58 protein-coding genes (1 of these 58 only partly in view) are annotated in these 54,285 nt (G+C 71.1%); 32 read left to right on the top strand and 26 right to left on the bottom strand.

The window, feature by feature from the left end:
* From EV292_RS23030 to EV292_RS05740, 8 genes are all read left to right on the top strand, one after another.
* Window positions 1-679: the 3' portion of an Ldh family oxidoreductase gene (locus tag EV292_RS23030; RefSeq protein ID WP_243693635.1), read on the top strand. Its footprint begins 341 nt before the window's first position; 679 of the gene's 1,020 nt are visible here — the last part of the coding sequence; the start codon falls outside the window, past its left edge; its stop codon occupies window positions 677-679.
* A gap of 32 nt (window positions 680-711) precedes the next feature.
* Window positions 712-2,433: a DUF885 family protein gene (locus EV292_RS05770; RefSeq protein ID WP_132908834.1), complete on the top strand. Its 1,722-nt coding sequence runs from the start codon at window positions 712-714 to the stop codon at window positions 2,431-2,433.
* A gap of 73 nt (window positions 2,434-2,506) precedes the next feature.
* On the top strand, window positions 2,507-3,421 hold the full coding sequence (locus tag EV292_RS05765) for a dihydrodipicolinate synthase family protein (RefSeq protein WP_132908269.1): 915 nt from the start codon (window positions 2,507-2,509) through the stop codon (window positions 3,419-3,421).
* Window positions 3,422-3,434: 13 nt separating this feature from the next.
* Complete coding sequence (locus EV292_RS05760) at window positions 3,435-4,433, top strand: 4-hydroxyproline epimerase (RefSeq protein WP_132908268.1); 999 nt, start codon at window positions 3,435-3,437, stop codon at window positions 4,431-4,433.
* A 255-nt stretch (window positions 4,434-4,688) separates the two neighbouring features.
* Window positions 4,689-6,095 (top strand): amino acid permease, encoded by a 1,407-nt coding sequence (locus EV292_RS05755; RefSeq protein WP_132908267.1) that lies wholly within the window; start codon window positions 4,689-4,691, stop codon window positions 6,093-6,095.
* 178 nt (window positions 6,096-6,273) lie between these two features.
* Window positions 6,274-6,576 carry a hypothetical protein gene (locus EV292_RS05750; protein WP_132908266.1) on the top strand — a complete coding sequence of 101 codons (303 nt, stop codon included), beginning with the start codon at window positions 6,274-6,276 and terminating at the stop codon, window positions 6,574-6,576.
* Window positions 6,573-8,165 carry a methyl-accepting chemotaxis protein gene (locus EV292_RS05745; RefSeq protein ID WP_132908265.1) on the top strand — a complete coding sequence of 531 codons (1,593 nt, stop codon included), beginning with the start codon at window positions 6,573-6,575 and terminating at the stop codon, window positions 8,163-8,165. Before EV292_RS05750 ends, EV292_RS05745 begins: the two co-directional genes overlap by 4 nt.
* A gap of 58 nt (window positions 8,166-8,223) precedes the next feature.
* Window positions 8,224-8,604, top strand: coding sequence for a hypothetical protein (locus EV292_RS05740; RefSeq protein WP_132908264.1), 381 nt, complete (start codon window positions 8,224-8,226; stop codon window positions 8,602-8,604).
* Window positions 8,605-8,624: 20 nt separating this feature from the next.
* Here the strand turns inward: EV292_RS05740 and EV292_RS05735 are convergent, their stop codons facing one another.
* The 5 genes from EV292_RS05735 to argH form a co-directional block, all read right to left on the bottom strand.
* Window positions 8,625-9,578 (bottom strand): zinc transporter ZntB, encoded by a 954-nt coding sequence (locus EV292_RS05735; protein ID WP_132908263.1) that lies wholly within the window; start codon window positions 9,576-9,578, stop codon window positions 8,625-8,627.
* Entirely contained in the window at window positions 9,575-10,333 is a 759-nt protein-coding gene (locus EV292_RS05730; protein ID WP_132908833.1) for a bifunctional precorrin-2 dehydrogenase/sirohydrochlorin ferrochelatase, read from the bottom strand. Before EV292_RS05730 ends, EV292_RS05735 begins: the two co-directional genes overlap by 4 nt.
* Before the next feature lie 34 nt (window positions 10,334-10,367).
* Window positions 10,368-11,624: a diaminopimelate decarboxylase gene (gene lysA, locus EV292_RS05725; RefSeq protein ID WP_132908262.1), complete on the bottom strand. Its 1,257-nt coding sequence runs from the start codon at window positions 11,622-11,624 to the stop codon at window positions 10,368-10,370.
* 225 nt (window positions 11,625-11,849) lie between these two features.
* On the bottom strand, window positions 11,850-12,092 hold the full coding sequence (locus EV292_RS05720; protein WP_132908261.1) for a hypothetical protein: 243 nt from the start codon (window positions 12,090-12,092) through the stop codon (window positions 11,850-11,852).
* Window positions 12,089-13,468: an argininosuccinate lyase gene (gene argH, locus EV292_RS05715; protein WP_132908832.1), complete on the bottom strand. Its 1,380-nt coding sequence runs from the start codon at window positions 13,466-13,468 to the stop codon at window positions 12,089-12,091. The genes EV292_RS05720 and argH overlap by 4 nt, the downstream gene beginning before the upstream one ends.
* 16 nt (window positions 13,469-13,484) lie before the next feature.
* Between argH and EV292_RS05710 the strand changes: the two genes are divergently transcribed.
* Window positions 13,485-14,075 carry a TlpA disulfide reductase family protein gene (locus EV292_RS05710; protein ID WP_132908260.1) on the top strand — a complete coding sequence of 197 codons (591 nt, stop codon included), beginning with the start codon at window positions 13,485-13,487 and terminating at the stop codon, window positions 14,073-14,075.
* Between the two features lie 55 nt (window positions 14,076-14,130).
* On the opposite strand, the gene EV292_RS05705 is transcribed toward EV292_RS05710, so the two are convergent.
* Both EV292_RS05705 and EV292_RS05700 read right to left on the bottom strand, forming a co-directional pair.
* Window positions 14,131-16,260: a M3 family metallopeptidase gene (locus tag EV292_RS05705; RefSeq protein ID WP_132908259.1), complete on the bottom strand. Its 2,130-nt coding sequence runs from the start codon at window positions 16,258-16,260 to the stop codon at window positions 14,131-14,133.
* Window positions 16,261-16,648: 388 nt separating this feature from the next.
* Complete coding sequence (locus EV292_RS05700; protein ID WP_165927032.1) at window positions 16,649-18,475, bottom strand: ABC transporter ATP-binding protein/permease; 1,827 nt, start codon at window positions 18,473-18,475, stop codon at window positions 16,649-16,651.
* Window positions 18,476-18,576: 101 nt separating this feature from the next.
* Here EV292_RS05700 and EV292_RS05695 point away from each other — a divergent pair, with 101 nt between their 5' ends.
* Window positions 18,577-18,807 (top strand): hypothetical protein, encoded by a 231-nt coding sequence (locus EV292_RS05695; RefSeq protein WP_132908258.1) that lies wholly within the window; start codon window positions 18,577-18,579, stop codon window positions 18,805-18,807.
* 102 nt (window positions 18,808-18,909) lie between these two features.
* Here the strand turns inward: EV292_RS05695 and EV292_RS05690 are convergent, their stop codons facing one another.
* On the bottom strand, window positions 18,910-19,191 hold the full coding sequence (locus EV292_RS05690) for an ETC complex I subunit (RefSeq protein ID WP_132908257.1): 282 nt from the start codon (window positions 19,189-19,191) through the stop codon (window positions 18,910-18,912).
* Window positions 19,192-19,378: 187 nt separating this feature from the next.
* On the opposite strand from EV292_RS05690, the gene dnaK reads away from it, so the two are divergent.
* From dnaK to era, 3 genes are all read left to right on the top strand, one after another.
* Window positions 19,379-21,286: a molecular chaperone DnaK gene (gene dnaK / locus EV292_RS05685; protein WP_132908256.1), complete on the top strand. Its 1,908-nt coding sequence runs from the start codon at window positions 19,379-19,381 to the stop codon at window positions 21,284-21,286.
* Window positions 21,287-21,586: 300 nt separating this feature from the next.
* Window positions 21,587-22,705 carry a molecular chaperone DnaJ gene (gene dnaJ, locus EV292_RS05680; RefSeq protein WP_132908255.1) on the top strand — a complete coding sequence of 373 codons (1,119 nt, stop codon included), beginning with the start codon at window positions 21,587-21,589 and terminating at the stop codon, window positions 22,703-22,705.
* 23 nt (window positions 22,706-22,728) lie between these two features.
* Entirely contained in the window at window positions 22,729-23,664 is a 936-nt protein-coding gene (era, locus tag EV292_RS05675) for a GTPase Era (protein ID WP_243693672.1), read from the top strand.
* A gap of 42 nt (window positions 23,665-23,706) precedes the next feature.
* On the opposite strand, the gene EV292_RS05670 is transcribed toward era, so the two are convergent.
* Window positions 23,707-23,907 carry a hypothetical protein gene (locus tag EV292_RS05670; protein WP_132908253.1) on the bottom strand — a complete coding sequence of 67 codons (201 nt, stop codon included), beginning with the start codon at window positions 23,905-23,907 and terminating at the stop codon, window positions 23,707-23,709.
* A 186-nt stretch (window positions 23,908-24,093) separates the two neighbouring features.
* Here EV292_RS05670 and EV292_RS05665 point away from each other — a divergent pair, with 186 nt between their 5' ends.
* The 6 genes from EV292_RS05665 (at window position 24,094) to fumC (ending at window position 27,927) form a co-directional block, all read left to right on the top strand.
* The gene (locus EV292_RS05665) at window positions 24,094-24,750 is read left to right on the top strand and encodes an HAD-IA family hydrolase (protein ID WP_132908252.1); all 657 of its coding nucleotides are present in this window, start codon (window positions 24,094-24,096) and stop codon (window positions 24,748-24,750) included.
* On the top strand, window positions 24,747-24,965 hold the full coding sequence (locus EV292_RS05660) for a hypothetical protein (protein ID WP_132908251.1): 219 nt from the start codon (window positions 24,747-24,749) through the stop codon (window positions 24,963-24,965). The genes EV292_RS05665 and EV292_RS05660 overlap by 4 nt, the downstream gene beginning before the upstream one ends.
* Complete coding sequence (locus EV292_RS05655) at window positions 24,962-25,642, top strand: ATP12 family protein (protein ID WP_132908250.1); 681 nt, start codon at window positions 24,962-24,964, stop codon at window positions 25,640-25,642. Before EV292_RS05660 ends, EV292_RS05655 begins: the two co-directional genes overlap by 4 nt.
* Before the next feature lie 64 nt (window positions 25,643-25,706).
* Window positions 25,707-26,057 carry a phosphoribosyl-ATP diphosphatase gene (locus EV292_RS05650; RefSeq protein WP_132908249.1) on the top strand — a complete coding sequence of 117 codons (351 nt, stop codon included), beginning with the start codon at window positions 25,707-25,709 and terminating at the stop codon, window positions 26,055-26,057.
* Window positions 26,058-26,068: 11 nt separating this feature from the next.
* On the top strand, window positions 26,069-26,458 hold the full coding sequence (locus EV292_RS05645; protein WP_132908248.1) for an HIT domain-containing protein: 390 nt from the start codon (window positions 26,069-26,071) through the stop codon (window positions 26,456-26,458).
* A 65-nt stretch (window positions 26,459-26,523) separates the two neighbouring features.
* Window positions 26,524-27,927, top strand: coding sequence for a class II fumarate hydratase (gene fumC / locus EV292_RS05640; protein WP_132908247.1), 1,404 nt, complete (start codon window positions 26,524-26,526; stop codon window positions 27,925-27,927).
* A 32-nt stretch (window positions 27,928-27,959) separates the two neighbouring features.
* Here the strand turns inward: fumC and EV292_RS05635 are convergent, their stop codons facing one another.
* Window positions 27,960-28,817, bottom strand: coding sequence for an aspartyl/asparaginyl beta-hydroxylase domain-containing protein (locus EV292_RS05635; RefSeq protein WP_243693634.1), 858 nt, complete (start codon window positions 28,815-28,817; stop codon window positions 27,960-27,962).
* A 161-nt stretch (window positions 28,818-28,978) separates the two neighbouring features.
* Here EV292_RS05635 and EV292_RS05630 point away from each other — a divergent pair, with 161 nt between their 5' ends.
* The gene (locus EV292_RS05630; RefSeq protein WP_132908246.1) at window positions 28,979-31,918 is read left to right on the top strand and encodes a M16 family metallopeptidase; all 2,940 of its coding nucleotides are present in this window, start codon (window positions 28,979-28,981) and stop codon (window positions 31,916-31,918) included.
* A gap of 12 nt (window positions 31,919-31,930) precedes the next feature.
* On the opposite strand, the gene EV292_RS05625 is transcribed toward EV292_RS05630, so the two are convergent.
* Both EV292_RS05625 and hisF read right to left on the bottom strand, forming a co-directional pair.
* Window positions 31,931-32,503 (bottom strand): septal ring lytic transglycosylase RlpA family protein, encoded by a 573-nt coding sequence (locus tag EV292_RS05625; protein WP_132908245.1) that lies wholly within the window; start codon window positions 32,501-32,503, stop codon window positions 31,931-31,933.
* Window positions 32,500-33,261 (bottom strand): imidazole glycerol phosphate synthase subunit HisF, encoded by a 762-nt coding sequence (gene hisF, locus EV292_RS05620; RefSeq protein ID WP_132908244.1) that lies wholly within the window; start codon window positions 33,259-33,261, stop codon window positions 32,500-32,502. Before hisF ends, EV292_RS05625 begins: the two co-directional genes overlap by 4 nt.
* 124 nt (window positions 33,262-33,385) lie before the next feature.
* Between hisF and EV292_RS05615 the strand changes: the two genes are divergently transcribed.
* The gene (locus EV292_RS05615) at window positions 33,386-33,628 is read left to right on the top strand and encodes a hypothetical protein (protein WP_132908243.1); all 243 of its coding nucleotides are present in this window, start codon (window positions 33,386-33,388) and stop codon (window positions 33,626-33,628) included.
* A gap of 129 nt (window positions 33,629-33,757) precedes the next feature.
* Here EV292_RS05615 and hisA read toward each other — a convergent pair whose 3' ends face one another.
* The 4 genes from hisA to hisB all read right to left on the bottom strand — a co-directional run bounded on the left by hisA (window position 33,758) and on the right by hisB (window position 36,351).
* Complete coding sequence (gene hisA / locus EV292_RS05610) at window positions 33,758-34,492, bottom strand: 1-(5-phosphoribosyl)-5-[(5-phosphoribosylamino)methylideneamino]imidazole-4-carboxamide isomerase (protein WP_132908242.1); 735 nt, start codon at window positions 34,490-34,492, stop codon at window positions 33,758-33,760.
* A 361-nt stretch (window positions 34,493-34,853) separates the two neighbouring features.
* Complete coding sequence (gene hisH, locus EV292_RS05605; protein WP_132908241.1) at window positions 34,854-35,459, bottom strand: imidazole glycerol phosphate synthase subunit HisH; 606 nt, start codon at window positions 35,457-35,459, stop codon at window positions 34,854-34,856.
* Window positions 35,456-35,767 carry a YciI family protein gene (locus EV292_RS05600; RefSeq protein WP_243693633.1) on the bottom strand — a complete coding sequence of 104 codons (312 nt, stop codon included), beginning with the start codon at window positions 35,765-35,767 and terminating at the stop codon, window positions 35,456-35,458. Before EV292_RS05600 ends, hisH begins: the two co-directional genes overlap by 4 nt.
* Window positions 35,764-36,351 (bottom strand): imidazoleglycerol-phosphate dehydratase HisB, encoded by a 588-nt coding sequence (gene hisB / locus EV292_RS05595; protein WP_132908240.1) that lies wholly within the window; start codon window positions 36,349-36,351, stop codon window positions 35,764-35,766. The genes EV292_RS05600 and hisB overlap by 4 nt, the downstream gene beginning before the upstream one ends.
* A gap of 73 nt (window positions 36,352-36,424) precedes the next feature.
* Here hisB and EV292_RS05590 point away from each other — a divergent pair, with 73 nt between their 5' ends.
* The 3 genes from EV292_RS05590 to EV292_RS05580 all read left to right on the top strand — a co-directional run bounded on the left by EV292_RS05590 (window position 36,425) and on the right by EV292_RS05580 (window position 39,010).
* Window positions 36,425-36,910 carry a ClpXP protease specificity-enhancing factor SspB gene (locus EV292_RS05590; protein WP_132908239.1) on the top strand — a complete coding sequence of 162 codons (486 nt, stop codon included), beginning with the start codon at window positions 36,425-36,427 and terminating at the stop codon, window positions 36,908-36,910.
* Entirely contained in the window at window positions 36,907-37,329 is a 423-nt protein-coding gene (locus EV292_RS05585) for a GNAT family N-acetyltransferase (protein WP_132908238.1), read from the top strand. Before EV292_RS05590 ends, EV292_RS05585 begins: the two co-directional genes overlap by 4 nt.
* A gap of 130 nt (window positions 37,330-37,459) precedes the next feature.
* A complete protein-coding gene (locus EV292_RS05580; RefSeq protein ID WP_132908237.1) occupies window positions 37,460-39,010 on the top strand; it encodes an amino acid permease in 1,551 nt (516 codons plus the stop codon).
* A 45-nt stretch (window positions 39,011-39,055) separates the two neighbouring features.
* Here the strand turns inward: EV292_RS05580 and mscL are convergent, their stop codons facing one another.
* A complete protein-coding gene (mscL, locus tag EV292_RS05575) occupies window positions 39,056-39,532 on the bottom strand; it encodes a large conductance mechanosensitive channel protein MscL (RefSeq protein ID WP_132908236.1) in 477 nt (158 codons plus the stop codon).
* Between the two features lie 119 nt (window positions 39,533-39,651).
* On the opposite strand from mscL, the gene EV292_RS05570 reads away from it, so the two are divergent.
* Window positions 39,652-40,188 (top strand): NUDIX hydrolase, encoded by a 537-nt coding sequence (locus EV292_RS05570; RefSeq protein ID WP_132908235.1) that lies wholly within the window; start codon window positions 39,652-39,654, stop codon window positions 40,186-40,188.
* An 83-nt stretch (window positions 40,189-40,271) separates the two neighbouring features.
* Here the strand turns inward: EV292_RS05570 and EV292_RS05565 are convergent, their stop codons facing one another.
* From EV292_RS05565 to EV292_RS05555, 3 genes are read right to left on the bottom strand one after another with little or no spacing between them, the layout of a single operon-like run.
* Window positions 40,272-41,390 (bottom strand): RluA family pseudouridine synthase, encoded by a 1,119-nt coding sequence (locus EV292_RS05565; protein WP_132908234.1) that lies wholly within the window; start codon window positions 41,388-41,390, stop codon window positions 40,272-40,274.
* Entirely contained in the window at window positions 41,387-41,761 is a 375-nt protein-coding gene (gene crcB, locus EV292_RS05560) for a fluoride efflux transporter CrcB (RefSeq protein ID WP_132908233.1), read from the bottom strand. Before crcB ends, EV292_RS05565 begins: the two co-directional genes overlap by 4 nt.
* Window positions 41,762-41,796: 35 nt before the next feature.
* Window positions 41,797-42,126: a multidrug efflux SMR transporter gene (locus tag EV292_RS05555; RefSeq protein ID WP_132908232.1), complete on the bottom strand. Its 330-nt coding sequence runs from the start codon at window positions 42,124-42,126 to the stop codon at window positions 41,797-41,799.
* Window positions 42,127-42,258: 132 nt separating this feature from the next.
* Between EV292_RS05555 and EV292_RS05550 the strand changes: the two genes are divergently transcribed.
* Together EV292_RS05550 and EV292_RS05545 are read left to right on the top strand one after the other, a co-directional pair.
* Window positions 42,259-42,480, top strand: a complete 222-nt coding sequence (locus tag EV292_RS05550) for a hypothetical protein (protein WP_132908231.1) — start codon at window positions 42,259-42,261, stop codon at window positions 42,478-42,480.
* A gap of 73 nt (window positions 42,481-42,553) precedes the next feature.
* Window positions 42,554-43,699, top strand: a complete 1,146-nt coding sequence (locus tag EV292_RS05545; protein ID WP_132908230.1) for a CaiB/BaiF CoA-transferase family protein — start codon at window positions 42,554-42,556, stop codon at window positions 43,697-43,699.
* Between the two features lie 45 nt (window positions 43,700-43,744).
* Here the strand turns inward: EV292_RS05545 and EV292_RS05540 are convergent, their stop codons facing one another.
* The 6 genes from EV292_RS05540 to EV292_RS05515 form a co-directional block, all read right to left on the bottom strand.
* Complete coding sequence (locus EV292_RS05540) at window positions 43,745-43,957, bottom strand: hypothetical protein (protein ID WP_132908229.1); 213 nt, start codon at window positions 43,955-43,957, stop codon at window positions 43,745-43,747.
* On the bottom strand, window positions 43,954-44,166 hold the full coding sequence (locus EV292_RS05535; RefSeq protein ID WP_132908228.1) for a hypothetical protein: 213 nt from the start codon (window positions 44,164-44,166) through the stop codon (window positions 43,954-43,956). Before EV292_RS05535 ends, EV292_RS05540 begins: the two co-directional genes overlap by 4 nt.
* Before the next feature lie 75 nt (window positions 44,167-44,241).
* Window positions 44,242-44,901 (bottom strand): guanylate kinase, encoded by a 660-nt coding sequence (gmk, locus tag EV292_RS05530; RefSeq protein ID WP_132908227.1) that lies wholly within the window; start codon window positions 44,899-44,901, stop codon window positions 44,242-44,244.
* 277 nt (window positions 44,902-45,178) lie between these two features.
* Window positions 45,179-45,757 (bottom strand): inorganic diphosphatase, encoded by a 579-nt coding sequence (gene ppa / locus EV292_RS05525; protein ID WP_132908226.1) that lies wholly within the window; start codon window positions 45,755-45,757, stop codon window positions 45,179-45,181.
* 34 nt (window positions 45,758-45,791) lie between these two features.
* Window positions 45,792-47,723 (bottom strand): M61 family metallopeptidase, encoded by a 1,932-nt coding sequence (locus EV292_RS05520; protein WP_132908225.1) that lies wholly within the window; start codon window positions 47,721-47,723, stop codon window positions 45,792-45,794.
* A 164-nt stretch (window positions 47,724-47,887) separates the two neighbouring features.
* A complete protein-coding gene (locus tag EV292_RS05515; RefSeq protein ID WP_132908224.1) occupies window positions 47,888-48,571 on the bottom strand; it encodes a DUF1345 domain-containing protein in 684 nt (227 codons plus the stop codon).
* A gap of 53 nt (window positions 48,572-48,624) precedes the next feature.
* On the opposite strand from EV292_RS05515, the gene hisS reads away from it, so the two are divergent.
* From hisS to EV292_RS05490, 5 genes are all read left to right on the top strand, one after another.
* On the top strand, window positions 48,625-49,875 hold the full coding sequence (gene hisS, locus EV292_RS05510) for a histidine--tRNA ligase (protein WP_132908223.1): 1,251 nt from the start codon (window positions 48,625-48,627) through the stop codon (window positions 49,873-49,875).
* The gene (gene prfA, locus EV292_RS05505) at window positions 49,872-50,951 is read left to right on the top strand and encodes a peptide chain release factor 1 (RefSeq protein WP_132908222.1); all 1,080 of its coding nucleotides are present in this window, start codon (window positions 49,872-49,874) and stop codon (window positions 50,949-50,951) included. The genes hisS and prfA overlap by 4 nt, the downstream gene beginning before the upstream one ends.
* 383 nt (window positions 50,952-51,334) lie before the next feature.
* Window positions 51,335-52,153, top strand: a complete 819-nt coding sequence (gene prmC / locus EV292_RS05500; protein WP_132908221.1) for a peptide chain release factor N(5)-glutamine methyltransferase — start codon at window positions 51,335-51,337, stop codon at window positions 52,151-52,153.
* Window positions 52,154-52,402: 249 nt separating this feature from the next.
* The gene (locus EV292_RS05495) at window positions 52,403-53,245 is read left to right on the top strand and encodes a DUF4167 domain-containing protein (protein WP_132908220.1); all 843 of its coding nucleotides are present in this window, start codon (window positions 52,403-52,405) and stop codon (window positions 53,243-53,245) included.
* A gap of 209 nt (window positions 53,246-53,454) precedes the next feature.
* A complete protein-coding gene (locus EV292_RS05490) occupies window positions 53,455-53,883 on the top strand; it encodes a CBS domain-containing protein (protein ID WP_132908219.1) in 429 nt (142 codons plus the stop codon).
* Window positions 53,884-54,285 lie beyond the last annotated feature (402 nt).

Raw genomic sequence — 54,285 nt, 5'->3', positions numbered from 1 at the left:
GCTGACCGACGTGGTGCATTTCGCCGCGCTCTGGCCCGAGGTCGAGGCCTTGGCCGCGGCGGGGCTGGTCGCGCTGGCGGTGACACCGAGCCACGCCTGGGTCGCGCCCGCGGGCGGCACGCGGCCGGTGTTCGGGACCAACCCGATCGCCTTCGGCTGGCCGCGCGCGGGCGCGCACCCCTTCGTCTTCGATTTCGCCACCAGCGCGGTGGCGCGCGGCGAGATCGAGCTGCATCGCCGCGCCGGCCGCGCCATCCCCGACGACTGGGGCTATGACGCGGACGGTCGGCCCAGCACCGACGCGGCGGCGGTGCTGGCGGGGGCGATGCGCACCTTCGGCGGGCACAAGGGGTCGGCGCTGGCGGCGATGGTCGAGCTGCTCGCCGGGCCGCTGATCGGCGAGATGACCAGCGCCGAGTCGCTCGCCGCCGACGCCGGCCGCGGCGCCTCGCCGCGCGGGGGCGAGTTGATCGTCGCGCTCGATCCCGCGGGCTTCCTCGGCGCCGCCGCGGGCGCGCAGCTCGCGCGCGCCGAGACTGTGTTCGCCGCGATCGAGGCGCAGGGCGCGCGGCTCCCCTCGGCGCGGCGCTACGCCGCGCGCGCGCGGAGCGAGATAGAGGGTGTGCTGGTGCCGGCCGCGCTCTACGCGGACATCATCGCGATCGGGGAGGTTGAGTGAGGCAGATACGGGCGGCGCTGCTGGGCGCGACGATGATGATGGCGGCGCCGGCGATCGCCGCGCCGCGGGCGGGCAGCGCCGACGCGACGCTGCGCCGGCTCTACACCGAGGAATATGCGTGGCGGCAGCAGCAGTTCGCCGCCGACGAGGACAGCCGCCACGAGGCGCGCGCGCATCTGCCCGACGTCGGCCCCGCGGCGCAGGCGGCGCGGCTCAAGCGCTGGGAGGACACCGCGACGCGGCTGCGCGCGATCCGTCCGGCGGATCTCTCGCCCGCCGAGCAGGTCAATTACGCGGTCTATCGCCAGCAGATCGACGCGCTGCTCAACGAACAGCGCTTCCGCGACTATGAGAAGCCGCTCACCGCCGACACCAGCTTCTGGGGCGACGTCGCCGCCGCGGCGCGCGACCCGCTGGCGAACGAGAAGGAGTATCGCGCCTATCTGTCGATGCTGCGCGAGCTGCCGCGCTATTTCGACCAGCAGATCGCCGAGATGCGCGCCGGCCTCCGGCGCGGCTTCACCCCGCCCAAGGTGACGCTGGCGGGGCGCGACATCGGCGTGGCGCAGGTGGTCGAGGCCAGGACGATCGTGGACAATCCCTTCTACGCGCCCTTCGTCACCATTCCCAGGCAGATCCCGGCGGCGACCCAGGCCGAGCTGCGCCGCGCCGGCGAGGCGGCGATCCGCGACGCGGTGCTGCCCGCGCATCGCACGCTGCTCGCCTTCCTGCGCGAGGAGTATATCCCCGGCGCGCGCAGCTCGCTCGCGGCTTATGACCTGCCCGACGGCAAGGCCTATTATCAGTCGAAGGTGGCGGAATATACGACGCTGCCGCAGACCCCCGAACAGGTCCACGCCATCGGCCTCGCCGAGGTCGCCAAGATCCGCGCGCGCATGCTCCAGGTGATGGCGCAGGTGAAGTTCCAGGGCGACCTGCCCGCCTTCCTCACCTTCCTGCGCACCGATCCGCGCTTCTACGCGATCACGCCGCAGCAATTGCTCGACCGCGCGGCGTGGATCGCCAAGACCTTCGACGGCAAGGCGTCGCGCTACTTCGGCCGGCTGCCGCGCAGCCGCTTCGCGATCAAACCCGTGCCCGCCGACGTCGCGCCCTTCTACACCGCGGGGCGCGGCGGGCCGGGCGTGTACCTCGTCAACACCTATGACCTGCCGGCGCGCTCGCTCTACGCCTTGCCCGCGCTGACGCTGCACGAGAGCGCGCCGGGCCACGCTTTCCAGATGCCGCTCGCGGCGGAGAACAAGGACCTGCCGCCGTTCCGCCGCGACACCTATCTGTCGGTCTACGGCGAGGGCTGGGCGCTCTACAGCGAGACGCTGGGCGAGGAGATGGGGATGTACGAGACGCCCTATGACCTGTTCGGCATGCTCAGCTATCAGGCGTGGCGCGCGTCGCGGCTGGTGGTCGATACCGGCATCCACGCGATGGGCTGGAGCCGCGAGCGCGCCCAGGCCTATCTGCGCGACAATACCGCGCTGTCCGACCATGAGGTCACCACCGAGGTCGATCGCTACATCGCCTGGCCGGGGCAGGCGCTGAGCTATTATACCGGCCAGCTCGCGATCCAGCGCGCGCGCGCCCGCGCCGAGCAGGCGCTCGGCCCGAAGTTCAACGTCAAGGCCTTCCACGACGCGGTGCTCGCGCTCGGCTCGGTGCCCGTCAGCGAGATCGATCGCCGCACCGATCAGCTGATCCGCGACGGCGGGCGCGGCCCCTATCCCGACGAGGAGTAGTCGGACAGGTTGCATCCCTATCGATCCGTTAGTATACGATATTCATCCGAGGGAATGAGAGGTGATGGCGGCGATGGCGATCGGTTGGAAGGGCGTGTTCCCGGCGGTGACGACCCAGGTGCGCGAGGACCTCACGCTCGACCTCGCCGACACGCAGCGCGTCGTCGACGAGCTGATCCGCGACGGCGTCACCGGGATCATCGCGCTGGGCACGGTGGGCGAGAACAACTCGCTGGATTATGACGAGAAGGTCGCGGTGCTCTCCGCCATCGTCGAGGTGGTGAAGGGGCGCGTGCCCGTGATCACCGGCGTCTCCGAATATGACACGCGCCGCGCGGTGCGCTACGCCCAGGCGGCGGAGAAGGCGGGGGCGGACGGGCTGATGCTGCTGCCGCCGATGGTCTATGTTCCCAAGCCGGACGAGCTGGTGGCGCATTTCCGCGGCGTGGCCGAGCGCACCGCGCTGCCGATCATGCTGTACAACAACCCGCCGGCCTATCGCACCGTGATCGACCGCTACGTGCTCGAGCAACTGGTGCCGGTGGAGAATATCGTCGCGGTGAAGGAATCCGCGCCCGACACGCGCCGCTTCACCGACTTCCGCAACGATCTCGGCGACCGTTACGTGCTGTTCGCCGGGCTCGACGACGTCGCGCTCGAGGGGCTGTATCTCGGCGCACAGGGCTGGGTATCGGGGCTGACCAACGCCTTCCCCAAGGAGTCGGTCGAGCTGGTCGCGGCGTTCGAGCGCGGCGATCACGCCAAGGCGATCGAGATCTATCGCTGGTTCATGCCTTTGCTCCACCTCGACGCCGAGCATGACCTGGTCCAGTCGATCAAGCTGGCCGAGCAGGTGATGGGGCGCGGCTCGGAGCGCGTGCTGCCGCCGCGCTACGTGCTCACCGGGGAGCGTCGCGCCGAGGTGATCGCGATGGTCGAGCGCGCCGCGGCGACTCGGCCGACGCTGTCGCTGCCCGCCGCGGCCTGATAGCCTCGGCGGCATGCGGCACACCTTCTTCTGCATCGACGGCCATACTGCGGGCAACCCGGTGCGGCTCGTCGCCGGGGGCGCGCCGCTGCTGCGCGGCGCCTCCATGTCCGAGCGCCGGCAGGATTTCCTCGCGCGCTACGACTGGATCCGCACCGGGCTGTGCTTCGAGCCGCGCGGGCACGACATGATGTCGGGCGGCTTCCTCTACCCGCCCACCAAAGCCGACGCCGATGTCGGCATCCTGTTCATCGAGACGAGCGGCTGCCTGCCGATGTGCGGCCACGGCACGATCGGGATCATCACCTTCGGGCTGGAGCACGGGCTGATCCAGCCGACCACGCCGGGGCGGCTCCGGGTCGAGGTGCCCGCCGGCGTGATCGAGATCGCTTATGCGGTCGCGGGCGAGAAGGTGACCTCCGTCCGCATCACCAACGTGCCGAGCTATGTCGCGGCGCGGGGGGTCGAGGTGGAGGTGGCCGAGCTCGGGCGGCTCCGCGTCGACGTCGCCTATGGCGGCAATTACTACGCGATCGTCGAGCCGCAGGGAGCTTATGCGGGGCTCGACGCGATGGGCGCTGACCGGCTGATCGCGGCGTCGCGCCTGGTACGCGCCGCGGTGCGCGAGAAGGTCGAGCCGGTCCACCCGCTCGACCCGACGATCCGCGGGGTGAGCCACGTGCTCTGGGCGGATCGCGCCCGCGCGAACGACGCCGACGGGCGCAACGCGGTGTTCTACGGTGACAAGGCGATCGATCGCTCGCCTTGCGGCACCGGCACCTCGGCGCGCCTCGCGCATCTCGCCGACCGCGGCGACCTCAAGGTCGGCGACCGCTTCGTCCACGAAAGTTATATTGGCAGCCGCTTCATCGGCCGGGTCGAGGCGGCGACGACATTGGGCGACGTGCCCGCGATCGTCCCCTCGATCGAGGGATCGGCGATGGCGACCGGCTTCAACACGATCTGGATCGACCGCGCCGACCCGTTCTGGGCCGGGTTCCAGGTGACGTGACGGCGGCGGCGACGTTCCGCGCGGATCGGCACGGACGGTGTTCGGGTCTCGCGCTTGCGGCCAGGAGGCCGACGACGTCCTGGGGATCGAACCGGCATGACCTGCCGTCATCTCCGGAACAGGTCCGGGATGACGGCGAGCAAGGCAGCGAGGGCGAAGGCGCCTCGCCCCTGCGACCGGCACGCCCCGGGGCAGGGGGGCCGCGCCGCGCGCGCCGCCAACTGCCGCACTCACCCGCTTAGGAGAGCGAACCATATGCTGGGCCAGCGCAAGTCACTCGCCGACGTCACCCGGCATGAACAGGGCCGCGCGCTCGCCAAGACGCTGTCCTGGCCGCACCTGATCGCGCTGGGCGTCGGCGCGATCGTCGGCACCGGCATCTACACGCTCACCGGGGTCGGCGCCGAGCGTGCCGGCCCCGCGGTGATCCTCGCCTTCGCCATCGCCGGCGCGGTCTGTGCCTGCGCCGCGCTGGCCTATGCCGAACTGGCGACGATGATCCCCGCGGCGGGAGGTGCCTACACCTTCAGCTATGCCGCCTTGGGCGAGACCGCCGCCTGGGTGGTGGGGTGGAGCCTGATCCTCGAATATTCGCTCGCCTGTTCGACCGTGGCGGTGGGTTGGTCGGGCTATCTCGTCGGCTGGATCCAGTCCGCCGGAGTGACGCTGCCGCCCGCGCTGCTCGCCGGGCCGCACGGCGGCGGCGTCGTCAACCTGCCCGCGGTGGCGGTGGCGCTCGCCATCATGGGCCTGCTGGTCGCGGGCACGCGCGAGAGCGCCACGCTCAACATCGTGCTCGTCGTGGTCAAGCTCGCCGCGCTGGCGGTGTTCATCGCCTTCGCGCTGCCCGCCTTCGACCCCGCGCATCTCCACCCCTTCATGCCTTATGGCTTCGCCGCGGCGGAGAGCGGCGGGCACAAGCGCGGCGTCATGGCGGCGGCGGCGATCGTGTTCTTCGCCTTCTACGGCTTCGACGCGGTGGCGACCTCGGCCGAGGAGGCGAAGCGGCCCGGGCGGGACCTGACGATCGGCATCGTCGGATCGATGCTGGTGTGCACCGCGATCTACATGGCGGTCGCGGTGGCGGCGATCGGCGCGCTGCCCTTCACCGCGCTGGCCAACTCGCCCGAGCCGCTCGCGCTGGTGCTGCGCTCGCTCGGCCATCCGCTCGCGGGGCATCTGATCGCGCTCGCCGCGGTGATCGCGCTGCCCTCGGTGATCCTGGTGATGATGTACGGGCAGAGCCGGATCTTCTTCGTGATGGCGCGCGACGGGCTGCTGCCGCGCGGGCTCGCCACGGTGAGCCCGCGCAGCGGCGCGCCGACGCGGATCACGCTGCTGACCGGGGCCGCGATCGCGCTGGTGGCGGGACTGTTCCGGCTCGACGAGATCGCCGAGCTCGCCAATGCCGGGACGCTGCTCGCCTTCATCGCCGCGGGCGCGTGCCTGATGGTGCTGCGCCGCACCGCCCCCGACGCGCCGCGGCTGTTCCGCTGCCCTTTGCCCTATGTCGTGGGGTCGCTCGCGATCCTCGGCTGCCTGTACCTGCTGTGGAGCCTGCCGAGTGCCACCATCGCGCGCTTCCTGTTGTGGAACGTGGCGGGGCTGCTGTTCTACCTCGCTTATGGGCGCACGCGCGGCCTGCGCCGGGCGGTAGCGTAGCACCTGATCCATCCTGGTCGGAAGGTGCTCCTGCGCACGCACGAGCACCTGCCTTGTTCGTACCAGATGGATCGCACGACGGGATGCGGGAAGCCGGCGGGCGGGCGGCTCGCGCGGCGCCACGGGGCGGATCGAGCGAAACGACGCGTTAACCAGCGCTCGCTACACAAAGCGCATCATGCGCCGCCTCCCGCTCCCGCTGCTGCTCCAGGGCGCTCTGGTCGCGACGCTGCTCGTGGTGCTCGCGCTGCGCCCACCGGCGCAGGGAGTGATGCTGCTCGTTCCACTCGGCGCCACGCCCGGGGCGCTCGCCTCCACCGCGATCGCCGCCGACGCGCGACTGGTCGGACGCGGGCCGGGGCGCAGCCTCCTCGTGCGTGGCAGACGCGACCGTATCGCCGCGCGGCTGCGGGTCGGTGACGCGCTGCTGCTCGCCGCGCCGTCACCGCTGTGCGGCGCCGCGGTCGGAGCGATCGCATGACCGTCGACCGCTGGCGCGCGCTCGACACGCTGACGCTCGACCGGCTGCGGCTGGTCGGCATGCGGCTGCTCGCCGCGCTGGGCTGGTGCGCGCTCGCCACGGTCGCGGTGATCCAGCTCGCGCTCAGCGGCACGATCGACCCGCTGCTGCTCGGCGCGGGCGCCGCGCTCACCGCCGCGCCGACCTGGTTCGCGATCCGCGCGCGCACCGACACGCAGGCGCGCATCGTCACCGGGACGCTCGCCGCCACCGCGCCCGCGCTGCTGGTCTATGTCCTCCAGGGCCATCCCTGGCAGATGGACGCGCACATGTTCTTCTTCGTCGCGCTCGCCGCTCTGGTGGTGCTGTGCGACTGGCGACCGATCGTCGTCGCCGCGCTGCTGATCGCGCTTCATCATCTCGCGCTCGAATGGTTCGCCCCCGACTGGGTGTTCGAGGGCGACGGGCGGCTCGGCCGCGTGCTGGTCCACGCGCTGGCGGTGGTGATGCAGGCGGGGGTGTTGTGGCTGGTGACCGGCGTGCTCGAGCGGCTGCTCGAGCGCCAGCGGCTCTCGCTGGAGCGCAGCCGCGCGCTGGTGACCGAGGCCGACGAGGCGCGCGCCGCCGCCGAGGACGCGCGCGCGGTCGCGACCGAGGCGCTGCGCCAGGCGCGCGTCGCGGAAGACGCCGCCGGCGACGAGCGCGCGCGGCTGCGCGCGCTGGAACAGCATGCCGCGACGCGCCGCCGCGACGAACTGGTCGCGGTGGCGGAAGCGTTCGAGGGTTCGGTGGCGCAGGTGGTGCGCGCGATCGGCGCGGCCGCGACCCAGCTGGAGCGCTCCGCCATCACGCTCGACGATCTCGCCGTGGGAGCGGGGGCGCAGGCCGCCGCGGTGGCGAGCGAGGCGGTGGAGGCGACCGCGCAGATCCGCCACGTCGCCGACTCGATTCGCGATCTCGGCGGCTCGATCCGCACCATCGCCGATTCGGCCGACCAGCAGAGCGCGCTCACCGCGGTGGCGCAGGCCGCGGCGGGCAGCGGGGTCGGGCGGATCGGCGAACTGGCGGAACATGGCCAGCGGATCGGCGCGCTGGTGGACGATATCCGCGAGATCGCGGAGAAGACCAACCTGCTCGCGCTCAACGCGACGATCGAGGCGGCGCGCGCGGGCGAGGCGGGGCGCGGCTTCGCGGTGGTGGCGGGCGAGGTGCGCTCGCTCGCGGCCGATTCGACGCGCGCGAGCGACCGCATCAGCACCTTGCTCGGATCGATCTTCGCCGGGGTGGGCGACGCCGCGGCGGCGCTGACCCGCGCCGACGAGGCCGCGGCGCAGGTCGCGCGCGCGGCGGCGGGGATCGCGGGCTCGGTCGCCGACCAGCGCCAGCTCGCCGCGGGGATCGAGGCGGGCGCGACCCGCACCGCGGGCGGTGCCGAGGTGATCGAGCGCCGCATCGACGAGGTCGCCGCGGCGGTGCGCACCACCGCGACGCTGTCGCAGACGGTGCGCGGCAGCGCGGGCGAACTGGCAGCGAGCGCGCGCGCGCTCGACGGCGCGACCGAGCGGTTCGTCGCCTTCCTCATGGACGACGCACCGCGCCGCGCGGCCTGATCGCGAGCAACCAAGCCCCGGCTCGGTCATTGATCCACGTCTAGTGAGGAGTGGATCGATGGGACGAAGGGCCGTGGTCGCGCCGTTGGCTGCGCTGGCGCTGGTGGGATGCGGGGACCGGATCGACGATCATGCCGAGCGCACGGGCAATGCGATCGCCGCGGAGATCGGCGCGGCGGCGGACAATGTCGCCGCGAGCGTCGACACGCTGACCGACTCGATGGCCAATCAGGTGGACGACGTGGCGGCGGACTCGCTCGATCGCGCGGCGGGCCGGATCGACGATGCGTCGCGGCGGCTGGAGCGGGACGTGCGCGACCATGCCGACCGCGCGCGCGACCGTGCCGGCGACGCGCTCACCGACGCGGGCGAGCGCCTGCGCGACCGGGAGCGCGAGGGCGATGCCGTCCCCGCGCGCACCGACGCGGAGCGCCGCTGAACGGCGCGGGGGCGCACCGCTTAGCGGAACCAGTGGCGCCGCAGGAAATAGATCACCGTCCCCGCCGCGATCAGCGCGCAGACGCCCGCGATCGCGTCGAACGCCCAGGGCTCCTTGGCATAGGGCAGTCCCTCGACGTTCATCCCGTACAACCCGGTGATGAAGGTCAACGGCAGGAACACCATCGCCACCACCGCGATCACCAGCCCGCGCTGGTCGAGTTGCTCGGCGCGCAGGTCGGTCAGCGCCTCGTGCACCAGCGCGGCGCGCTCGCGGATCGCCTCCACCTCCTCCGCCATGCGCGCGGCGCGGTCGGCCGCGGCGGAAAGGTGCGCGCGATCGTCCTCGGCGAGCCAGTCGCCCGGCAGCGTCGCCAGTTTCTCCAGCGCGGCGCGCTGCGGCGCGAGGAAGCGGCGGTAGTTGATCGCCTCCGACCGCACCTTGGTGACGCCGCGGCGCAGCTCGAAGATATGCTCGGCGGCGAGCTTCTGCTCGCAATCGTCGAGCCAGTCGCCGAGGTCGCCGACGACGGGATCGAGGTCCTCGGTGATCTCGGTGGCGAAGGCGCTGATCAGGTCGCCGGGGTCGCGGATCGCGCCGTCACGCATCTGGGTCACCACCTCGTCGAGCGCGACCAGATGCTTGCGCGAGACGGTGACGACCCGTCCCTTGGCTGCCCAGATACGGATCGAGGCGAGCATGTCGGAGCCGTCCAGCTCCTCGTCGGTACGCCCGCGCAGGTTGACCAGCGCGGCGTCGGCGAGCTTCTCGGCGCGCGGGCGCGTCTCGGCGGCGGTCAGCGAATCGACGATATAGGGCGGCAGTCCGGCCTCGTCGCGCAGCCATGTCTGCGCGTGCTCGGCGTTGGTGGTGAGATGCACCCAGACGAACGGCGCGCCGCAGCCGAGCGCGCCTTTGACCGAAATCTCCTCGACCTTGCCCTCGCCCGTGAGCCGCCACGCGGTGCCGCTCATCGTTCCTCCTCCATCGCCAGATCGACCACCAACCCGGTCGCGGGGGCCAGCGGCGGCGCGGCGCACTCGACCCGCTCGGCGTCGGCGCGCGCGCGGTCGAGGATCGCGGGCGGCACGTCGGGGCGATGCGTCACCACGTCCGCCGCGGCGAGCAGCCGGGCCTGGCGCAGCGTCAGCTCGTCCGGGTCGTGCGAGCGGAGGCGGAGGCGGGCGAGGCCGGTGGCAGGCTGCGCCGCGATCACGGCGGCGGCGACGTCGTCGAGCGCGGGCGCGCCGAGCGGGTCGAGCGCGCCGCCGGGCGCGAGCGCGGCGCCGATCGCGCGGCGGCGCTCACCCATGTCGGGCAGCGCGGTGCGGAGCGCGGGTCGGGCGGCGTGGAGCGCCTCGGCGAGCCGGCCGAGCGTGGCGGGCAGCAGCGTCTCGAGCCGCTGGCGCAGCGCCGCCGCCAGACCCGCCGACACGCCCGCGCTGCCGATCGCGACCAGCACCGGCGCGCGGTCGACGATCGCGGGGAGGGTGAAGTCGCACAGCTCGGGCCGGTCGACCGCGTTGACCAGCACGCCGCGCGCCTTGAGCCGGGCCACCGCCGCCTCGTCGTCGGCCACCACGGCGAGCCGTGCCGCGCCATCGTCCTCGCCGACGATCACCGCACCGGCACGCTCGAGCAGCCGACGCTTCGCCGCAGCGGGCTCGCCCTCGCCGACCAGGATCACGGGCTGCCCCGCCAGCCGCAGGAACACCGGCAGGCTCGGCAGCGCCGCCGCGGCCTCGCGCGAGTCGCTCACCGGCTCACAGCCACTCGGGCACCCGCTCGGCGGCGAGGATCGTCTCGGCCGCGATCCGGTCCGCCACCACCGCGAAGCGGTCGGCGTCGACCAGCACCTCGGGCACCAGCGCGCGGCTGTTGTAGGTCGAGGCCATGGTCGCGCCATAGGCACCCGCGCTGCGGAACACCGCGAGGTCGTCCTTGGCGACGCGGTCGATCTCGCGCGCCATCGCGAACGTGTCGCCGGTCTCGCACACCGGGCCGGCGATATTGGCGGTGACCCGCTCGCCGCTCGGCACCACCGGATCGAAGTCGTGCCAGGCGTCGTAGAGCGCGGGTCGCGCCAGATCGTTCATCGCCGCGTCGACGATGACATAGGGGTTCACCACGCCCGGCTTCACCCAGATCACGCGGGTGAGCAGCACCCCCGCGTTGGCGGCGATCACGCGCCCGGGCTCGAACATCAGCGTCACGCCCCAGTCGCGCGTGACGCGCTCGACCATCGCGCCATAATCGGCCGGGGAGCGCGGCGCGTCGCCCTCCTTGTAGCGGACGCCGAGCCCGCCGCCGAGGTCGACGCGGGTGATGCGGTGGTCGGCGGCGCGGAGGGTGGCGACCAGCTCGCCGACGCGCCGGTACGCCGCCTCGAGTGGGGCGAGGTCGAACAATTGGCTGCCGATATGGATCGCCACGCCCTCGATCGACAGGCCGGGCAGCCCCGCCAGCCGCGCGAACATCGCGGGCGCCTGGTCGATCGGCACGCCGAACTTGTTCTCCTTGCGCCCGGTCGAGATCTTGGCGTGCGTGCCGGCGTCGACGTCGGGGTTGACGCGCAGCACCGCGCGCGCGGTCTCTCCCCGTTCCGCGGCGAGCCGGGCGAGCGCCTCGCCTTCCTCCTCCAGCTCGAGGTTGAACTGGCCGATCCCGGCGTCGAGCCCGCGCACCAGCTCGGCCTCGGTCTTGCCGACGCCCGAGAAGACGACCGACTCGGCGGGCATCCCCGCCGCGAGCGCGCGCGCCAGCTCGCCGCCGGAGACGACGTCGGCGCCATAGCCCTCGGCGGCGAGCAGGCGCAGGACGGCGACATTGGGGTTGGCCTTGATCGCATAAGCGAGATGCGCGTCGCGCACGCCGGCCAGGCCGGCGCGGAAGGCGCGCGCGTGGTCGCGGAAGGCGTTGGCGGAATAGACGTAGACGGGGGTGCCGACCTCGGCGGCGATGCGCGCCAGCGGCACGCCCTCGCACCACAATTCTCCGTCGCGATAGTGGAAATGGTCCATCGGGTCTCTTCTAGCGTGGTTCGCGCGTCGGCGTGACACATAGGGTGCAGGTTGTCGCGCCCGCCACCCACCCATCTCCCGGCGTCATCCCGAACTCGTTTCGGGATCCACCGTGCCGCTTATTCCTCGGCGGCGGCGTATGCGGGGCAGTGGATCCCGAAACAAGTTCGGGATGACGGAAGAAGGGTGAATAGCACAGAGAAGCGCCTCAACGCCCCACCGTCATCACCGCGGCGGCAGGTCGAACTCGTCGCTCTGGCGGTCCTGCGAGCGGGTGAGCACCTCGCCGGTGCGGCGCGGTCGCGCCTGCACGCTGGGCGTGAGCAGGTCGCGGATCTTGGGCGTCGCAGTCGCGCCATACGGCGCCACCGGCAGCGGCGTGCCCGGCGCCGGCTTGAGCGCCTCGGTCGAGCCGCATCCCGCCAGAACGAGCGCCAGCCCCACCACGGCGGATCGGGCCGCGCTCATGCCGCCCCTCCCGTCCGCTCCGCCCGCGCGGCGGCGATCGCCGCGCGGACATTGTCGGGCGCGGTCCCGCCGAAGCTGCGCCGGCTCGCCACCGAGGCGTCGACCGACAGCACGTCGTAGACCGCATCGGTGATGCGCGGGTCGATCGCCTGCAGCTCGGCGAGCGGCACGCGATCGAGCGTGCAGCCCAAATCCTCGGCGCGCGCCACCGCGCGGCCGGTGATATGATGCGCCTCGCGGAACGGCACGTCGGCCTCGCGCACCAGCCAGTCGGCGAGGTCGGTCGCGGTGGCGAAGCCGCTCTCCGCCACCTGGCGCATCCGCTCGGTGCGGAAGGTAGCGCTCTCGACCATCCCGGTCATCGCCGCGAGCGACAGCGCGAGCAGGTCATGCGCCTCGAACACAGGCGGCTTATCGTCCTGCATGTCCTTGGAATAAGCGAGCGGCAGCCCCTTCATCGTGACCATCAGGCTAACCAGACAGCCAGTGATCCGCCCGCTGTGCCCGCGCACCAGCTCGGCGGCGTCGGGGTTGCGCTTCTGCGGCATGATCGAGCTGCCGGTCGACCATTGGTCCGACAGCGCGACGAAGGCGAACGGCTGCGACGCCCACAGCACGAACTCCTCCGCCAGCCGCGACAGGTGAAGCGCGCACTGGCTCGCCGCCATCAGGTAATCGAGCGCGAAGTCGCGGTCGCTGACCGAATCGAGGCTGTTGCGCGTCGGCGCGTCGAAGCCGAGCGCGCGCGCGGTGGCGTCGCGATCGATCGCGAAGCCGGTGCCCGCCAGCGCCGCCGCGCCGAGCGGGCAGAGGTTGGCGCGCGCGCGATTGTCGGTGAAGCGCGAGCGGTCGCGTCGCACCATCTCGTGATAGGCCATCAGATGGTGGCCGAGCGTCACCGGCTGCGCCGACTGGAGATGCGTGAAGCCCGGCATCACGCTGGCGGCATGCTCTTCCGCCCGCGCGAGCAAGGCATCGTCGAGCCGGTCGAGCGCTTCCACCACCTGATCGGTCGCGTCGCGCACCCACAAACGGAAGTCGGTCGCGACCTGGTCGTTGCGGCTGCGCGCGGTGTGGAGCCGCCCCGCCGCGCCGCCGATCACCTCGCCGAGCCGCGCCTCGCTCAGCATATGGATGTCCTCCATCGCGAGATCGTCGGGCACGCCCTCTTCGGCGTAGCGCTTGGCCACCTGCGCCAGCCCCGCGTCGATCGCGGCGACGTCCGCGGCGGAGACGATCCCCTGCGCGCCCAGCATCGCGGCATGCGCGCGGCTGCCCGCGACGTCCTGGCGCCACATCCGCTTGTCGAAGGGGATGGAGGCGTTTATCTCGCGCATGACGGCGGCCGGACCCTCGGCGAAGCGCCCGCCCCACATCTGGTTGGAACCGCTCATGGTCTCGCGTGTCGCGATCGTCTGTCTCCTCGGCGCCGCGCTGGCGGTCAGCGCGTGCGATAAGGGCTCGGGGGGCGACGGGCAAGCCGCGGGCGCGGGCAACGCCGCCATCGCCAGCGCGGACGAGGTGCCCGCCACCGGCGCGGCGCGGCCGGACAAGGTCGACCGCAGCCACAAGGGCGAGGCCGCGCCTGGCGTCGGCTTCACCACGCTGGCGGGTGCGCCGACGACGCTGGCCCAGCTGGGCGGCGGCAAGCCGCTGCTGGTGAACCTGTGGGCGACCTGGTGCGCGCCGTGCGTCAAGGAGATGCCGACGCTCGATGCCGCCGCGGGGGCGCTGGCGGGCAAGGTGCGCGTGGTGGCGGTGAGTCAGGACATGGAGCCCGCCAAGGCGAAGGACTTCCTCAAGGCGCGCGGTTTCGCGAGGCTGGAGCCGTTCCTCGACGAGAAACTGGCGCTGAGCACCGCTTACGGCGCCAACCTGCCGACGACGATCCTGTACGATGCGTCGGGCAAGGAGCTGTGGCGCGTGACCGGCGATCTCGACTGGACCGGGGCGCAGGCCAAGGCGCTGCTCGCCGAGGCCTGAGCGCGCCGCCGCTCCCCCCCGGCGCGGGGAGGAGCGGCGCGCGCCCCGCCGGCCTTTACGGCGCGACGCGCGACCCGTCGGCGTTGAGCCCGAGATTGTGGAGCAGCGGCGCCACCTCCGGGTCCTTGCCGTAGAAGGCGCGGAACATCGGGGCGTAATCCTCGGTATGCCCCTTCGACAGGATCATGTCGCGGAAGCGTTGGCCGTTGGCGCGAGTCATGCCGCCGTTGCGCTCGAACCAGTCATAGGCGTTGGCGTCGAGCATCTTGGTCCACTGATAGGCGTAATAGCCGGCCGAATAGCCGTTGCCCCAGATGTGGAGGAAATAGCTCGAACGATAGCGCGGCGGCACGTCGGCGGTGTCGAGCCCGGTCTCGGCCAGCGCCTTGGCCTCGAAGGCGTCGGCGTCCTGCTGGCCCGCGCTGGCGGGAAGCGAGTGCCAGCTCATGTCCATCTCGGCCGCCGCCAGCGCCTCGCCGAACGAATAGCCGGTGTTGAACGTCGCGGCGCGCTTGATCTTGCCGACCAGCTCGGGCGGGATCACCGCACCGGTGCGGTAGTTGACGGCATAGTGCGGCAGCACCTTGGGATCGAGCGCCCAATGTTCGTTGAACTGCGACGGGAACTCGACGAAGTCGCGCGCGGTGTTGGTGCCCGAGACCGAGGGATAGGTCTGGTTCGCGAACAGCCCGTGCAGCGCGTGGCCGAACTCGTGGAACATCGTCGTCACGTCGTCGAAGGTGATCAGCGCGGGCTGGCCCGCCGCCGGCTTGGTGAAATTGCCGACGTTGTAGATCACCGGCTTGGTGCCGAGCAGCTTCGCCTGGTTGACGAAGTTCGACATCCACGCGCCGCCGTTCTTGTTGTCGCGCTTCCAATAGTCGAAATACATCAGGCCGATGGTGCGGCCGTCCTGCTCGAACACCTCATAGACCATCACGTCGGGCTGATAGACGGGGAGGTCGGTGCGGCGCTTGAAGGTGATGCCGTAGAGCTGGTTGGCGGCGTAGAAGACGCCGTCGGTCAGCACCTTGTTGATCTCGAAATAGGGCTTCAGCTCGTCCTGGTTGAGGTCGTACTTGGCCTTGCGCAGCTTCTCGGAATAGAGGTCCCAATCCCACGGCTTGAGCGCGAAATTGCCGCCCTCGGCCTTGATCTGCGCCTGGAGCTCGCCCGCCTCGCGCTTCTGCTCGGCCGCGACCGGTGCGCCGAGCTGGCGCATGAACGCGAGCGCGGTCTTGGGCGTCTTCGCCATCTGGTCGGACAGGACATAGTCGCCCCAGGTGGCGAAGCCGAGCAACTTGGCCTTCTGCGCGCGCAGCGCCGCGATTTGGCTGATCGTCGCGCGCGTGTCGTTGGCGTCGCCTTTGGTCGCGCGGGTCCAGCTCGCGGTGAACAGCGCCTCGCGCGTGGCGCGATCGGTGAGCGTCGCCAGCACCGGCTGCTGAGTCGTGTTCTGCAGCGTCAGCACGTACTTGCCCGCGAGGCCGCGCTCCTTGGCGGCGTCGGCGGCGGCGGCGATCTCGGCGTCGGAGAGGCCGGCGAGCTTGGCCTTGTCGTCGACCACCAGGGCGCCCGCCTTGGCCGCGGCGAGCAATTTCTGCTGGAACGCGGTCTCCAGCGTGGAGAGCTGCGCGTTCAGCGCGCTCAGCGCCTTCTTGTCGGCGTCGTTGAGCTTGGCGCCGGCGTGGACCATGTTCTCATAGGTCAGCGTCAGCACCTGGCGCTGCTCGGCGTCGAGCTGGAGCGTGTCGCGCTGATCGTACAGCGTCTTGACGCGCCAGAAGAGCTTGGGGTCGAGGTTGATCGCATCCTGGTGCGCGGCGAACTTGGGGGCGAGCACCTCCTGCGTCTTCTGCAACACGTCGTTGGTGTTGGCGCCGTTGACGCCCGAGAAGGCGAGCGCCGCTCGCTCGAGCAGCCGGCCGGACTTTTCCAGCGCGGCGATCGTGTTCTCGAAGGTCGGCATCGAGCGGACGTTGACGATCGCGGCGACCTCGCGGCGCTGCTCGGCCATCCCCGCCTCGAGCGCGGGCAGGTAATCCGAGTCCTTGATCTTGTCGAAGGGGGGCGCCTGATAGGGCAGGGTGCTCGGCTTGGCGAAGGGGTTGGTCGGGCTGAGCGTCTGCGCGACGGCAGAGGAAGACATCAGCGCCACGACGGTGGCGACGGCGAGGGAACGCATCGGTGCTCCTTGAGCTGGAGGATGCGCGTCTGATGCACCCGCAACCGGGGAGGGGCAAGGGAGCTGCCCTACTCTGGGTCAGTGCGTGGGCTGCTGGCCGTGTCTCCTTGGGGGGGCGACGCGTCAGTCGTGGCGCCGCCCGATCACCGTCATCCCGGGCTCGACCCGGGATCCATGGTGCCGTGAGAGCAACGCGGGCGGCTCTCGCGGCGCGATGGATCCCGGCGCGAGGCCGGGATGACGGAGGTAAGCTGCATCCGCGACAATGAGCTTCTTGAGTCCGGATCCATGGTGTCGCGAGCGCCGCCGGCGTCGCTCTCGCGAAGCGATGGAGCACGGCGCGAGGCCGGGATGACGGCGATCCTCTCGTCGGGAGGGAGAGCATGCCTCACGCCACCGCGACCGGCGCCTCCTCGGCCTCCTCGCTCTCGGCCGCCTGACGCGCCCACATCGCGGCGTAGAGGCCGTCGCGCGCGAGCAGCTCGGCGTGGGTCCCGCGCTCCACCACGCGCCCCGCCTCCAGCACCACGATCTGGTCGGCGTGGACGATGGTGGAGAGCCGGTGCGCGATCACGATCGTGGTGCGTCCGCGCTCGATCGCGGCGAGCGTCTCCATGATCTCGCCCTCGGTGCGGCTGTCGAGCGCGCTGGTCGCCTCGTCGAGGATCAGCAGCGGCGGGTCCTTGAGCAGCGTTCGCGCGATCGCCACGCGCTGCTTCTCGCCCCCCGACAGCTTGAGCCCGCGCTCGCCGACGCGCGTCTGATAGCCCTCGGGCTGGCGCTCGATGAAGCCGGCGATCGCCGCGCCGCGCGCCGCGGCGGCGACCTCGGCCTCGCTCGCGCCCTCACGGCCGTAGGCGATGTTATAGCCGATCGTGTCGTTGAACAGCACCGTGTCCTGCGGGACGATGCCGATCGCGGCGCGCAGCGTGGCCTGCCGCACGCGCGCGATATCCTGCCCGTCGATCGTGATCCGGCCCTGATCGACGTCGTAGAAACGGTACAGCAGCCGCGCCAGCGTCGACTTGCCCGCGCCCGAGGGACCGACCACCGCGCAAGTGGTGCCCGCGGGCACGTCGAGGTCGATCCCCTTGAGGATCGGCATGCCCGCGTCATAGCCGAACGCCACGCCCTCGAAGCGGACATGCGCGTCGTGCACCGCCAGCGCGGGCGCGTCGGGCGCGTCGACCACCTCGGGCGCGGTGTCGATCAGGTCGAACATCGCGCCCATGTCGATCACGCCCTGACGGATCGTGCGATACACCATACCGAGCAGGTCGAGCGGGCGGAACAGCTGCGACAGCAAAGTCGACACCAGCACCACGTTGCCGGCGGTGAAGCGCCCCTGGCTCCAGCCCCAGGCGACCCAGGCCATGCCCGCGGCGAGCATCAGGTTGGTGATGAGCGCCTGGCCGATGTTGAGCCACGCCAGGCTGTTCTCGCTCTTCACCGCGGCCTCGGCATAGGAGCGCATCGCGCCGTCGTAGCGCTTGGCCTCGCGCTCCTCGGCGCCGAAATATTTCACCGTCTCGAAGTTGAGCAGCGAGTCGACCGCGTGTGCCACCGCGCCGGTGTCGAGGTCGTTCATCTTCTCGCGCAGCGACGAGCGCCAGTCGGTGACGGTGCGCGTGAACCAGATGTACAGCGCCACCATCGCCAGCGTCGCGACGACCAGTGGCCAGCCGAACTTGACCTGGAAGATGCCCAGCACCAGCGCGAGTTCGAGGATCGTTGGCGCGATGTTGAACAACAGGAAATAGAGCATCGTGTCGATGCTCTTGGTGCCGCGCTCGACCACCTTGGTGACCGCGCCGGTGCGCCGCTCGAGATGGAAGCGCAGCGACAGCCGATGGAGATGGCGAAACACGCGCGCCGCGAGCCGCCGCGTCGCCTCCTGGCCGACCTTCTCGAACACGGTGTTGCGCAGATTGTCGAACAGCGTGGTGCCGAAGCGCGCCGCGGCATAGCCGATCACCAGCAGCACGATCAGCGTCACCGGCGTGGTCGGCACCGCCATGCCGTCCACCGCGCCCTGGAGCGCGAAGGGTGCGCCATAGACCTGCACCAGCTTGGACGCGACCACCAGCGCCAGCGCGCCCGCGACGCGCAGCTTCATCCCCGGCGAGTCGCTCGGCCAGAGATCGGGGAGGAAGCGGCGGAGCGTCGGCAGCAGCGGACGCTCGGTGCCGGCGGCGGCGGGGCGGTCGGGAGGCATGTGCCTGAGATGTCGTGTGCCGGAACGGGAGCGTCAACCGCGCATGCGGGACCGGAACGGCGCCGGGCGGTCTTCGTTTTCCCAGGCGTGAGGAGGCAGCGATGGACGCGGTATTCTTCGTGATGGCGATCATGGGCTGTGGCGACGGCGCCACCGGCTGCGCCGAGGCGCGTGTCGCGCCGGCGCATTACGCCACGGTGCAGCAGTGCGAGGCGGCGATGGCCAACGTGCTCGCGCGCAACAGCGACCTCGATTTCCCTGTGGTGAGCGCGGCGTGCCGGCGCAGCGGCCCGCAATGGGTCGACAAGCGCGACAGCACCCGCCGCGGTTGAGCGCGCCACCGAGAGGCGCCGCCCACGACGGTCATCGCCAGCACCTGTCCGCCAGCACCTGTCCGCCATCACCCGGCCGGCGAGCCCGGCCGCGCCGCGACCTTAGCGGAAATTGTCGGCGTAGCTCTGTAGCTTCAGCGTCTTGGTCGGCGTCGGGATCACGGTGTAGCGCAGCCCCTGCTGCTCGGCGTACGCCACCGCCGCCTCGCAGGTGGGGAAGCCCAGCCTGATCTGATCGCGCGTGTCGCCGCTGCCGGCCCAGCCGGTCAGCGCGTCGGGCTGCTTGGCCTCGCCGGGCTCGAACTCGAGCTGCCAGCGATCGGTGCGGGCCTTGCCCGACTGCATGGCGTTCTTCGGGCGCTGGTAGATGCGGGCGGTCTGCATGATCGGGCCTCCCTACGTGACACGCGCGAGTCAGGCAATCGTTCCCGGCCGCGCCCGCCACACCACCGCCGCAATCTTGCGGGGCGCGACCGCGCACCTATATCGCGCTTCGTCATCGCGGTTGCGCTGCCGTAACGGGGCGCCGCCGCATCAATACACGTCAACGCAGGGGCTAGGCAAAGCACTCATGGCAAAAGTTATCGGGATCGACCTCGGCACCACCAACTCGTGCGTGGCCGTGATGGAAGGCGGCAAGGCCAAGGTCATCGAGAATGCGGAGGGCGCGCGCACCACGCCGTCGATCGTCGCCTTCGCCAAGGACGGCGAGCGGCTGATCGGCCAGCCGGCGAAGCGCCAGGCCGTCACCAACGGCGACAACACGATCTTCGCGGTGAAGCGCCTCATCGGCCGCCGCTTCGACGATCCCGTCACCAAGAAGGACACCGAGCTGGTCCCGTACAAGATCGTGCGCGGGTCGAACGGTGACGCGTGGGTCAGCGCCGGCGGCAAGGAATACAGCCCGTCGCAGATCAGCGCCTTCACGCTGCAGAAGATGAAGGAGACCGCCGAGTCGTATCTCGGCGAGACCGTCACCCAGGCGGTGATCACCGTCCCGGCCTATTTCAACGACGCGCAGCGCCAGGCGACCAAGGACGCCGGCCAGATCGCGGGCCTCGAGGTGCTGCGCATCATCAACGAGCCGACCGCGGCGGCATTGGCCTACGGGCTGGACAAGCAGGACGGCAAGACGATCGCGGTCTATGATCTCGGCGGCGGCACGTTCGACGTCTCGGTGCTCGAGATCGGCGACGGCGTGTTCGAGGTGAAGGCCACCAACGGCGACACCTTCCTCGGCGGCGAGGATTTCGATAACAAGATCGTCGACTATCTCGCGCAGGGCTTCCAGAAGGACGAGGGCATCGACCTCACCAAGGACAAGCTCGCGCTGCAGCGCCTCAAGGAGGCCGCCGAGAAGGCGAAGATCGAGCTGTCGTCGGCGCAGTCGACCGAGGTCAACCTGCCCTTCATCACCGCCGACCAGAACGGCCCCAAGCACCTGGTCAAGACGATCACCCGCGCCGATCTGGAGCGGCTGGTCGAGGACCTGATCAAGCGCACGCTCGACCCGTGCAAGAAGGCGCTGGCCGACGCGGGCGTCTCCGCCAGTGACATCAGCGAGGTGGTGCTGGTCGGCGGCATGACGCGCATGCCGCGCGTGCGCGAGATCGTGAAGCAGTTCTTCGGCAAGGACCCGCACACCGGCGTGAACCCCGATGAGGTGGTCGCGATGGGCGCGGCGATCCAGGCGGGCGTGCTGCAGGGCGACGTCAAGGACGTGCTGCTGCTCGACGTCACCCCGCTGTCGCTCGGCATCGAGACGCTGGGCGGCGTGTTCACCCGCATGATCGACCGCAACACCACGATCCCGACCAAGAAGACCCAGGTCTATTCCACTGCCGACGACAATCAGCAGGCGGTGACGATCCGGGTGTTCCAGGGCGAGCGCGAGATGGCGGCGGACAACAAGCTGCTCGGCCAGTTCGACCTGGTCGGCATCCCGCCGGCGCCGCGCGGCGTGCCGCAGATCGAGGTGACGTTCGACATCGACGCCAACGGCATCGTCAACGTCTCGGCCAAGGACAAGGGCACCGGCAAGGAGACCCAGATCCGCATCCAGGCCTCGGGCGGTCTCTCCGACGCCGACATCGATCAGATGGTGCGCGACGCCGAGTCCTTCGCCGAGGAGGACAAGAAGCGCCGTGCCGCGGCCGAGGCGAAGAACAACGCCGAGTCGCTGATCCACACCACCGAGCGCCAACTCGCCGACAATGGCGATAAGGTCGACGAGTCGCTGCGCGGTGAGATCCAGGGCGCGATCGACGCCGCCAAGAAGGCGGTCGAGTCGAACGATCCCGAGCAGATGAACGAGAAGAGCCAGGCGCTGGCGCAGGTCGCGATGAAGCTCGGCCAGGCGATCTACGAGAAGCAGCAGCAGAGCGAGGCCGCGCCGCAGGGTGAGACCGCGCAGGCCGACGCGCCCAAGGACGACGTGGTCGACGCCGAATTCTCGGAAGTCGACGACCACAAGGCGTAACGGCGCTTCGCCCTCTCCCCGGTGGGGAGGGGGCGGGGGTGAGTGGTGAGGGACGGTGACGATGCAGCACAGGACAGCGTTCGTGGCCGCCCCTTACCTGATCGGCACGCTTGCCGATGATGTCGACGGCACACCCACTTCGTCATGCCGGGCCGGACCCGGCATCCATGGCGCCGCGTGCACCACGTCTGTGGCGCGCGCCGACGCATGGATCCCGGCGCAAGGCCGGGATGACGCGGGGGCGTGCGCGTCGGCCACATTTCCCAAGGCTCCCCCGCGGGGGAGAGGGCTTATGTTCGCATGACCGAGATCGACTATTACGAGCTGCTCGAGTGCGAGCGGACCGCGGACGCGGCGACGATCAAATCGTCGTATCGCAAGCTCGCGATGAAATACCATCCGGACAAGAACGCCGGGTGCAAGGACAGCGAGGCCAAGTTCAAGGCGGTCAGCGAGGCCTATGACTGCCTCAAGGACCCGCAGAAGCGCGCGGCCTATGATCGCTTCGGCCATGCCGCCTTCAGGAACGGCGGCGGCGGTGGCGGCGGCGCGCAGGATTTCGCCGGCTTCTCCGACATTTTCGAGAGCGTGTTCGGCGAGTTCATGGGCGGCCAGCGCGGCGGCGGGCGGCAGGTGCGCCGCGGCGCGGACCTGCGCTACGACATGGAGATCACGCTGGAGGAGGCGTATCACGGTAAGGAGACGGAGATCACCGTCGACATCTCCGCCGCGTGCGACAGCTGTCACGGCACCGGCTCCAAGCCCGGCACCCACGCGCACACCTGCCAGCACTGCCACGGCCACGGCAAGGTGCGTGCGCAGCAGGGCTTCTTCGTGGTGGAGCGGGCCTGCCCGCTGTGCCACGGCTCGGGCGAGGTGATCACCGACCCGTGCGCCGACTGCCGCGGCGAGGGTCGCGTCGAGAAGACCAAGACGCTCGCGGTCAACGTGCCGCCCGGCGTCGACGAGGGCACGCGCGTGCGGCTCACCGGCGAGGGCGAGGCGGGCGCGCGCGGCGCGCCGCCGGGCGATCTCTACATCTTCCTGCATGTGAAGCGGCACGCGATCTTCGAGCGCGAGGGCACCACCTTGTTCGCGCGCGCGCCGATCAGCTTCACCACCGCGGCGCTGGGCGGGACGCTGTCGATCCCCGGGCTCGACGGCAAGCGCCACGAGGTCAAGATTCCCGCGGGCATCCAGTCGGGCAAGCAGCTGCGCCAGCGCGGCGCGGGCATGCCCGTCTTGCAGGGGCGCGGCACCGGCGACTTGGTGATCCAGGTCGAGGTGGAGACGCCGACCAAGCTCAGCACGCGCCAGCGCGCGCTGCTCGAGGAGTTCCGCGAGACCGAGACGGGTGACGAATGCCCGCAGAGCCAGGGCTTCTTCTCGCGGCTCAAGAACGCGATCGCGGGCGAGTGAGCGGCGTGGACGAGAACGCGCCGGTGACTCAACATTCGCAACATTCGCAACATTCGCAACATTCGCCCGCGACGCGCTGCGGGCTGGTCGCGGTGGTGGGCGCGCCCAATGCGGGAAAGTCGACGCTGGTCAATGCCCTGGTCGGGCAGAAGGTGGCGATCGTCAGCCCCAAGGCGCAGACCACGCGCGCGCGGCTGATGGGCGTTGCGCTCCAGGACGAAACGCAGCTGCTGCTGGTCGATACGCCCGGCATCTTCGCGCCGCGCCGCCGGCTCGACCGCGCGATGGTGGCGGCGGCCTGGGGCGGCGCGGAGGGCGCCGACGTGATCGCGCTGGTGGTCGACGGCAAGGGCGGTCTCGGCCCCAAGGTCACCGAGATCGTCGAGTCGCTCAAGGAGCGGCGCGAGCCGATCTACCTCGTGCTCAACAAGGTCGACCTCGCCGACAAGCCCAAGCTGCTGATCCACGCGGAGAAGCTCAACGCGATGCTGGCCTTCGCCGAGACCTTCTTCGTCTCGGCGCAGACCGGCGACGGACTGCCCCAGCTCAAGCGCGTGCTGGCGGCGGCGATGCCCGCGGGGCCGTGGCATTATCCCGAGGACCAGGTGTCCGACGCGTCCGAGCGCGCACTGGCGGCCGAGGTGACGCGCGAGCAGCTCTACCTCCAGCTCCACGCCGAGCTGCCTTATGCCAGCGTGGTCGAGACCGAGAAGTTCAGCGAGCGCGAGGATGGCTCGGCCGAGATCCACCAGCAGATCCTGGTCGAGCGCGTGACCCAGCGCGCGATCGTGCTCGGCAAGGGCGGCGCGCGCATCCGCGAGATCGGGGCGCGCGCGCGGGCGGAACTGGCGGTGCTTCTCGACCGGCCGGTCCACCTCTATCTGCACGTCAAGGTGAAGCCCGGCTGGGACGAGGACCGCGGCGTCTACCGCGATATTGGGCTCGACTGGGTGGAGTGACGCGGGCGCGCGGGCCGATCCGTCAGCCCGCGCCGCGCGATCTCAGAGCGTCTCGCCGGTCACCAGCCCCCAGGCCGCATAGACGGTGAGCGCCACGGTGAGCGCGCAGGTCGCGCCGAACAGGACATAGCCGATATAGGTGAGCACCGGCGGGTTGGGGCGCGCGAGCCGGCGGTTGTGCGACGCGCCCGAGAGCACGAAGCTCAACAGCATGCCATAGGTCAGTGCAACGGCTTCCAGCATTCCCCACACCCTCGTGATGGTTCATCGACGCGGCCGCCCCCCGACGCCCGTCGTGCGCTTAACCTTATTCGTTCCTGCCTACGAAGAGGTTAACGCGCGCCCCGCCGCGCCTCGCGCACGCTCCGCCGCGCTGCGGCATCGACGGGGGGATGGCGCGGGCGGCACAGGCTCCGCTAAGCGCATCTCATGTCCCCACGTCTCGCCGTGTTCGACTGCGACGGCACGCTCGTCGACAGTCAGGCCAATATCTGCCGCGCGATGGAGGCGGCGCATCGCGGCGCCGGCCTTCCCGCGCCGTCGCACGCCGCGATCCGCGCGATCGTCGGGCTCAGCCTAATCGAGGCGATGGCGATGCTCCTGCCCGACTCGCCCGCGACGCTCCACGCTGCGCTCGCCGCCGATTATAAGCGGGCGTTTCAGCAGATGCGCGCCGACGCCGCGCTCGATCCCGAGCCGCTGTACGACGGGCTGGTCGAGGCGCTCGACACGCTCGCGGTCGCGGGCTGGCGGCTGGGCGTCGCGACGGGCAAGTCGGATCGCGGGCTGGCGCTGCTGCTCGCGCATCACGGCCTGACCGAGCGGTTCGTCACGCTCCAGACCGCGGACCGCCACCCGTCCAAGCCGGACCCGTCGATGCTCGCCGCGGCGATGGCGCAGGCGGGCGCGGCCCCCCATATGACCGTGATGATCGGCGACACCAGCTTCGACATGGCGATGGCGCGCGCCGCCGGGGTGCGCGCGATCGGCGTGACCTGGGGCTATCATCGCGAGGAGGCGCTGTGGGCCGCGGGCGCGCAGGCGATCGCGCGGCGCTGCGCCGACCTGCCCGGCTGCGTCGCATGAGCGCGCGCGACCACGATCCCGCGATGGTGCGCTGGCTCGCGCTGGTCGGGGTGCGGCTGGTGGCGAGCTTCGGCGCGATCCTGGGCGTAGTGCTGCTCGGGCGGGCGGTGACGCTCCCGGCCCAGCTTCTGGGAGTCGCGATCGTGCTGTCGGCGCTGTGGGTGATGGCGACGGTGCCGCGCGCATTGGCGCGACGGTGGCGGAGCGAGCGGTGAGGCGCTTCTGGCAGCAGGTCGCGATCGACGCGGACGGTGGCATCTTGCTCGACGACCGACCGGTGCGGACCCCCGGTCGCGTCGCGCTCGCGCTGCCGCGCGCGGCGCTGGCGGAGGCGGTGGCGGCGGAATGGCGCGAGGTCGGCGAGACGCTCGACCCGCGCGCGATGCCGCTGACCGGCCTCGCCAATGCCGCGATCGACCGGATCGCGACGGCGCCGCGCGACTTCGCCGCGGGGTTGGCGCGCTATGCCGAGACCGATCTGCTCTGCTACCGCGCCGACGCGCCCGTGCCGCTGGTGGAGCGTCAGGCGGCGGCATGGGACCCGCTGCTTGCCTGGGCGGCACGTCGCTATGACGTGCATTTCACGCTGGTCGCGGGGGTGATGCACCGGCCGCAGCCCGCCGCGACGGTCGCGCGACTGAGCGAGGCGGTGGCGAGCCGCGACGCCTTCGCGCTCGCCGCGCTGTCGCCGCTGGTGACGATCACGGGCACGCTGGTGGGGGCGCTGGCGCTGGCCGAGCGCGCGACCGACGCGGAGGCGCTGTGGACCGCGGCGACGGTGGACGAGGCGTGGCAGGCCGAGCAATGGGGCGAGGACCCGCTCGCGGTCGCGGCGACCGCGGCGCGGCGGCGCGACTATGACGCGGCGGTGCGTTTCCAGTCGCTGCTCTAGGCAGCGCGCGGTGCGCGGCGCGGTGCCTTGACCGCGCCGGCGCGAAGCGGCACCCCGCCCGGTCATGGACCAGCCCGACCCTCTCGACCGGCTCGCCGCCACGGTCGCCGCGCGCCGCGGCGCCGATCCGGACAGCTCCTATACCGCCGCACTGTTCGCGCGCGGTCGCGCGCGGATCGCGCAGAAGCTCGGCGAGGAAGCGGTGGAGACGGTGATCGCGGCGCTGCGCGGCGACGAGCGTGCGATCGTGCCCGAGGCGGCCGATCTGCTGTACCACCTGCTGGTACTGCTCGCGGATGCCGGGCTGACGCTCGACGACGTGCGCGCCGAGCTGGCGCGGCGCGAGGGCGTGTCGGGCCATGACGAGAAGGCCGCGCGCGGCGGCCCGCTGCCGCTCTCCTTCCGCCCCGAGTAAGGACCGTTCCGATGACCGTCGACGCCACCTTGCCCTATGACGACACCAACATCTTCGCCAAGCTGGTGCGCGGCGAGATCCCGTCGCGCCGCGTGTTCGAGGACGCCCACAGCATCGTCTTCCACGACATCGCGCCCTGGGCACCGGTGCATCTGCTCGCGATCCCCAAGGGGAGCTATGTCAGCTGGGACGATTTCTCCGCGCGGGCGAGCGTCGAGGAGATCGCCAGCCTCACCCGCGCGATCGGTCAGGCCGCGCGCGAGGCGGGGCTGGTCGAGCGCGGCTATCGGCTGATCGCGAACACCGGGCTCGACAGCCATGCCGAGGTGCCGCACCTCCACGTCCACATCCTGGCAGGGCGCGCGCTGGGGCCGATGCTGGCGCAACGCGACCCCGGCTGAGCGCACGATCGCCGCGACGGGGCAGGAGCGGCGCAACGCTCCGCCGCGCGGCGAGTTGGCACCGCATGACCGACACCGCCACGCGCACCGAGACCGACTCGATCGGGCCGATCGAGGTTCCCGCCACCGCTTACTGGGGCGCGCAGACCGAGCGCAGCCTCGAGAATTTCCCGTTCGGCGCGCGCGAGCGGATGCCGATCGAGATCGTCCGCGCGCTCGCGCTGGTGAAGCAGGCGGCGGCGCGGGTGAACCGCCGCCACGGCCTCGAAGCGGAGAAAGCGGACGCGATCGAGGCCGCCGCGCAGGAGATCGCGCAGGGCCTGCTCGACGATCAATTCCCGCTGGTGATCTGGCAGACCGGCAGCGGCACGCAGAGCAACATGAACGTCAACGAGGTGATCGCGGGCCGCGCCAACGAGATCCTCACCGGCCAGCGCGGCGGCAAGGCGCCGGTCCACCCCAATGACGACGTCAACCGGGGGCAGTCGTCCAACGACAGCTTCCCCACCGCGCTCCACGTCGCCTGCTCGCTGGCGGTGCGCCAGCGGCTGATCCCCGCGGTGGAGCGACTGCATGAGTCGCTGGCGGCGCGCGCGCGCGACTGGGCGGGCGTGGTGAAGATCGGCCGCACCCATCTCCAGGACGCGACCCCGCTGACGCTGGGCGACGAATTCTCGGGCTATGCGCACCAGCTCCACCGCTGCCTGCGGCGGATCGAGCCCGCGGTCGAGCACGGCACCGACCGGCTCGCACAAGGGGGCACCGCGGTGGGCACCGGGCTCAACGCGCCCAAGGGCTTCGCGCGCGACGTCGCGGCGGAACTGGCGGCGATCACCGGCGTGCCGTTCGCGCCGGCGGAGAATTTCTTCGAGGCGCTGGCGAGCAACGATCCGCTGGTCCACCTCTCCGGCACGCTCAACACGCTGGCGGTGGCGTGCAACAAGATCGCCAACGACATCCGCCTGCTCGGCTCGGGGCCGCGCAGCGGGCTGGGCGAACTCGACCTGCCCGCCAACGAGCCGGGCAGCTCGATCATGCCGGGCAAGGTCAACCCGACCCAGTGCGAGATGCTGACGATGGTCGCGGCGCAGGTGATGGGCAATCACGTCGCGGTCACCGTCGGCGGCGCGCAGGGGCATCTGGAGCTCAATGTCTTCAAGCCGATGCTGGGTGCGGCGGTGCTGCGCTCGATCGACCTGCTCGCCACCGGATGCGAGAGCTTCGCGCTGCGCTGCGTCGACGGGCTGCGCGCCAACGAGGGGCGGATCGGCGAGCTGGTGGCGCGCTCGCTGATGCTGGTCACCGCGCTCGCCCCCGAGATCGGCTATGACAAGGCCGCCAAGATCGCCAAGCACGCGCACGAACAGGGACTGACGCTGCGCGAGGCCGGGCTGGCGCTGGGGCTGGTCGACGCCGAGACCTTCGACCGGGTGGTGCGTCCCGAGGCGATGCTCGGCGAGCGCGGCTGATCGTCCGTCGACCCTGAGCCCGCGCGCGGGCGTCAGCCGTCGAGCTGGCGCACCGCCGCGTTCCACTTGGCGACATTGGCGCGCGCCTCCTGGACGAAGGCGGAGCGCTTGACCACGCCCAGGAACAGGTCGGCGAACCACCGCCCGGGGTGGCGGAGCGGGCGCTCGAACTGGATCAGCAGCACCACGCGCGTCCCCGCGGTGTCGTTCCACACCTCGTGCCGGTAGGTATCGTCGAACACCAGCGTCTCCCCCTCGGCCCAGCGCACGATGCGGTCGTCGACGCGCATCCGCACGTCGCCGTCGCGCGGCACGATCAGCCCGAGGTGGCAGGTGATCAGGCCTTTGGTCACGCCGCGATGGTCGGGGATGTGGGTCCCCGGCGCGAGGATCGAGAAAAAGGCCGAGTTGAGCCCCGGGATCTGCTCGATCACCGCCTGGGTATGCGGGCAGCGCACCAGATTCTCGTGGATCGGATAGCCATAGCCCCACAGGAAGAAGGAGCGCCATTTGTTGATCTCGGCGATGGCGCGATGATCGGGCGAGATCGTCGCCAGGCTGGGCGCCGCATTGCCGACCAGCGCCACCGCGCGCGCCTCGTCGCGGATCGCTTGCCAATGCTCGCGCAGCAGCGCGGTCCAGGCGAAATCGCGCACGTCGAGCACGGGATCGTTGGGCACCAGCGACGAGCCCGCGATCAGCCGGTCGAACACCCCGCGCAGGTGCTTGCCGACGCGGATCAGCAGCGGTCGGTTCGATTCGGCGCGCAGCTCGGCGCCCGGCACCGGCGCGCCCGAGATCACGTTGAGATCGGGTACCAGCACCGGATCGGCCGAGTCGGCGCTGTCCTGCCACATCGGCGTGCGCGCCAATCGCGTGTCCTGCTTCATCTTTCCGTCCTCGCGGAGGCCGCGCTCCTGGTTCACCGCGCTAGACCCGCTTCGCGACGAAAACGTGGCACTTGAGCGGCAAAGGCTTGTGCTGGCGGCAGAAGCCGAGCTTCGACCGCGGCGTGTTGCGGCCGGACCGTCGCCGCCCTACAAGCGCGCGCATGCCTTCGTATTCGCGCGCGCTCGCGAAGCCGCTCGTCGCCCTTCTGCTCGTCTCCGTGTCGCTGCCGCTGCCCGCGCAGCAACGCGCGCGCCGCGCCCCCGCGACCTCCGCTCCCGCCCCGGCCAAGTCCGCGGCGGCGGCGCCCGCTCCCGCGATCCGCGTCGACACGTCGCCGTGGCTGTTCAAGGGATCGGACATCCCGCCCGATCCCGAGTGGCATTTCGGCGCGCTGCCGACCGGGCTGCGCTACGCGGTGCGCAAGAACGGCGTGCCGCCGGGGCAGGTCGCGGTGCGCGTGCGGATCGACGCGGGCTCGCTGTACGAGAGCGATGCCGAGCAGGGCTTCGCGCATCTGATCGAGCATCTGTCGTTCCGCGGCTCGCGCTACGTGCCCGACGGCGAGGCCAAGCGCGTGTGGCAGCGCTTCGGCGCCACCTTCGGCTCGGACTCGAACGCCTCCACCACGCCGACGCAGACGGTCTACAAGCTCGATCTGCCCGGCGCGACTGACGTCAAGCTCGACGAGAGCCTCAAGATCTTCGCCGGCATGATGGCCGAGCCCGCGATCACCGACGCGGGGCTCGCCGCCGAGCGCCCCGCGGTGTTGGCCGAGCAGCGCGAGGCGCCGGGCGCGCAAGTGCGCTACGGCGACGCGATCCGCCAGACCTTCTTCGCGGGCCAACCGCTCGCCGATCGCTCGCCGATCGGCACGATCAAGACGCTGGAGGCGGCCACGCCCGCGACGGTGCAGGCGTTCCACAACAAATGGTACCGCCCGGCGCGCGCGGTGGTGATCATCTCGGGCGACATCGATCCCGACGTCGCCGCCAAGCTGGTGGTGAAGAATTTCGGCACCTGGACCGGCAAGGGCGCCGACCCGGCCGACCCCGATTTCGGCGAGCCCGATCCCAAGGCGCCCGCGACCAAGACGATCGCCGAGCCGTCGCTGCCGCCGGTGGTCGCCACCGCGACGCTGCGGCCGTGGGAGTATCGCGACGACACGATCATCTTCAACCAGAAGCGGCTGGTCGACTTTCTCGCGATCCGGCTGATCAACCGCCGGCTCGAGTCGCGCGCGCGCGCCGGGGGGAGCTTCCTCCAGGCGTCGGTGAGCCTCGACGACGTGTCGCGCTCGGCCAACGGCACCTTCACCAACGTCGTCCCGATCGGCGACGATTGGGAGGCTGCGCTCAAGGACGTGCGCGCGGTGGTGGCGGACGCGATGGCGACACCGCCGACCCAGGCCGAGGTCGACCGCGAGCTCGCCGAGTTCGACGCGGCGATGAAGAACGACGTCGACACCGCGCGTGTCGAGGCCGGCGCGAAGCAGGCCGACGACATGGTCAACGCGCTCGACATCCGCGAGACCGTCGCGGGGCCGAAGACCAGCTACGACATCCTGCAGGACGCGCGCACCAAGGGCATGTTCACGCCCGCGGCGATGATCGAATCGACCAACCGGCTGTTCAAGGGCGACGTCCAGCGCGCGCTGCTCAACACGCGCACCGCCGACGCCAGCGCCGCGACCAAGCTGGCCGCCGCGCTCACCGCCGATGTCTCCAAGCTGGCGGGCAAGCGCGCCGAGCAGCGCTCCGTCGATTTCTCCAAGGTGCCCAAGCTCGGCACGCCGGGGCAGGTGAGCGCGCGCGCGACGATCGGCGACCCGCCGATGGAGCAGGTGACCTTCGCCAACGGCGTGCGCGCGCTGATCTACGCCAACCCGTCCGAGACGGGGCGCGTCTATCTGCGCGTGCGCTTCGGGCGCGGCTATCAGGCGCTGCCGGGCGACCGGCCGACCCCGGCCTGGGCCGGCGAGACCGCGCTGATCGCGAGCGGGATCGGCACGCTCGACCAGGGCGCGCTCGACGCGCTGACGACGGGGCGGCGCATCGGGCTGGACTTCGACATCGGCGACGATTCGTTCCTGTTCGGCGCGCAGACGACGCCGGGGGATTATACCGACAATCTCACGCTGATGGCGGCCAAGCTCGCCGCGCCGCGCTGGGACGCGGCGCCGGTGGCGCGCGCGCGCGCGGCGATGCTGACGGGCTATGCCGGGCTGAGCTCGTCGCCCGACGGCGTGCTGGCGCGCGACCTCGAGGGACTGCTGCGCGACGGCGACCCGCGCTGGGGCATGCCGACGCTGGCGCAGATCCAGGCGCTCAACGCCAAGGACTTCAAGAAGCTGTGGCAGCCGCTGCTGGCGACCGGGCCGATCGAGGTGGACGTGTTCGGCGACGTCAAGGCGGACGAGGCGATCGCCGCGATCGCCAAGAGCTTCGGCGCGCTCAAGCCGCGCCGCGCGGACGAGGGCACGGGCGCGCCGGTGCGCTTCCCCGCGCACAATGCCACACCGGTGATGCGCAGCCACGACGGCGACGACAACCAGGCCGCCGCGGTGATCGCCTGGCCGACCGGGGGCGGCTCGGCCGACCACGCCGAGCAGCGCCGGCTCGACGTGCTGGCCGCGGTGTTCGCGGATCGCTTGTTCGACCGCCTGCGCTCGGTGGCGGGGGCGAGCTATTCGCCGACCGCGCAGAGCCAGTGGCCGGTCGGCCTGCCCGGCGGCGGGCGGCTGATCGCGGTGGGCAAGGTGGCGCCCGACAAGGTGTCCTTGTTCTTCCAGCTGTCGCGCCAGATCGCGGCCGAGTTGGTGTCGACGCCGATCAGCGCGGACGAGCTGCGCCGCACGATCGTGCCGATGCTGCAATATATGGCGCGCGCCTCGTCGGGGAACCAGTTCTGGCTGATCCAGACCTCGGGTGGCACCTTCGATCCCAAGCGGATCGAGGCGAGCCAGAGCCTCGTCGGCGACATGACCAACATCACGCCCGAGGGGCTCCAGGCGACCGCGGCCAAATATCTGCGCCCCGAGAAGGACTGGACGATGGCGGTGGTGCCCAAGGCGCCCCCGGCGGGGGCGGCGCCCGCCAAATAGCCGCGGACCGGCTCAGCGCCCCAGCGCGCGCAGCCCGGTGTCGAGCTGCGCGCGCAGGTTGGCGGCGACGTCGGGCGCGACGTCGGGGCGCGGCGCCGCGGCTTTCCCCCGACGCAGCCGCTCGCGATCGCGCTCGGGCGGCTCGACCACCCGCACGCGCACCGCGACATGGCCGCGCGCGCGCACGCCGAGCAGCTCGGCGGCGCCGCGCGACAGGTCGATCAGCCGGTCGCGCGCAAACGGTCCGCGATCGTTGACCCGCAGCAGGATGACGCGCCCGGTGTCGAGCGCGGTGACCTCGACGTAGCTCGGCAGCGGCAGCGTCGGATGCGCCGCGGTGACCCATTTGGCGCGGAAGCGCTCACCGTTGGCGGTGCGGTTGCCCGACTCGCTGCCGTACCAACTGGCATAGCCGAGCATGTCGTAGCTCGGGTCCGCCGCGGGCGTGTAGGTGACGCCGCGCACCACATAGGGTCGGCCGAGCCGCACCGGCGCGTCGCTGACGGGTCGGTAGTGGCCGCCGCAGCCGGCGAGCAGCGCCGCCAGCAGCGCCGCCCCCGCCGCGCGCCGCGCAGTGCGGCTCAATGCGCGCGCACCGGCACGCCCGCCGCCGCGAGCGCGGCATGCGCCTCGGCCACCGTGGCCTGGCCGAAGTGGAAGATCGAGGCGGCGAGCACCGCCGAGGCATGGCCCTCGGTTACTCCCGCGACGAGGTCGTCGAGCGAGCCCACGCCGCCCGAGGCCACCACCGGCACCTCGGTGCGATCGGCGATCGCGCGCACCAGCGCGAGGTCATAGCCGCCGCGCGTGCCGTCGCGGTCCATCGAGGTGACGAGCAGCTCGCCCGCGCCGAGCTCGGCGAGGCGCAGCGCGTGCGCCACCGCGTCGATCCCGGTGGCGCGGCGCCCGCCATGGGTGAACACCTCCCAGCCCTCGCCGACGCGGCGCGCGTCGACGCTGGCGACGCAGCATTGGCTGCCGAACCGCTCGGCGATGTCGCTCACCAGCTCGGGGCGCGCCACCGCCGCGGAATTGACCGCGACCTTGTCCGCGCCGGCGAGCAGCAAAGCGCGCGCATCCTCGGCGCTGCGCACCCCGCCCCCGACGGTGAGCGGCATGAAGCAGACCGCGGCGGTGCGGCGGACGACGTCGAGGATGGTGCCGCGCGCCTCGTGGCTGGCGGTGATGTCAAGGAAGCAGAGCTCGTCCGCCCCGGCGGAGTCATAGGCGCGCGCCTGCTCGACCGGGTCGCCGGCGTCGATCAGGTCGACGAAATTGACGCCCTTGACGACGCGGCCCTCGGCGACGTCGAGGCACGGGATCACGCGGGCACGGACGGTCATGCGTGCGGCTCATGCCGAAGCGGGCGGGTGAGGGCAAGCGCGGGCGCCGAAGTCGGTCAGTGGCGGGGTTCCTTGAAGCGCGCGCGGCGGCATCATCGCTGCCGATTGGCGAGGAGAACAGGCGATGCGATGCCGCTTCTGTGCGCTGCTGGTGATGCTCGCCAACCCGCGCGGCGCGTTCCCGACCGAGTGGCCGCACGAGCGCCGTACGATCCTGTGCTGGTCGTGGTTTCGCCAGCGCACGTGGGAAGCCGAGCTGGAGCGCGAGGAGCGTTTCTGGCTGCATGCGCCGCACACGCGACGAGGCACGGCGCGCGGGTTGGTCGCGCGCAGCGGTGTGAGTCAGGGACCGGCGTTTCCCGGCTGAGCTGTGCTGCAGCGAGCGCCGGAGCTCAGGGTCACGAAGGGCAACGGCTCGCGGCGTGGTGTCCGCCTAGGCGCCCGCCTGCGTGGGAGCGCCAGGAAAGATCCCACCGCTCCCCCGCCTGCGCGCCCGCTACGCCGCCGCCGCCACGCTCAGCGCCGCTGCGAGGTCGAGCCGCCCGTCATACAGCGCGCGTCCGGTGATGACGCCTTCCACGCCGTCGCGCGCGTGCAGCGCCAGCACGTGGATATCCGCGATCCCCGCCACGCCGCCGCTCGCGATCACCGGAATGTCGACCGCGCGCGCGAGGTCCACCGTCGCCTCGATATTGGCGCCCTTGAGCAGCCCGTCGCGGCCGACGTCGGTGAACAGCAACGCCGCCACCCCCGCGTCCTCGAAGCGGCGCGCGAGCTCGACCACGCTGGTGGTGGAGACGTCGGCCCAGCCCTTGGTCGCGACCATGCCGTCGCGCGCGTCCACCGCCACCACCACGCCGCCGGGGAAGTCGCGCGCGGCGCCGCGGACGAACTCGGGATCCTCCAGCGCGGCGGTGCCGATCACCACGCGCGACACGCCGAGATCGAACCAGCGCTCGACGCTCTCGCGCGTGCGGATGCCGCCGCCGAGCTGGACATGGCCGGGGAAGCGCTCGACGATCGCGCGCACCGCCGCGCCGTTGACGCTGGCACCGGCGAAGGCGCCGTCCAGGTCGACGACGTGGAGATGCGCCGCGCCGGCCTCGGCGAACAGCATCGCCTGCGCCGCGGGGTCGTCGCCGTAGACGGTGGCGCGCGCCATGTCGCCCTCGGCGAGGCGGACCACCTGGCCCTGCTTGAGGTCGATCGCGGGGAAGACGATGAGGGTCATGCGGGGTTACTCGGCGAAGGGGCGGGGCGGGGAAAAGCGCAGGACACGCGTGAGGCGCGAGCCTCCGCCTCGCCCACTGCCGTCATCCCGGACTTGTTCCGGGAACCACCGTGCCGCGGAGCCAGCGGCTCGCGGATGCGCGGAGCAGTGGATCCTGAAACGAGTTCAGGATGACGCCGTGGCTGGGGAGAGGCCGACCGCCTCACCCCCGCCGTCATCCCGGACTTGGTCCGGGATCCACCCGTCCGCGCGCTCGCCGGCTTTGAGGTTTGCGGCGCGGTGGATTCCAGACCAGGTCCGGGATGACGGAAGGGGAAGGAGAATTCGTTGTAAGCGGCGAAACTCTTCCGCACTCGCCCCCTCACGGCCGCCACGCCAGGAAGCGTTCGAGCAGCGCCAGCCCGTAGCGCTGGCTCTTCTCGGGGTGGAATTGCACCCCCACCACATTGTCGCGCGCTACCGCCGCAGTCACCGGACCGGCATGGTCGGTGGTCGCCACCACGTGCGCGCCGCTGAAGGCGTAGCTGTGGAGGAAATAGGCCTCGCCCGGGACGATCAGCGCATGCTCGACCTGCGGCACCACGTCGTTCCAGCCCATGTGCGGCACCTTGGCGTCGCTGCCGGCAACGTCGATCCGGCGCACAATGCCGTCGATCCAGCCGAGCCCGGCATGGTGACCGAGCTCCTCGCCCGCGGTGGCGAGCAGCTGCATCCCGACACAGATGCCGAGGAACGGCGCGCCCTCCGCCAGCACGCGGCGCTCGAGCGCGGCGACCAGCCCTTCGACCGCGCGCAGCGCCGCGGCGCAGGCGCCGAACGCGCCCACGCCGGGCAGCACGATCCGGTCGGCGCGCGCCACCGCGTCGGGGTCGGCGGTGACGACCAGGTCGTCGCACCCTGCGGCGCGCAGCGCGTTGGCGACCGAGTGGAGGTTACCCGCCTGATAGTCGATCAGCGCCAGCGTCATGCCAGCCACGTGCGGACCGCGTCGGCGGCGAAGCTGGCGTGGAACGGCACCACCTCGGCGGTCGCCGCGCCGGCGGTGACGAACGGGTCGGTCGCGGCGATCGCCTCGGCCGCGGCACGGTCGCCGCGCACCACGATCACCCCGCCGCTGCGCGGCTCGCGCCGGCCCGCCACCAGGAAGGCGCCCTCCGCGAAGCCGGCGTCGAGCCAGGCGACATGCGCCGGCATCAGCGCGTCGATCTCGTCGAGCGGGCGCACGTAGCTCAGCAAGATCAGGCTCAGCTCGCCGCCGGCGCGGAAGCGGCTCACAAAGTGCCCTTGGTAGAGGGGATCACGCCGATCTTGCGCGGGTCAATCTCGATCGCCTCCCGCAGCGCCCGCGCCAGCCCCTTATAGGCGCTCTCGGCGATATGATGGTTGTTGTCGCCGTACAGCGTCTCGACGTGGAGCGTGATCCCGGCGGTCTGCGCGAAGCTGTGGAACCAGTGCTGGAACAGCTCGGTGTCCATCTCGCCCAGCCGGGTCTGGGTGAAAGCGGTCTTCCACACCAGCCACGGCCGCCCCGAGATATCGAGCGCGACTCGGGTCAGCGTCTCGTCCATCGGCGACAGAGCGTCGGCGTAGCGGCGGATGCCGCGCTTGTCGCCGAGCGCCTGCGCCACCGCGCTGCCGAGCGCGAGCGCGCTGTCCTCCACCGTGTGATGCTGGTCGATGTGGAGGTCGCCGTCGCAGTGGAGCGTGACGTCGATCAGCGAGTGGCGCGCGAGCTGCTCCAGCATATGGTCGAAGAAGCCGACCCCGGTGTGGATGTCATACTGGCCGGTGCCGTCGAGGTTGACCGAGACGCTGATACGGGTCTCGCTGGTGTCGCGGCGGAGCGTGGCGGTGCGCATGACGCCGGTCCATAACGCGCTGTGCGGTCCAAGCAACCTTGACCGCTCGGCCCATCGCGCTACCCATAAGCGCATGAACGACATGCTGCCCGACAGCCAGATCCCCTATGACGAGATCGTGCAGGAAGCGCTGCGCGCCGTCGTCGGGCGCGTGCTGGGCGTGGTCGCCGAGACCGGGGGTCTGCCCGGCCAGCACCATTTCTACATCACCTTCAAGACTCAGGCGCCTGGCGTCGACATTCCGTCGCGCCTGGTCGAGCGCTTCCCCGACGAGATGACGATCGTGCTCCAGAACCGCTTCTGGGATCTGACCGTCGACGAGGAGCGCTTCTCGGTCGGGCTCAGCTTCAACCAGGTGCCGTCGAAGCTGGTGATCCCGTATTCGGCGATCACGGGCTTCCACGATCCGGCGGTGAACTTCGAATTGCGCTTCCAGGCGCAGGAAGGGCCGGGCGACGGCCCCGGCGGGCATGACCCGGCCGAGAATGACGGCCCGCCCGCGGGCGGCGCGAGCGACGGCTCGAACGTCGTCGCGGTGGACTTCAAGCGCAAGAAGTGATCGAGCGGGTCGCCGCGCCCGACGCGGCGGTGCGCGCCGCGATCCTCGCGCCGCTGGTGGCGCACAACGACTCTGCGGTCGGCGCGACCGAGCGCGAGGAGATCGCGCTGGTGCTGCGGGACGAGGCCGGCGCGATCGTCGGCGGGCTGTGGGGCACGGCGAGCTATCGCTGGCTGTTCGTGCAATATCTCGCGCTCCCGCCCGAGCGGCGCGGCCGCGGCGAGGGCCGCGCGCTGATGTGCGCCGCGGAGGCCGAGGCGGCGCGACTCGGGTGCGTCGGCGTGTGGCTCGACACGTTCAGCTTCCAGGCGCGCGGCTTCTACGAGAAGCTCGGCTACGCGCTGTTCGGCACGATCGACGATTATCCCCCGGGTGAAGCACGCTTCTTCCTGGCGAAGCGGATCGACGCGCGCGCTTGATCGCGCGTGCCAGAGTGACCGCCGCACCGAGTCGCGCCTCTCCCTGTCATCGCGGCGCAACACTATTGCGCGGCGCCTCAAGGCCGCTAGGCTCCTGTCCAGAAAGTTTCCCTTGGGGGCATCGAACCTAATGATCTTCGGGCGCGTCAAACCTCTCGACGCCATCCTCGCCACCGCCGAGCGCAAGTCGCTCCACCGCACGCTCGGCTGGTTCCAGCTGACTTTGTTCGGGATCGGCTGCGTGATCGGGACGGGCATCTTCGTTCTCACCGCGGCGGGCGCGCAGAAAGCCGGCCCCGGCCTGATGCTCGCCTTCGCGATCGCGGGCGCGATCTGCATCGTGGCGGCGCTCTGCTACGCCGAGATCGCGGCGATGATCCCGGTGGCGGGATCGGCCTATACCTACACCTATTCGACCATGGGCGAGCTGCTCGCCTGGACGGTGGGCTGGGCGCTGATCCTCGAATATGCGGTCGCCGCCAGCGCGGTGGCGGTCGGCTGGTCGGGTTATTTCAGCGGCACGATCCTCAACCAGTTCCTCGGCATCCACCTGCCCGCCTGGCTCTCCGCCGCGCCGCTCGCGCTGGGCGGCGCGCCCGGCGGCTTCATCAACCTGCCCGCGGTGCTGATCGCGGGGCTGATCACCTGGCTGCTGATGATCGGCACCACCGAGAGCGCGCGCGTGAACGCGGTGCTGGTGGCGATCAAGGTCGTCGCGCTGACCGCCTTCATCGCGCTGACACTGCCGAGCGAGTCGTTCGACGCGGGCAAGTTCAACCCCTTCCTGCCCGCGGGCGTGTTCGGCGGCTTCGGCACCGGGGTCGGCGCGGTGGGCGCGGCGGCGACGATCTTCTTCGCCTATGTCGGCTTCGACGCGGTCTCGACCGCGGCGGAGGAGACCAAGAACCCGCAGCGCAACGTGCCGATCGGGCTGATCGGCTCGCTGCTGTTCTGCACCGTCTTCTACATCCTGGTCGCCGCGGGCGCGATCGGCACGATCGGCGGCCAGCCGATCATGGGGCCGAACGGCATCCCCTTCCCGACCGGGTCCGAGGAGCTGGCGCGCCAGTGCGCGCTGCCGCAATATGCCGACGCGCTGGTCTGCTCGAACGAGGCGCTGGCGCACGTGCTGCGCGCGATCGGCTGGTCCAAGGTGGGTAATATGCTCGGCATCGCGGCCTTCCTCGCGCTGCCCTCGGTGATCCTGATCCTGATGTTCGGCCAGACCCGCATCTTCTTCGTGATGAGCCGCGACGGGCTGCTGCCCGAACGGCTCAGCACCGTCCATCCCAAGTGGAAGACGCCGCACGTCGTCACCGCGCTGACCGGCGTGGGCGTGGCCTTCGCGGCGGCCTTCTTGCCGGTCGGGCAGCTCGCCGACATCGCCAACGCGGGGACACTCTACGCCTTCATGATGGTGGCGATCGCGGTGATGATCCTGCGGCGCACCGCGCGCGACCACAAGCGCGACTTCCGGACCCCCGCGCTGTGGCTGGTCGGGCCGCTGACGATCGTGGGCTGCGTCTTCCTGTTCTTCAACCTGCCTAGCGCGGCGATGCTGGTGCTGCCGATCTGGGGCGCGATCGGCCTGGTGATCTATTTCGCCTATAGCCGCGCGCACAGCCATGTCGGGCGCGGCATCGTCGACAGCGGCGAGCCGCTCGACCCGCCGCTCCACTGAGGCGCGTGGCGGGCGGGGCGACGCGTCGGCCGCCCCCGCCTCGGCTCAACCCAGTGGAGGGGTGGTGCCCGGCGCGGGGCGCGCGCGCAGCTCGTCGCGGATCTCGCGCAGCAGCGCGACCTCGGCGGGTTCGGCGGCGGGCTCGGCGGTGCCCTCCTTCTTCTCGCGCTCGGCCGCGGCGATCACGCGGTTGACGCTGCGCATCAGCAGGAAGACGATGAAGGCGAGGATGACGAAGTTGATCACCACGGTGATGAACTCGCCATAGCCGAACAGCGGCACCCCCGCCGCCTTGAGCTGCGCGTAGCTCGACGGCGAGCCGGCATAGCCCGCGGGCACCGGCCCCAGCTTAATGAAGTAGCTGGAGAAATCGAAGCCGCCGAAGATCGCGCCGACGATCGGCATGATGATGTCGTCGGTGAGCGACTTGGTGATGGTGGCGAAGGCGCCGCCGATGATTACCCCGACCGCCAAGTCGAGCACATTGCCGCGCGCGATGAACGCTCTGAAATCCTTCAACATCATCGTCTCCCTGCTGATCTCGGTCCGGGTCGATCCAGGTTAATCCTCGATTACGGCTTCGCCAAGCCGCGCGGCTGACCTAAAGGGGCGGCTCCCGACGCTTGTATCAGCGAGACATCATGACCGAGCCCCATCGCGACGCCGCCGCCCCCGCCGAGATCGCCTGGTCGGGGCGCTACATCGAGGTGAAGACGCAGGGGCAGTGGGAATATGTCGCCCGCCGCAACGGCATCCAGGCGGCGGTGATCGTCGCGATCGACGCCGCGGACCGCGTCGTCCTGGTGGAGCAGTATCGCGTCCCGCTGGGGCGACGCTGCCTCGAACTGCCCGCGGGGCTGATCGGCGACGAGACCGCGGGCGAGGCGGTCGCGGCGGGGGCGGCGCGCGAGCTGGAGGAGGAGACGGGCTATCGCGCGGGGCGGATCGAGGAGTTGGGCTTCTTCCATTCCTCGCCGGGAATGAACAGCGAGGGCTTCACGCTGGTGCGCGCGCACGACCTCGAGAAGATCGGGCCGGGCGGCGGCGCGGACGACGAGGACATCGAGGTCCATCTCGTGCCGCGCGCGGAGCTGTCGCGCTTCGTCCTGGCGAAGCGCACGCAGGGCGTGGCGATGGACGTCAAGATGCTGCTGCTGCTCGCCGACGCGCTGCTGTAGCGGACGGAGGCGCGCCCCCTTCGATCGGCGCGCGGTCGCCGCCTCCCGCCGGCGAGGTGACGCCGGGCTGACGCGCGCGGCGGTCAGCCGCGGCGCCGGCCGCCGCCTCTGCCCTCGCCGTCGGCGCGCGAGCGCCGCTCGCCGCGGCGTTCCTTGCGCACGGTCTTGGCATGCGCCCGCGCGCGCGCCTTCTTCTCCTCGCGCGTCGGCGGCGCGCGCTCGTCGAGCGGCATCATGTCGCCCGCCATCGCCTCGAAGCCGAGCGAGGCGAGGCTCTCGGCGAAGTGCGACGGCAGCTCGGCGGTGACGTCGATCTCGCCGCCATCGGGATGGTCGACGCGGATGCGGCGCGCGTGGAGGTGCATCTTGCGGCTGATCCCGCCGGTGAGGAACGCCGCCGGCCCGCCATACTTGCCGTCGCCCACGATCGGATGGCCGATCGCCGCCATATGGACGCGCAGCTGGTGCGTGCGCCCGGTGAAGGGCTGCAGCTCGACCCAGGCGGTGCGGTTGCCGGCGCGCTCGATCACGCGGTAGCGCGTCCGGGCCGGTTGGCCCTCGGCCTCGTCGACGTGCATCTTCTCGCCGCCGGTGCCGGGCTGTTTGGCGATCGGCAGCTCGATCGTGCCGTCGTCGATCGAGGGCACGCCGACGATCAGCGCCCAATAGACCTTCTTCGCGGTGCGGCCCGAGAAGGCCTTGGCGAAGAAGCCCGCGGCGCGCGCGGTGCGCGCCACCAGCAGCGCGCCCGAGGTATCCTTGTCGAGCCGGTGGACCAATTTGGGCCGGCCCTGCGACTCGTCCTGCAGGGCGTCGAGCAGCCCGTCGACGTGCGCGGTGGTCTTGGTGCCGCCCTGCGTGGCGAGGCCGGGGGGCTTGTTGAGCACCAAAGCCTGCGCGTCGCGGTGGATCACCAATTCGCGCGCGAAGGCGATCTCGTCGTCGCTGAGCGGCGCGCGCTGGCGCTCGGGCCGGGCGTCGCTGCGGACGGGCTCGGGCGGGGGCACGCGCAGCACTTGACCCGCCTGGACGCGGTCGCCCGGGCCGACGCGCGCGCCATCGAGGCGGAGCTGCCCGGTGCGCGCCCATTTGGCGACGGTCGTGAAGCTGGTGCCATCGAGGTGGCGCTTGCACCAGCGATCGACGCGGATGCCGTCATCGTCGAGCGCGACGGTGAACTGGCGGACGCCCTCGCCGCTCATGCTGCCACCCGCACCAGCGCGAGCCCGGCGAACACCGCCGCGATCGCGCCGACCACCGACACGAGCGCGTAGCCGAGCGCGCTGAGCGCGGCGCCGCGCTGGATCATCGTCGCGGCGTCGAGCGCGAAGGCGGAGAAGGTGGTGAAGCCGCCGAGCACCCCGACGCCGAGCAGCAGCCGCCAATTCTCGCTGCCGCCTGTGCGCGCGAGCGCGCCGACGAGCAGCCCCATCAGCAGCCCGCCGACCAGATTGACGGTCAGCGTGCCCCAGGGCCAGTCGGGTCCGAGCGCCGCGGTCATCGCGCGCCCGGTCAGGTAGCGCCCGGCCGTACCGACCGCGCCACCCGCCATCACGAGGAAGAGGGAGTTCATCGCGCCGCCCTAGTCCTTTTCGCCGGCCAAGGAAATCACGGCTGGGCCGCGGCGGGGGACAGGTTGACCAGCAGCACGCCCGCGACGATCAGCGCCATCCCGCCGAGCGCGTAGCCGTCGAGCTTCTGCCCGTGGAGCCACCAGGCGAGCGCGGTGACCAGCACGATCCCGACGCCCGACCAGATCGCATAAGCGACTCCCGTGGCGATGTGGCGCAGCGCGAGCGACAGACAGTAGAAGGCGATGCCATAACCGAGCGCGGTGACCAGCGAGGGTAGCGGGCGGGTGAGGCCATCCGACGCCTTGAGCGCGGTGGTGGCGGTGACCTCGGCGAGGATCGCGACGAGCAGGAGCAGGCGGGCCATTCCGCCATCCTAGGAGGAGGGCGATGGGCTTTGAAGCCGATCGTCGGCGACACTGCGACGGGCGATGACGAGAGGCATCGCCCGCACCGTCTCACTCTTGCAATACACCCGCGACGGCGCCATCTTCACGTCATGCTCAACCTGTTCTCGATCCTGATCGGCCTCGTCGCGCTGGTGCTCGGCATCGTGCCGTTCCTGCCGTTCCTCGCCTGGGGCTATTGGTTCGTCATCCCGATCGCGGTGGTCGGCGCCGCGGTGGGGGCGCTGTCGTCGCGCAACACCGGGCGCAACCTCAACCTCGTGCTCATCCTGATCTTCGGGTTGCGGCTGATGATCGGCGGCGGCGTCATCTGAGCGCGCGCGGCGCCGGCGTCGCCGTGCCCGAGCCCCTCGACAATGCCCCCCTGACGGCGGTTAGAAGGGCCCGATGACCGATCGTCCCCGCCCGCTCGCCGGCCTGCGCGTGCTCGAACTCGCGCGCATCCTCGCCGGTCCGTGGGCGGGGCAGCTGCTCGCCGATCTCGGCGCGGACGTCATCAAGGTGGAGCGCCCCGGCGAGGGCGACGACACGCGCCACTGGGGACCGCCCTTCGTCCGCGACGCCGACGGCACGGAGCGGTCGGCGGCTTATTATCACGCCTGCAATCGCGGCAAGCGCTCGATCGCGGTGGACCTCGCCAGCGCGGCCGGGCAGGCGCGCGTCGCCGCGCTCGTCGCGGGTGCCGATGTGGTGATCGAGAATTACAAGCTGGGCGGGCTGGTCAAATACGGGCTGGACGCGGCGACGCTGCGCGCGCGCCACCCGCGGCTGATCGTCTGCTCGATCACCGGCTTCGGCCAGACCGGACCCTATGCGACCCGAGCGGGCTATGACTTCATCGTCCAGGGGATGGGCGGGATGATGTCGATCACCGGTGAGCCCGACGGTGCACCGCAGAAGACCGGCGTGGCCACCGCCGATCTGTTCACCGGGGTCTATGCCACGGTCGCGATCCTCGCCGCGCTGCACGCGCGCGATCGCACCGGCCTCGGCACGCACATCGATATGGCGCTGCTCGATACGCAGGTGGGGGTGCTGGCCAATCAGGCGCTCAACTGGATGGTCAGCGGCGCGGTGCCGCGGCGGATGGGCAACGGCCATGCCAATCTCGCGCCCTATCAGAGCTTCCCGACGAGCGACGGCGACCTGATCGTCGCGGTGGGCAACGACCGCCAGTTCGCGCGGCTATGCGCGGTGCTGGGCATCCCCGCGCTGGCGGAGGACGTGCGCTTCGCCACCAATCCCGCTCGCGTGGCGCATCGGGCGGCGCTGCTGCCGCCGCTGATCGAGCGCACGCTCGGCTGGACCAGCGCCGCGCTGCTCGCCGCGCTGGAGGCCGCCGGGGTGCCGGTCGGCCCGGTCAACCGGATCGACGAGGTGTTCGCCGACCCCCAGGTGGTCGCGCGCGGGATGCGGTTGCTGGTGGAGGGCTTGCCCGGTTTGGCAGCGCCGATCGTCTACGACGGCGCGCGCGCGGTGGCCGAGCGCGCGAGCCCGCGGCTCAATGAACATGACGGCGCCGACTGGGAGTAAGGCCGTCCCGACCGCCTCGCGGCGTCGGGCGGCCGGCCGACACGCTCACGCCCGCGGCGGAACGCCCGCACGGCCGGCGCGACGGCGGTCATAGGCCTTCTTCGCGACATAGGCGCCACCGAGCGCCATGCCGAGCGGCCCCATGCGGGTCACTGCCCGAGTGGCGAGCGCGCCAACCATCGCGCCACCGATGCCGCCGCGGCCATCGCGACGATCCAGCTCGCGCCCGACCAGCGCGCCGATGATGGTTCTGATCATGACGTCACTTTCTCCGAGATCGTATCGCCGAGCGCCTCCAGCCCCTTCAGCACGCCCCAGCCGATCGCGTAGGTGACCGCGACGGGGAGGACGAGCTTGAGGACGTTGGCCGTGATCGCGCCGTACAGCGCGCCGTCCGCCGCGTTGTCGTCGCCGGACATGGCATCGATCGCGCCGCCGACCAGCGCGCCGAGCGTGGTTGCACCCATGATCGAAGACCCTCGCTATTGTGCCGCATCAATGCCGCGCGCGCGCGGCGGTTCCGCGGCGGCGCGCAGGCGCGGTCACGCCACGGGGGTGCGCAGCTTGCGGATGAAGCCGATCAGCCCGGTCTGCCGCGAGCGCTTGAGCCGCTCCGCCGCCAGCACGGTCTTCACCTTGGCGAAGCAGCTGTCGACGTCGTCGTTGACCAGGACATAGTCATAGCCGTCCCAATGGCTGATCTCGGCGTCGGCGCGGGCCATGCGGCGCTCGATGATCGCCTGCGCGTCGGTGGCACGGCCCTCCAGCCGGCGGCGCAATTCTTCCATCGACGGGGGCAGGATGAAGACGCGCACCACGTCGCCGCCCGCTATCTGGTGGAGCTGCTGCGCGCCCTGCCAGTCGATGTCGAACAGCACGTCCTTGCCCGCCGCGAGCATCGCCTCCACCGGCGCGCGCGGCGTGCCGTAGCGCTGGTCGAACACATGCGCCCATTCGAGGAATTCGTGGTTCGACGCCATCTCGCGGAAGCGGTCGAGCGAGACGAAATGATAGTCGCGGCCGTCCTCCTCGCCGCGCCGCATCGCGCGCGTGGTGGCGGAGACCGAGAGCGACAATTCGGGCTCGCTCGCCAGCAGCATCCGCGCGATCGTCGATTTGCCCGCGCCCGAGGGCGAGGAGAGGACGAACAACACGCCGCGGCGCTTCATATGGTGCGGGTCGGCGGGGGAGGCGGAATCCATGCCGGCTGATGCCCCGCGCGGTCGCGGTGCGTCAAGGCAAAGCGTTGTAGCGTTAGGGCGTGGCCGCGCGCGCGTGCCGTGGTCGCTGCCATAGCGGCTCGCCTTCCTCGTCGGCAACGCGGTGAGGGGACGATGCCGCGGTGACACCGCGGCCGGCGAGCGCCGCCATGCGCCTCTTGGCGCAGCGGGGCACGCTTCGCGGGATCTATTGTAGCAGATCCGGCGCAGGGCCGGGGCGGCCGACGACCACGATCGGGTCGCCGGCCGCCGGGCGCGATCAGTCGCGGCCCGGCACGTCGTGGTCGTGCGGCTCCTCGCCCTCGGCCTTCGCCTCGTTGTAGCGCGCGATCGCCTCGAGCGTGATGCGACGCGCTTCCTCGCGCCCGCCCCAGGTGCCGATGCGCACCCACTTCTTCTTCTCGAGATCCTTGTAGTGGGTGAAGAAGTGCTCGATCTGCTGGAAGACGATCTCGGGCAGATCGTCCTTCTCGCCGACATTGGCATAATAAGGGAAGGTCGAGTCCACCGGCACGCAGACCAGCTTCTCGTCGCCGCCGGCCTCGTCCTCGAGGTTGAGCACCGCGATCGGGCGCGCGCGGACGACGCAGCCCGGGATGAACGGCGAGCGCGCCACGACGAGCGCGTCGAGCGGGTCGCCGTCGGGCGAGAGCGTGTGCGGGACGAAGCCGTAATTGGCCGGATAGCGCATCGGCGTGTGGAGGATGCGGTCGACGAACAGCGCGCCCGACGCCTTGTCGAACTCATATTTCACCGGCTCGCCGCCGGTCGGCACCTCGATCACCACGTTGAGATCGTCGGGCGGATCCTTGCCGACGGGAATCAGGTCGATACGCATGCGCTTCCCCTTACTAGCGGCAACGCCCCGCAGGTCAGCGGGGCGCCAGGAGACGATCGAGGCCACCGTCGCCGGTGCCGATCTTCTGCAGCCGCGGGTAGCGCAGCCCGCCGTGATAGTCGAGCGCTGCACTGCGGAATCTATCTCCGGACTTAACCATGAGCTGGATCGGCGCCTTGCCCGTCTTCGCCGCGGTGATCGCGGCCTTGAGCTTGTCGGGCGAGTAAGCGTCGCCGTTCACCGCGACGATCTGATCGCTCACGGTGAGCCCCGCGTCGAAGGCGGCGCTGCCCCAGGTGACGCCGCTGAGATTGCCCGCCGCGTCCAGGATGATCCCGCCCGAATAGGTCAGGTTGGTGTTGCGCGCGCTCGCCTCCGCCGCCTTGAACGAGGGCGTCGGTGTCTCGCTATAGGTCAGTTGATAGCCGTTGCGCGCGAAACCGTCGATCGGCGCGCCCTTGGCATGTTCGGTCAGCCGGCGCTGGAGATAGCCCGCCCAGTCCCACGGCACGATGCCGTCGAGCGTCTTGGCGACGTCGTCGAACGTGTAGGTCAGCTCGCCCCAGTCGCCGTCGCGCACGCCGAAGAAGGCGCGCGCGAAATCGTCGATCGACTTGGTGCCGCCCGACTTCTCGCGCAGCAGCGAGTCGACGTCCATCCAGACGAGCAGCCCCTCGTTGTAATAATCCTCGCTGCGCTGCCAGCTGGTCCAGCCCTTGGGGCGGCGCGACGAGATGATCGGATCGTTGGTGGTGTCGACCAGGTCGCGCCACTGCCGCGCCGGCTGGCTGTCGTACAGCGCCATGATCGCGGCATATTGGTCGAGCGTATCCTGCTTGCTCACCAGCCCCGAGCGCGCCTGGAGGACATAGCCCCAGAATTGCGTCTGGCCCTCGTACACCCACAGCAAGGAGTTGCGCATCGGGGTGCGGAAGTCGGGAGTCCACAGGTCGGCGCCGCGGCGGAACTTGCCGTCCCAGCTGTGGGTGAATTCGTGCGGCAGCAGGTTGCGCCGGCCGGGACCGTCGTTCCACTTGGTGAAATAGCCCGGCGTCACGCCATTCTCGCTCGAGCGATGATGCTCCAGCCCGATCCCGCCGAGCTGGTCGGTGATCGAGAGCAGGAATTCGTAGCGGTCGTAATGCTGCGCGCCGAAGGTCTTCACCGCCTGGTCGACCAGCCGCTGGTGCCCGGCGATCTGCTCGGGCGTGGCGGCGAGCTCGGCGGGATCGTCGGCGAAGACGTTGAGGTTGACGCGTGGGGTGAGTGGCCAGGTCTTGCCGTAGCGGCCGGCGAGCATCGGGCTGTCGACCAGCACCTCGTAGTTGGTCGTCTCATAGGCATAGGTCGAGCCGGTCGCCTTCGCCTTGAGCGCGCCGGCGGCGGTCCAGCCGTCCGGGTATTTCACCGTCATCTGGATCGGGATCTGCCGCGTGAACCAGCCGGCGGGATAGAGGCTGACCGAATTGGGCTGGAGCGAGATCATCGTCGGCGTCACCGCGATGCGCCCCTGGTTGGCCGCGGTGGCCGAGATGAACTGGAACCTGGCCTCGACGCTGCGCGCGCCGGCGGGGACGTCGAGGTGGAAGGCGAAGACGTCGACCGGGTCGCGCGTCCACTCGATCCGCTTGCCGTTCGCGGTGACGATCAGCCCGGCGAGCTTCTCGATCTCGCCGCGCGGGCTGTGCGCGCCGGGCAACCACTTGGGGAAGAGCAGGACGAGATGGCCCGCCTGCGCCACCGGGATCGTCTCGGTGACGCTGAGGATGCCGCGCTGCGTGTCGGTCGCGTCGACGGTCAGCCGGATCGTACCGGGATAGGGCGTGTCACGCGGCGCGGGGATCGTGTCCTCGAACGGCACCGGCTGCGGCGCGCTGTTGCCCGCGGGGACCTGCGCGGCGACTCCGCCGAGCGGGGCGAGGATGGTGGAGGCCAGCAGTGCGGCTGCGGCGAAGCGACGGATCATGGAGGCGCCCCTGATGTGCTGTTGTTACATCGAGGCGTAGCCAGCACGCGCCGCGCTCGTCCAGCCCCGCGCGCGAAAAAAGGTCAGTGTGGGTGACGGGTTCGCGCGGCGGCGCCGGTGGCGTGGATGGCGATGGTTTCGCCCGGCCTGTGCGCGGCGCGCGCTCAGCTCGATCCCAGCACGTTGATGCTGAACGCGATCACCCCGAGGTTGAAGACGAAGCCGGCGAGGCACTGCCCCAGCACCACGCGGCGCACGGGGGCGGCGGAGATCGTCACGTCCGAGGTCTGGAACGTCATCCCCAGCGTGTAGCTGAAGTACAGGAAGTCCCAGTAATCGGGCGCGCTCGTGCCGGGGAAGTCGATCCCCTTCGAGTCGCCGCCCGCGTGCGCCGGCATGTAGAACAGGTGCGCATAGTGCAGCGCATAGACCATGTTCGAGAACAGCCACGCCAGCACCAGCGTGCCGATCACCAGCAATTTGCCCGCGCCGCTCTCATCGCCCTTCAGCTCCGAGTCGACCGCGACCAGGATCGCCAGCATCACCGCGCCGGTGACCGCGAGCAGCAGCGCGCGGTTCGCGTCATTGGCGCGCGAGGCGCGGCGCATCTGCGCGGGCGTGTCGTGACGGAACAGCGGCACCAGCGAGACGAGGAACACCGCCGCGGCGAGATCGAACGCCGCCATCACCCCGCGACCGTGCCCCAGATGCGGGATCGCCACCGCCAGCGCACCGGCGAACACCAGCACGAACAGCACGAAGCGCGGCGGCGCGACGCGACGGCCGATCCCCCACCAGCGCGGCGGCAGCGGGCGAGCGGCGGAGTCGCGCGACGGGTCGGTGCTCATGCGACGATTGGCTAGCGCTCGCGCGGCCGCTCGCCTAGATACGCCGACCCATCATGAGCCGTATCCAGCCACCCGCCCGTGTCCGCGGCACCCAGGACATCTTCCGCGGCGAGCAGCGCCGCTTCGCGCGCGTGCTCGACGCCTTCGACCGCGTCCGCCGCCTCTATTGCTTCGAGCGCGTCGAGGTGCCCGTGTTCGAGGACACGCAGGTGTTCGCGCGCTCGATCGGCGAGACCACCGACGTGGTGTCGAAGGAGATGTACTCCTTCCCCGACAAGGGCGGCGACATGCTGACGTTGCGCCCCGAGTTCACCGCCGGGATCGCGCGCGCCTATATCAGCAACGGCTGGCAGCAATATGCGCCGCTCAAGCTGGTCACCTCGGGCGCGGTGTTCCGCTACGAGCGGCCGCAGAAGGGCCGCTACCGCCAGTTCCACCAGATCGACGCCGAGATCCTCGGCGCGCCCGAGCCTGCCGCCGACGTCGAGCTGCTGACGCTGGCGGACCAGCTGCTCCACGAGCTCGGCATCGCTGAGGGCGTGACGCTCAAGCTCAACACGCTCGGTGACGCCGAGACGCGCGAGGCGTGGCGCGCCGCACTGGTGGCGCATTTCGCGGCGCATCGCGGCGATCTGAGCGAAGACAGCCTGACCCGGCTGGAGAAGAACCCGCTGCGTATCCTCGACTCCAAGGACCCGCGCGACCGCCCGATCGCCGACAGCGCGCCCGATATCGACGCGTATCTGACCGCGGAGGCGCGCGCCTTCTTCGACGCGGTGACCGCGGGGCTCGACGCCGCCGGGGTGAAGTGGGAGCGCGACGCGCGGCTGGTGCGCGGGCTCGATTATTACCGTCACACCGCGTTCGAGTTCGTCACCGACCGGCTCGGCGCGCAGGGTACGGTGCTGGCGGGCGGGCGCTACGACGGGCTGGTCGAGAGCCTCGGCGGGCCGGCGACCGCGGGCGTGGGCTGGGCCGCGGGGGTGGAGCGGCTGGCGATGCTGCTGGACGAGCCCGAGGCGGAATCGTTGGCGGTTGTCGTGGTCGCGGAGGAGGCCGGGCTGGAGCCGCTCGCGTCGAGCGCGACGGCGGCGCTCCGCAAATCCGGCGTCCGTGCGGAGGCAGTGGTGACCGGAAGCTTGAAAAAGCGGTTCGATCGCGCGGTGAAGATGGGCCCTCGCCAGGTCGTCACGCTAAGGCGGAGCGGCGGTGCCCTCGGCTTCCAGCAGCGCGGTTCCGGCGCTGAACACGACGAGATGGCCGCGGTGGCGGCGGTGTTGAACGCCGCCATAGACGCTGCATGACCGCGATCTCGCTCGACCGCATCCGGCAGATCGAGGCGCGGCGCGACGAGCTCGCCGCGATGATGGCGAGCGGCGCGCTCGACGGCGACCGCTTCGTCCAGGTCTCGAAGGAATATGCCGAGCTCGAGCCGGTCGCGCTCGCCGCGGGCGAGGTGCGCCGGCTGCGCCAGGAGGCCGAAAGCCTGTCCTATATGACCGAGGACGCCGACGCCGAGCTGCGCGCGATGGCGGAGGAGGAGTTGCGCGACAATCGCGCCGCGCTCGCCGACGCCGACCGCCGGCTCGCGCTCGCGCTGCTGCCGCGCGACGCGGCCGACCAGCGCTCGGCGATGCTCGAGGTGCGCGCCGGGACCGGGGGCGACGAGGCGGCGCTGTTCGCGGGCGACCTGTTCCGCATGTACCAGCGCTATGCCGAGCGGCAGGGCTGGCGCGTCGAGCTGATCTCCGCCTCGGACAGCGACGCGGGCGGCTACAAGGAGGTGGTCGCCAGCGTCACCGGCGCGGGCGTGTTCGCGCGGCTCAAGTTCGAGAGCGGGGTGCATCGCGTCCAGCGCGTGCCGGTCACCGAGAGCGGCGGGCGGATCCACACCTCGGCGGCGACGGTGGCGGTGCTGCCCGAGGCGGAGGAGGTCGACGTCCAGATCGACGAGGCCAAGGACCTGCGCATCGATGTCTATCGCTCGTCCGGACCGGGCGGCCAGTCGGTCAACACCACCGACAGCGCGGTGCGGATCACGCATCTGCCGACCGGGCTGGTGGTGATCCAGCAGGACGAGAAGTCGCAGCACAAGAACAAGGCCAAGGCGCTCAAGGTGCTGCGCACGCGGCTGTACGAGGCCGAGCGCGAGCGGCTGGCGAGCGAGCGCTCGGGCACGCGCAAGGCGATGGTCGGCTCCGGCGACCGCTCCGAGCGGATCCGCACCTACAATTTCCCGCAGGGGCGCGTCACCGATCACCGCATCAACCTGACGCTCCACCGCCTGCCCGAGATATTGCAGGGCGACATGGACGAGCTGATCGGCGCGCTGGTGGCGGAGGACGAGGCCGAGCGGCTGGCGACGCTGGATGCGGCGTAGCGCGGGTCGGACAGGCTTAGCCGGTGCTGGCGGGCGCGCGCTTGCGGGGCGTGTCGCGCGGGGCTTGCGGAGCTGATGTTCACGCGAAGACGCGAAGACGCGAAGGGAAGCGCACGCGGCGCCATGATGCGGATGGGGTGTGTCTCGCGGCGATCGGGCTGGGTCTCGCGCAGAGACGCGGAGACGCAGAGGCGTGGGACCCGGCCGCGCAGCGGCCCCTTCCACCGCCGCGCCGCGAGCGGGCGATGGCGCTGCCGCGCGCGCTCCCCCTCTGCGCCTCCGCGCCTCCGCGCGAAAATTTCTTCCCTGCTTCGCGTCTTCGCGTCTTCGCGTGAATCCACTCTCAAGCACCTGCGCCCGAGAGCGCCAGCAGTGGCCCGCCGATGACCGCCGCCCGCCACGCCCTGCGCGACGCCGCCGCGCGCCTCGCCTTCTCGGACACGGCGCGGCTCGACGCCGAGCTGCTGCTCGCGCACGCGCTCGGCATCACGCGCGAGCGGCTACTGCTCACGCTCGACGACTGGACCGCCCCGCCGGGCTTCGCCGCGCTGGTCGAGCGCCGCGCGCGACACGAACCGGTCGCTTACATCACCGGCACGCGCGCCTTCTGGACGATCGAGCTGGCGGTGGCCCCCGGCGCGCTGATCCCGCGTGCCGACAGCGAGACTCTGCTCGAGGCCGCGTTGGCACACTTCGCGGATCGCGCCCCGGCCCGCGTGCTCGACCTCGGCACCGGCCCCGGCACGCTGCTGCTCGCCGCGCTGGCCGAGTGGCCGGGCGCGACCGGGCTCGGCATCGACCGTTCCGATGCCGCGCTCGACCAGGCGCGCTCCAACGCCGCCGCGCTCGGGCTCGCGGATCGCGCGGCGCTCCGACACGGCAACTGGGCCGCGGGGATCACCGAGCGCTTCGACCTCGTCCTCGCCAACCCGCCCTATGTCGCCGTCGGGGCGGACCTCCCCGACGAAGTGCGCGACCATGAGCCGGCGGGCGCGCTGTTCGCGGGGGCCGACGGGCTCGACGACTATCGCGCCATCGCGCCGCAGCTGCCGCCACTGCTCGCGTCCGGCGGCGTCGCCTGCGTCGAGATCGGCGCCGATCAGGGCGAGAGCGCCGCCGCGCTGTTCCGCGCCGCCGGGCTGAACGTCGCGCTGCGGCATGACCTCGCCGGACGCGACCGCTGCCTCGTCGTCACGGCTTGATTCGGGGCGTCGCGCCCCCATATTTCGCTTTGAGAACGCCGACCGAGCCGTTACAGACTGCGTCGGGGCACGCGAACTCAACGACATTTGTTGTGTTGGATGGGCGCACGGCCCTCCCTTCGTCATCAGCCGCTGCAGTCCGGCGGCATGGCAGGCCTGCGGTGCCCGGCACGCGCGGCGCCGGGGAACGACTGCAACCCGTGTATCGGGAGCAAGTGCCGGTTTTGGTTCCAGGACGAGGACAGTGATTTGATCAACAACCGTCAGAACGGTCGCCGTCGCGGCCGTGGTGGTGGCCAGCAGCGTCAGGGTGGCGGCGGCCAGGGGCAGCGTGACAGCGGTAACCGGATCGACAGCCGCGCGCGCGGCAACGCGGCCCAGTTGCTGGAGAAGTACCGCAACATGGCGCGCGACGCGCAGATGTCCGGTGACCGCGTCAACACTGAATATTACCTCCAGTTCGCGGACCATTATTTCCGGGTGCTCGCCGATCAGCGCGGCCGCTCCGACGACCAGCCGTATCAGCGGCGCCAGCGCGACGATTTCGACAGCTTCGACGACGGCGACGATTTCGGCGACGAGGGCGAGCCGGTCCGCGCCGATGAGCAGCAGCGCGTCAGCGAGGCGGAGCCGCGACGCGAGCGCGACGGCAACCGCCGCGAGGAAGGGCGCCGCGACGAAGGCCGTCGTGAGGAAGGCCGGCGCGACGAGGGGCGTCGCGAGGCGCGCGACCAGGGCGAACCGCGCCGCGAGGGCCGGCGCGACGAGCGTCGCCCGCAGCGCGACGTCGCGGAGAGTGTCGATGCCGCGCCGCGCGAGACCGGCGCGCCGGCGAACGACGTCGTCGCGAATGAGGGCGAGGAGGGCGCACCGCGCCGTCGCCGCGGGCGCAAGCCTCGCGACGAGGCCGCGGTCGAGGGCGCCGCGGTGAACGGCGCGGCGACCGAAGCGGAGCGCGAGCCCGAGCTCGGCATCGACCGGCTGCCGCCGGCGCTGGGTGCCGCGGCCGAGCCGGTCGAGGGCGACGAGCCGGTCGCCAAGCCGCGCCGCCGGCGCGTCCGCGCCGCGGCGGAAGCCTCGCCTGCCGAGTGACGGTCGCCTGATTCAGGTGAGCCCAAGGGGCCGGTATCCGATGGGATGCCGGCCCCTTCTTCGTTGGCGCGGGGCGGGGGCGACGTGTCGCTCATCGCGCGTCCGGGATCGCCTCGCTAACCCCAGCCGCTTGCATTGCCTCAGGAAGAGAGGATGATGCGCGCGGGAGCGGTCACCCGCGTCGGGGCCGCCCGACGGAGGAGAGGGTCATGACGATCGCAGCCATCCTGCGCGACAAGGGCGCCACGCTCGTCGCGGTCAGCCCGGAGACGACGGTCGCGGGCGCCATCGCGCTGCTCGCCGAGCACCGCATCGGCGCGCTGCCGGTCGTCGCGGACGATGCGGTGCGCGGCATGTTCTCCGAGCGCGATGTCGTGCGGCTGCTCGCCGGCGGCGACAGCGGCGTGTTGCAGGCGCGCGTGGGGGAGGTGATGACCGCACCCGCGCTCACCGCGGCGCCAGGAGACCCCGTGCTCGCGGCGCTGTCGCTGATGACGCAGCGGCGCATCCGCCATCTGCCCGTGGTCGACGGCGCCGAGCTGCGCGGGATCGTCTCGATCGGTGACCTGGTCAAATATCGCATCGAGCGGATCGAGGCAGAGGCGGCCGCGATGCGCGACTACATTCAACAGGCCTGACTCGGGCAGCGGGATGGTCGTGCGGCGGCGTCGCGAACGGTGATTCGGCGCGGATGGCGCTCCGCGATGTGGCGGAGAGCCGCAGTTTTCTGCCGTTCCCGGTGGGTCACGACATAAAATTGCAAAAAGTGTTTGACCGGTGGGAACGCCCTCCATATATGCCGCTTCACCGGACGGGGGGTGCTGCTGAGGCGGCGCTTCTGGGACGGTCGCCAGATAGGAAGGACAGCGGTCTCCCCGATCGAAGGGTGGGGGAGGGTTGTTTGTCCGGTTTCTTCGTCGGCGGCTCTTTGACATTGTAGGTTTTAGATGAAGGGACATGTGGACGGTGGTCTGCGGGTCTTGTGCATTCAAGGTGCACGGGGGTCGTCAGAGCATAAGTCGTTTCATGTGTCCTTCACG

Source organism: Sphingomonas sp. BK235 (genome assembly GCF_004345855.1).
In the GTDB taxonomy this organism is placed as follows: domain Bacteria; phylum Pseudomonadota; class Alphaproteobacteria; order Sphingomonadales; family Sphingomonadaceae; genus Sphingomonas.
Note: the sequence above shows the minus strand (reverse complement) of the source record. Positions and strands in the feature narration are given on the sequence as shown.

Excerpts from the sequence above, each read along its gene's own strand:
- EV292_RS05770 (WP_132908834.1), top strand. The coding sequence starts at position 712 with ATGATGATGGCGGCGCCGGCGATCGCCGCGCCGCGGGCGGGCAGCGCC.
- EV292_RS05765 (WP_132908269.1), top strand. The coding sequence starts at position 2,507 with ATGGCGATCGGTTGGAAGGGCGTGTTCCCGGCGGTGACGACCCAGGTG.
- EV292_RS05760 (WP_132908268.1), top strand. The coding sequence starts at position 3,435 with ATGCGGCACACCTTCTTCTGCATCGACGGCCATACTGCGGGCAACCCG.
- EV292_RS05755 (WP_132908267.1), top strand. The coding sequence starts at position 4,689 with ATGCTGGGCCAGCGCAAGTCACTCGCCGACGTCACCCGGCATGAACAG.
- EV292_RS05750 (WP_132908266.1), top strand. The coding sequence starts at position 6,274 with ATGCGCCGCCTCCCGCTCCCGCTGCTGCTCCAGGGCGCTCTGGTCGCG.
- EV292_RS05745 (WP_132908265.1), top strand. The coding sequence starts at position 6,573 with ATGACCGTCGACCGCTGGCGCGCGCTCGACACGCTGACGCTCGACCGG.
- EV292_RS05740 (WP_132908264.1), top strand. The coding sequence starts at position 8,224 with ATGGGACGAAGGGCCGTGGTCGCGCCGTTGGCTGCGCTGGCGCTGGTG.
- EV292_RS05735 (WP_132908263.1), bottom strand. The coding sequence starts at position 9,578 with ATGAGCGGCACCGCGTGGCGGCTCACGGGCGAGGGCAAGGTCGAGGAG.
- lysA (WP_132908262.1), bottom strand. The coding sequence starts at position 11,624 with ATGGACCATTTCCACTATCGCGACGGAGAATTGTGGTGCGAGGGCGTG.
- EV292_RS05720 (WP_132908261.1), bottom strand. The coding sequence starts at position 12,092 with ATGAGCGCGGCCCGATCCGCCGTGGTGGGGCTGGCGCTCGTTCTGGCG.
- argH (WP_132908832.1), bottom strand. The coding sequence starts at position 13,468 with ATGTGGGGCGGGCGCTTCGCCGAGGGTCCGGCCGCCGTCATGCGCGAG.
- EV292_RS05710 (WP_132908260.1), top strand. The coding sequence starts at position 13,485 with ATGGTCTCGCGTGTCGCGATCGTCTGTCTCCTCGGCGCCGCGCTGGCG.
- EV292_RS05705 (WP_132908259.1), bottom strand. The coding sequence starts at position 16,260 with ATGCGTTCCCTCGCCGTCGCCACCGTCGTGGCGCTGATGTCTTCCTCT.
- EV292_RS05700 (WP_165927032.1), bottom strand. The coding sequence starts at position 18,475 with ATGCCTCCCGACCGCCCCGCCGCCGCCGGCACCGAGCGTCCGCTGCTG.
- EV292_RS05695 (WP_132908258.1), top strand. The coding sequence starts at position 18,577 with ATGGACGCGGTATTCTTCGTGATGGCGATCATGGGCTGTGGCGACGGC.
- EV292_RS05690 (WP_132908257.1), bottom strand. The coding sequence starts at position 19,191 with ATGCAGACCGCCCGCATCTACCAGCGCCCGAAGAACGCCATGCAGTCG.
- dnaK (WP_132908256.1), top strand. The coding sequence starts at position 19,379 with ATGGCAAAAGTTATCGGGATCGACCTCGGCACCACCAACTCGTGCGTG.
- dnaJ (WP_132908255.1), top strand. The coding sequence starts at position 21,587 with ATGACCGAGATCGACTATTACGAGCTGCTCGAGTGCGAGCGGACCGCG.
- EV292_RS05670 (WP_132908253.1), bottom strand. The coding sequence starts at position 23,907 with ATGCTGGAAGCCGTTGCACTGACCTATGGCATGCTGTTGAGCTTCGTG.
- EV292_RS05665 (WP_132908252.1), top strand. The coding sequence starts at position 24,094 with ATGTCCCCACGTCTCGCCGTGTTCGACTGCGACGGCACGCTCGTCGAC.
- EV292_RS05660 (WP_132908251.1), top strand. The coding sequence starts at position 24,747 with ATGAGCGCGCGCGACCACGATCCCGCGATGGTGCGCTGGCTCGCGCTG.
- EV292_RS05650 (WP_132908249.1), top strand. The coding sequence starts at position 25,707 with ATGGACCAGCCCGACCCTCTCGACCGGCTCGCCGCCACGGTCGCCGCG.
- EV292_RS05645 (WP_132908248.1), top strand. The coding sequence starts at position 26,069 with ATGACCGTCGACGCCACCTTGCCCTATGACGACACCAACATCTTCGCC.
- fumC (WP_132908247.1), top strand. The coding sequence starts at position 26,524 with ATGACCGACACCGCCACGCGCACCGAGACCGACTCGATCGGGCCGATC.
- EV292_RS05635 (WP_243693634.1), bottom strand. The coding sequence starts at position 28,817 with ATGAAGCAGGACACGCGATTGGCGCGCACGCCGATGTGGCAGGACAGC.
- EV292_RS05630 (WP_132908246.1), top strand. The coding sequence starts at position 28,979 with ATGCCTTCGTATTCGCGCGCGCTCGCGAAGCCGCTCGTCGCCCTTCTG.
- hisF (WP_132908244.1), bottom strand. The coding sequence starts at position 33,261 with ATGACCGTCCGTGCCCGCGTGATCCCGTGCCTCGACGTCGCCGAGGGC.
- EV292_RS05615 (WP_132908243.1), top strand. The coding sequence starts at position 33,386 with ATGCGATGCCGCTTCTGTGCGCTGCTGGTGATGCTCGCCAACCCGCGC.
- hisA (WP_132908242.1), bottom strand. The coding sequence starts at position 34,492 with ATGACCCTCATCGTCTTCCCCGCGATCGACCTCAAGCAGGGCCAGGTG.
- hisH (WP_132908241.1), bottom strand. The coding sequence starts at position 35,459 with ATGACGCTGGCGCTGATCGACTATCAGGCGGGTAACCTCCACTCGGTC.
- hisB (WP_132908240.1), bottom strand. The coding sequence starts at position 36,351 with ATGCGCACCGCCACGCTCCGCCGCGACACCAGCGAGACCCGTATCAGC.
- EV292_RS05590 (WP_132908239.1), top strand. The coding sequence starts at position 36,425 with ATGAACGACATGCTGCCCGACAGCCAGATCCCCTATGACGAGATCGTG.
- EV292_RS05580 (WP_132908237.1), top strand. The coding sequence starts at position 37,460 with ATGATCTTCGGGCGCGTCAAACCTCTCGACGCCATCCTCGCCACCGCC.
- mscL (WP_132908236.1), bottom strand. The coding sequence starts at position 39,532 with ATGTTGAAGGATTTCAGAGCGTTCATCGCGCGCGGCAATGTGCTCGAC.
- EV292_RS05570 (WP_132908235.1), top strand. The coding sequence starts at position 39,652 with ATGACCGAGCCCCATCGCGACGCCGCCGCCCCCGCCGAGATCGCCTGG.
- EV292_RS05565 (WP_132908234.1), bottom strand. The coding sequence starts at position 41,390 with ATGAGCGGCGAGGGCGTCCGCCAGTTCACCGTCGCGCTCGACGATGAC.
- crcB (WP_132908233.1), bottom strand. The coding sequence starts at position 41,761 with ATGAACTCCCTCTTCCTCGTGATGGCGGGTGGCGCGGTCGGTACGGCC.
- EV292_RS05555 (WP_132908232.1), bottom strand. The coding sequence starts at position 42,126 with ATGGCCCGCCTGCTCCTGCTCGTCGCGATCCTCGCCGAGGTCACCGCC.
- EV292_RS05550 (WP_132908231.1), top strand. The coding sequence starts at position 42,259 with ATGCTCAACCTGTTCTCGATCCTGATCGGCCTCGTCGCGCTGGTGCTC.
- EV292_RS05545 (WP_132908230.1), top strand. The coding sequence starts at position 42,554 with ATGACCGATCGTCCCCGCCCGCTCGCCGGCCTGCGCGTGCTCGAACTC.
- EV292_RS05540 (WP_132908229.1), bottom strand. The coding sequence starts at position 43,957 with ATGATCAGAACCATCATCGGCGCGCTGGTCGGGCGCGAGCTGGATCGT.
- EV292_RS05535 (WP_132908228.1), bottom strand. The coding sequence starts at position 44,166 with ATGGGTGCAACCACGCTCGGCGCGCTGGTCGGCGGCGCGATCGATGCC.
- gmk (WP_132908227.1), bottom strand. The coding sequence starts at position 44,901 with ATGGATTCCGCCTCCCCCGCCGACCCGCACCATATGAAGCGCCGCGGC.
- ppa (WP_132908226.1), bottom strand. The coding sequence starts at position 45,757 with ATGCGTATCGACCTGATTCCCGTCGGCAAGGATCCGCCCGACGATCTC.
- EV292_RS05520 (WP_132908225.1), bottom strand. The coding sequence starts at position 47,723 with ATGATCCGTCGCTTCGCCGCAGCCGCACTGCTGGCCTCCACCATCCTC.
- EV292_RS05515 (WP_132908224.1), bottom strand. The coding sequence starts at position 48,571 with ATGAGCACCGACCCGTCGCGCGACTCCGCCGCTCGCCCGCTGCCGCCG.
- hisS (WP_132908223.1), top strand. The coding sequence starts at position 48,625 with ATGAGCCGTATCCAGCCACCCGCCCGTGTCCGCGGCACCCAGGACATC.
- prfA (WP_132908222.1), top strand. The coding sequence starts at position 49,872 with ATGACCGCGATCTCGCTCGACCGCATCCGGCAGATCGAGGCGCGGCGC.
- prmC (WP_132908221.1), top strand. The coding sequence starts at position 51,335 with ATGACCGCCGCCCGCCACGCCCTGCGCGACGCCGCCGCGCGCCTCGCC.
- EV292_RS05490 (WP_132908219.1), top strand. The coding sequence starts at position 53,455 with ATGACGATCGCAGCCATCCTGCGCGACAAGGGCGCCACGCTCGTCGCG.